General features: G+C 43.5%; 56 protein-coding genes (2 of these 56 cut by a window edge). 24 read left to right on the top strand and 32 right to left on the bottom strand.

All coding sequences use genetic code 11. The annotated features are described in order from the left end of the window. Together F6K51_RS04005 and F6K51_RS04000 are read left to right on the top strand one after the other, a co-directional pair. On the top strand, window positions 1–513 hold the final stretch of the coding sequence (locus tag F6K51_RS04005; RefSeq protein WP_293018202.1) for a hypothetical protein. It extends 1,122 nt beyond the left edge of the window; only the last 513 of its 1,635 coding nucleotides appear in the window; the start codon falls outside the window, past its left edge; it ends in the stop codon at window positions 511–513. A gap of 156 nt (window positions 514–669) precedes the next feature. Next, window positions 670–3,021 (top strand): tetratricopeptide repeat protein, encoded by a 2,352-nt coding sequence (locus F6K51_RS04000; RefSeq protein WP_293018200.1) that lies wholly within the window; start codon window positions 670–672, stop codon window positions 3,019–3,021. A 264-nt stretch (window positions 3,022–3,285) separates the two neighbouring features. Here the strand turns inward: F6K51_RS04000 and F6K51_RS03995 are convergent, their stop codons facing one another. After that, window positions 3,286–4,872: a cation:proton antiporter gene (locus tag F6K51_RS03995; protein WP_293018198.1), complete on the bottom strand. Its 1,587-nt coding sequence runs from the start codon at window positions 4,870–4,872 to the stop codon at window positions 3,286–3,288. Between the two features lie 96 nt (window positions 4,873–4,968). Between F6K51_RS03995 and F6K51_RS03990 the strand changes: the two genes are divergently transcribed. Then, window positions 4,969–6,210, top strand: a complete 1,242-nt coding sequence (locus F6K51_RS03990; protein WP_293018196.1) for a tetratricopeptide repeat protein — start codon at window positions 4,969–4,971, stop codon at window positions 6,208–6,210. Window positions 6,211–6,329: 119 nt separating this feature from the next. On the opposite strand, the gene F6K51_RS03985 is transcribed toward F6K51_RS03990, so the two are convergent. Then, on the bottom strand, window positions 6,330–7,307 hold the full coding sequence (locus tag F6K51_RS03985) for a metal ABC transporter substrate-binding protein (protein ID WP_293018194.1): 978 nt from the start codon (window positions 7,305–7,307) through the stop codon (window positions 6,330–6,332). A 319-nt stretch (window positions 7,308–7,626) separates the two neighbouring features. On the opposite strand from F6K51_RS03985, the gene F6K51_RS03980 reads away from it, so the two are divergent. Then, a complete protein-coding gene (locus F6K51_RS03980) occupies window positions 7,627–8,445 on the top strand; it encodes a metal ABC transporter ATP-binding protein (RefSeq protein WP_293018192.1) in 819 nt (272 codons plus the stop codon). Window positions 8,446–8,591: 146 nt separating this feature from the next. Further along, window positions 8,592–9,479 (top strand): metal ABC transporter permease, encoded by an 888-nt coding sequence (locus F6K51_RS03975; RefSeq protein WP_293018191.1) that lies wholly within the window; start codon window positions 8,592–8,594, stop codon window positions 9,477–9,479. A gap of 270 nt (window positions 9,480–9,749) precedes the next feature. On the opposite strand, the gene F6K51_RS03970 is transcribed toward F6K51_RS03975, so the two are convergent. The 14 genes from F6K51_RS03970 to F6K51_RS03905 all read right to left on the bottom strand — a co-directional run bounded on the left by F6K51_RS03970 (window position 9,750) and on the right by F6K51_RS03905 (window position 25,029). Then, a complete protein-coding gene (locus F6K51_RS03970; protein ID WP_293018190.1) occupies window positions 9,750–10,301 on the bottom strand; it encodes a hypothetical protein in 552 nt (183 codons plus the stop codon). A gap of 315 nt (window positions 10,302–10,616) precedes the next feature. Continuing rightward, complete coding sequence (locus F6K51_RS03965; RefSeq protein WP_293018189.1) at window positions 10,617–11,951, bottom strand: hypothetical protein; 1,335 nt, start codon at window positions 11,949–11,951, stop codon at window positions 10,617–10,619. Window positions 11,952–13,124: 1,173 nt separating this feature from the next. Next, window positions 13,125–14,276: an AZOBR_p60025 family cell surface glycopolymer formation protein gene (locus F6K51_RS03960; RefSeq protein WP_365939902.1), complete on the bottom strand. Its 1,152-nt coding sequence runs from the start codon at window positions 14,274–14,276 to the stop codon at window positions 13,125–13,127. 392 nt (window positions 14,277–14,668) lie between these two features. After that, window positions 14,669–15,619 (bottom strand): F0F1 ATP synthase subunit gamma, encoded by a 951-nt coding sequence (locus tag F6K51_RS03955; RefSeq protein ID WP_293018187.1) that lies wholly within the window; start codon window positions 15,617–15,619, stop codon window positions 14,669–14,671. Between the two features lie 336 nt (window positions 15,620–15,955). Further along, complete coding sequence (gene atpA, locus F6K51_RS03950) at window positions 15,956–17,473, bottom strand: F0F1 ATP synthase subunit alpha (RefSeq protein ID WP_293018186.1); 1,518 nt, start codon at window positions 17,471–17,473, stop codon at window positions 15,956–15,958. Between the two features lie 194 nt (window positions 17,474–17,667). After that, the gene (gene atpH, locus F6K51_RS03945) at window positions 17,668–18,222 is read right to left on the bottom strand and encodes an ATP synthase F1 subunit delta (protein ID WP_293018185.1); all 555 of its coding nucleotides are present in this window, start codon (window positions 18,220–18,222) and stop codon (window positions 17,668–17,670) included. Continuing rightward, a complete protein-coding gene (locus tag F6K51_RS03940) occupies window positions 18,219–18,752 on the bottom strand; it encodes a F0F1 ATP synthase subunit B (protein WP_075898224.1) in 534 nt (177 codons plus the stop codon). Before F6K51_RS03940 ends, atpH begins: the two co-directional genes overlap by 4 nt. Window positions 18,753–18,974: 222 nt before the next feature. Further along, window positions 18,975–19,406 (bottom strand): F0F1 ATP synthase subunit B', encoded by a 432-nt coding sequence (locus F6K51_RS03935; RefSeq protein ID WP_293018184.1) that lies wholly within the window; start codon window positions 19,404–19,406, stop codon window positions 18,975–18,977. Between the two features lie 101 nt (window positions 19,407–19,507). Next, window positions 19,508–19,753, bottom strand: coding sequence for an ATP synthase F0 subunit C (gene atpE / locus F6K51_RS03930; RefSeq protein WP_070392129.1), 246 nt, complete (start codon window positions 19,751–19,753; stop codon window positions 19,508–19,510). A 132-nt stretch (window positions 19,754–19,885) separates the two neighbouring features. Beyond that, window positions 19,886–20,635, bottom strand: coding sequence for a F0F1 ATP synthase subunit A (gene atpB, locus F6K51_RS03925; RefSeq protein ID WP_293018183.1), 750 nt, complete (start codon window positions 20,633–20,635; stop codon window positions 19,886–19,888). Window positions 20,636–20,711: 76 nt separating this feature from the next. After that, window positions 20,712–21,065, bottom strand: coding sequence for an ATP synthase subunit I (locus F6K51_RS03920; protein WP_293018260.1), 354 nt, complete (start codon window positions 21,063–21,065; stop codon window positions 20,712–20,714). Between the two features lie 146 nt (window positions 21,066–21,211). Next, window positions 21,212–21,646 carry a hypothetical protein gene (locus F6K51_RS03915; RefSeq protein WP_293018182.1) on the bottom strand — a complete coding sequence of 145 codons (435 nt, stop codon included), beginning with the start codon at window positions 21,644–21,646 and terminating at the stop codon, window positions 21,212–21,214. After that, on the bottom strand, window positions 21,643–22,662 hold the full coding sequence (locus F6K51_RS03910) for a hypothetical protein (protein ID WP_293018181.1): 1,020 nt from the start codon (window positions 22,660–22,662) through the stop codon (window positions 21,643–21,645). The genes F6K51_RS03915 and F6K51_RS03910 overlap by 4 nt, the downstream gene beginning before the upstream one ends. 72 nt (window positions 22,663–22,734) lie before the next feature. Then, entirely contained in the window at window positions 22,735–25,029 is a 2,295-nt protein-coding gene (locus tag F6K51_RS03905; RefSeq protein WP_293018180.1) for a flavin-dependent dehydrogenase, read from the bottom strand. A gap of 159 nt (window positions 25,030–25,188) precedes the next feature. On the opposite strand from F6K51_RS03905, the gene F6K51_RS03900 reads away from it, so the two are divergent. Beyond that, entirely contained in the window at window positions 25,189–25,443 is a 255-nt protein-coding gene (locus tag F6K51_RS03900) for a hypothetical protein (RefSeq protein ID WP_293018179.1), read from the top strand. Between the two features lie 168 nt (window positions 25,444–25,611). Here F6K51_RS03900 and F6K51_RS03895 read toward each other — a convergent pair whose 3' ends face one another. After that, window positions 25,612–27,312, bottom strand: a complete 1,701-nt coding sequence (locus F6K51_RS03895) for an MFS transporter (RefSeq protein WP_293018178.1) — start codon at window positions 27,310–27,312, stop codon at window positions 25,612–25,614. Between the two features lie 219 nt (window positions 27,313–27,531). Here F6K51_RS03895 and F6K51_RS03890 point away from each other — a divergent pair, with 219 nt between their 5' ends. From F6K51_RS03890 to F6K51_RS03870, 5 genes are all read left to right on the top strand, one after another. Next, on the top strand, window positions 27,532–28,053 hold the full coding sequence (locus tag F6K51_RS03890) for a phosphoribosyltransferase family protein (protein ID WP_293018177.1): 522 nt from the start codon (window positions 27,532–27,534) through the stop codon (window positions 28,051–28,053). A gap of 129 nt (window positions 28,054–28,182) precedes the next feature. After that, the gene (locus tag F6K51_RS03885; protein ID WP_293018176.1) at window positions 28,183–28,413 is read left to right on the top strand and encodes a hypothetical protein; all 231 of its coding nucleotides are present in this window, start codon (window positions 28,183–28,185) and stop codon (window positions 28,411–28,413) included. Between the two features lie 90 nt (window positions 28,414–28,503). Next, window positions 28,504–29,313: a hypothetical protein gene (locus F6K51_RS03880; RefSeq protein ID WP_293018174.1), complete on the top strand. Its 810-nt coding sequence runs from the start codon at window positions 28,504–28,506 to the stop codon at window positions 29,311–29,313. A 90-nt stretch (window positions 29,314–29,403) separates the two neighbouring features. Then, window positions 29,404–31,209, top strand: coding sequence for a hypothetical protein (locus tag F6K51_RS03875; protein ID WP_293018173.1), 1,806 nt, complete (start codon window positions 29,404–29,406; stop codon window positions 31,207–31,209). Window positions 31,210–31,483: 274 nt separating this feature from the next. Continuing rightward, window positions 31,484–32,989, top strand: coding sequence for a DUF1802 family protein (locus tag F6K51_RS03870; protein WP_293018172.1), 1,506 nt, complete (start codon window positions 31,484–31,486; stop codon window positions 32,987–32,989). Here the strand turns inward: F6K51_RS03870 and F6K51_RS03865 are convergent, their stop codons facing one another. Beyond that, a complete protein-coding gene (locus F6K51_RS03865) occupies window positions 32,990–33,142 on the bottom strand; it encodes a hypothetical protein (RefSeq protein ID WP_293018171.1) in 153 nt (50 codons plus the stop codon). It abuts the gene before it with no gap. Between the two features lie 187 nt (window positions 33,143–33,329). Here F6K51_RS03865 and F6K51_RS03860 point away from each other — a divergent pair, with 187 nt between their 5' ends. The 7 genes from F6K51_RS03860 (at window position 33,330) to F6K51_RS38295 (ending at window position 39,668) form a co-directional block, all read left to right on the top strand. Next, window positions 33,330–33,728, top strand: coding sequence for an element excision factor XisH family protein (locus F6K51_RS03860; protein WP_293018170.1), 399 nt, complete (start codon window positions 33,330–33,332; stop codon window positions 33,726–33,728). A gap of 8 nt (window positions 33,729–33,736) precedes the next feature. Then, on the top strand, window positions 33,737–34,072 hold the full coding sequence (locus F6K51_RS03855; RefSeq protein ID WP_293018169.1) for a XisI protein: 336 nt from the start codon (window positions 33,737–33,739) through the stop codon (window positions 34,070–34,072). Between the two features lie 698 nt (window positions 34,073–34,770). Continuing rightward, entirely contained in the window at window positions 34,771–36,258 is a 1,488-nt protein-coding gene (locus F6K51_RS03850) for a hypothetical protein (RefSeq protein ID WP_293018168.1), read from the top strand. A gap of 282 nt (window positions 36,259–36,540) precedes the next feature. Beyond that, the gene (gene psaC / locus F6K51_RS03845; protein ID WP_015145320.1) at window positions 36,541–36,786 is read left to right on the top strand and encodes a photosystem I iron-sulfur center protein PsaC; all 246 of its coding nucleotides are present in this window, start codon (window positions 36,541–36,543) and stop codon (window positions 36,784–36,786) included. A 139-nt stretch (window positions 36,787–36,925) separates the two neighbouring features. Beyond that, window positions 36,926–38,842 (top strand): glutamine--fructose-6-phosphate transaminase (isomerizing), encoded by a 1,917-nt coding sequence (gene glmS / locus F6K51_RS03840; protein ID WP_293018167.1) that lies wholly within the window; start codon window positions 36,926–36,928, stop codon window positions 38,840–38,842. 161 nt (window positions 38,843–39,003) lie between these two features. Further along, window positions 39,004–39,573 carry a Uma2 family endonuclease gene (locus F6K51_RS03835; protein ID WP_365939901.1) on the top strand — a complete coding sequence of 190 codons (570 nt, stop codon included), beginning with the start codon at window positions 39,004–39,006 and terminating at the stop codon, window positions 39,571–39,573. Beyond that, on the top strand, window positions 39,504–39,668 hold the full coding sequence (locus F6K51_RS38295; RefSeq protein WP_365939904.1) for a hypothetical protein: 165 nt from the start codon (window positions 39,504–39,506) through the stop codon (window positions 39,666–39,668). The genes F6K51_RS03835 and F6K51_RS38295 overlap by 70 nt, the downstream gene beginning before the upstream one ends. 86 nt (window positions 39,669–39,754) lie before the next feature. Here the strand turns inward: F6K51_RS38295 and F6K51_RS03830 are convergent, their stop codons facing one another. After that, window positions 39,755–40,390: a pentapeptide repeat-containing protein gene (locus F6K51_RS03830; protein WP_293018258.1), complete on the bottom strand. Its 636-nt coding sequence runs from the start codon at window positions 40,388–40,390 to the stop codon at window positions 39,755–39,757. A 13-nt stretch (window positions 40,391–40,403) separates the two neighbouring features. On the opposite strand from F6K51_RS03830, the gene F6K51_RS03825 reads away from it, so the two are divergent. Further along, window positions 40,404–40,688 (top strand): hypothetical protein, encoded by a 285-nt coding sequence (locus tag F6K51_RS03825; protein ID WP_293018166.1) that lies wholly within the window; start codon window positions 40,404–40,406, stop codon window positions 40,686–40,688. Here the strand turns inward: F6K51_RS03825 and F6K51_RS03820 are convergent. Together F6K51_RS03820 and F6K51_RS03815 are read right to left on the bottom strand one after the other, a co-directional pair. Further along, a complete protein-coding gene (locus tag F6K51_RS03820; protein WP_293018165.1) occupies window positions 40,616–41,968 on the bottom strand; it encodes a DICT sensory domain-containing protein in 1,353 nt (450 codons plus the stop codon). The two genes, F6K51_RS03825 and F6K51_RS03820, sit on opposite strands and share 73 nt — an antisense overlap. Window positions 41,969–42,038: 70 nt before the next feature. Beyond that, window positions 42,039–43,619, bottom strand: a complete 1,581-nt coding sequence (locus F6K51_RS03815; protein WP_293018164.1) for a photosystem II high light acclimation radical SAM protein — start codon at window positions 43,617–43,619, stop codon at window positions 42,039–42,041. A gap of 583 nt (window positions 43,620–44,202) precedes the next feature. On the opposite strand from F6K51_RS03815, the gene F6K51_RS03810 reads away from it, so the two are divergent. Further along, entirely contained in the window at window positions 44,203–44,589 is a 387-nt protein-coding gene (locus F6K51_RS03810) for a DUF1830 domain-containing protein (protein WP_293018163.1), read from the top strand. Between the two features lie 10 nt (window positions 44,590–44,599). On the opposite strand, the gene F6K51_RS03805 is transcribed toward F6K51_RS03810, so the two are convergent. Together F6K51_RS03805 and F6K51_RS03800 are read right to left on the bottom strand one after the other, a co-directional pair. Next, window positions 44,600–44,785 (bottom strand): hypothetical protein, encoded by a 186-nt coding sequence (locus tag F6K51_RS03805; RefSeq protein WP_293018162.1) that lies wholly within the window; start codon window positions 44,783–44,785, stop codon window positions 44,600–44,602. Beyond that, window positions 44,775–44,951 (bottom strand): hypothetical protein, encoded by a 177-nt coding sequence (locus F6K51_RS03800; protein WP_293018161.1) that lies wholly within the window; start codon window positions 44,949–44,951, stop codon window positions 44,775–44,777. The genes F6K51_RS03805 and F6K51_RS03800 overlap by 11 nt, the downstream gene beginning before the upstream one ends. 190 nt (window positions 44,952–45,141) lie before the next feature. Here F6K51_RS03800 and F6K51_RS03795 point away from each other — a divergent pair, with 190 nt between their 5' ends. Beyond that, a complete protein-coding gene (locus F6K51_RS03795) occupies window positions 45,142–45,582 on the top strand; it encodes a DUF4079 domain-containing protein (RefSeq protein ID WP_293018160.1) in 441 nt (146 codons plus the stop codon). Window positions 45,583–45,735: 153 nt separating this feature from the next. Here the strand turns inward: F6K51_RS03795 and gcvT are convergent, their stop codons facing one another. Next, entirely contained in the window at window positions 45,736–46,893 is a 1,158-nt protein-coding gene (gene gcvT / locus F6K51_RS03790; RefSeq protein ID WP_293018159.1) for a glycine cleavage system aminomethyltransferase GcvT, read from the bottom strand. Window positions 46,894–47,171: 278 nt separating this feature from the next. Here gcvT and F6K51_RS03785 point away from each other — a divergent pair, with 278 nt between their 5' ends. Then, on the top strand, window positions 47,172–47,423 hold the full coding sequence (locus F6K51_RS03785) for a hypothetical protein (protein WP_071103539.1): 252 nt from the start codon (window positions 47,172–47,174) through the stop codon (window positions 47,421–47,423). Between the two features lie 312 nt (window positions 47,424–47,735). Here F6K51_RS03785 and F6K51_RS03780 read toward each other — a convergent pair whose 3' ends face one another. From F6K51_RS03780 to F6K51_RS03750, 7 genes are all read right to left on the bottom strand, one after another. Next, a complete protein-coding gene (locus F6K51_RS03780; protein ID WP_293018157.1) occupies window positions 47,736–48,503 on the bottom strand; it encodes an SDR family NAD(P)-dependent oxidoreductase in 768 nt (255 codons plus the stop codon). Further along, a complete protein-coding gene (locus F6K51_RS03775; protein ID WP_293018156.1) occupies window positions 48,490–48,615 on the bottom strand; it encodes a hypothetical protein in 126 nt (41 codons plus the stop codon). The genes F6K51_RS03780 and F6K51_RS03775 overlap by 14 nt, the downstream gene beginning before the upstream one ends. A gap of 57 nt (window positions 48,616–48,672) precedes the next feature. Next, a complete protein-coding gene (locus F6K51_RS03770; RefSeq protein ID WP_293018155.1) occupies window positions 48,673–49,287 on the bottom strand; it encodes a hypothetical protein in 615 nt (204 codons plus the stop codon). A 126-nt stretch (window positions 49,288–49,413) separates the two neighbouring features. Next, entirely contained in the window at window positions 49,414–50,172 is a 759-nt protein-coding gene (locus F6K51_RS03765) for a nucleotidyltransferase domain-containing protein (RefSeq protein ID WP_293018154.1), read from the bottom strand. A 284-nt stretch (window positions 50,173–50,456) separates the two neighbouring features. Beyond that, window positions 50,457–51,395 (bottom strand): nucleotidyltransferase domain-containing protein, encoded by a 939-nt coding sequence (locus F6K51_RS03760; protein ID WP_293018153.1) that lies wholly within the window; start codon window positions 51,393–51,395, stop codon window positions 50,457–50,459. 67 nt (window positions 51,396–51,462) lie between these two features. After that, window positions 51,463–51,930 carry a helix-turn-helix domain-containing protein gene (locus F6K51_RS03755; protein WP_293018152.1) on the bottom strand — a complete coding sequence of 156 codons (468 nt, stop codon included), beginning with the start codon at window positions 51,928–51,930 and terminating at the stop codon, window positions 51,463–51,465. A gap of 202 nt (window positions 51,931–52,132) precedes the next feature. Then, window positions 52,133–52,669 carry a helix-turn-helix transcriptional regulator gene (locus F6K51_RS03750; protein WP_293018151.1) on the bottom strand — a complete coding sequence of 179 codons (537 nt, stop codon included), beginning with the start codon at window positions 52,667–52,669 and terminating at the stop codon, window positions 52,133–52,135. Between the two features lie 801 nt (window positions 52,670–53,470). On the opposite strand from F6K51_RS03750, the gene F6K51_RS03745 reads away from it, so the two are divergent. Next, the gene (locus tag F6K51_RS03745) at window positions 53,471–57,106 is read left to right on the top strand and encodes an NB-ARC domain-containing protein (protein ID WP_293018150.1); all 3,636 of its coding nucleotides are present in this window, start codon (window positions 53,471–53,473) and stop codon (window positions 57,104–57,106) included. 147 nt (window positions 57,107–57,253) lie between these two features. Beyond that, window positions 57,254–57,490 carry a hypothetical protein gene (locus F6K51_RS03740; protein ID WP_293018149.1) on the top strand — a complete coding sequence of 79 codons (237 nt, stop codon included), beginning with the start codon at window positions 57,254–57,256 and terminating at the stop codon, window positions 57,488–57,490. Between the two features lie 35 nt (window positions 57,491–57,525). Here F6K51_RS03740 and F6K51_RS03735 read toward each other — a convergent pair whose 3' ends face one another. Beyond that, window positions 57,526–57,671, bottom strand: partial view of a hypothetical protein gene (locus F6K51_RS03735; RefSeq protein WP_293018148.1) — the final stretch only. 1,282 nt of this gene lie beyond the right edge of the window; only the last 146 of its 1,428 coding nucleotides appear in the window; its start codon lies off the right edge, out of view; its stop codon occupies window positions 57,526–57,528.

Below are 57,671 nucleotides of genomic sequence, written 5' to 3'. Positions count from 1 at the left end.
TCAGAGCTAGCTTTCCGGGTAGGTACAGCCATCATTCGGGGGACTTACCTATCGGCTCGGGATGCTCAGAAAGATGGATTCCAGGAAATTTTTTCTTTGAACCGAGGGGATAACGAGTTTGGTCCGAAGTCCTCTGACCGCGAACAAGCTTACGGTATTAACGGAGAACTATATATTCCTGCCCTCAAGATGGGACTGTTTGGGCGCTATGGTTGGTACGAAAATCTTGATTTAGATAAAAGCGGGGATACCTACAGTGTGGGTCTGAACTTCTTAGATTTGTTTATGGATGATGACCGACTAGGGCTTGGCTATGGTCGGCAATTGTCTAATGATGACTTGCGCCGGGACCAAGGTAATAAAGTACCAGATGTTTGGGAATTGTTCTATGACGTGCGTGTTTCACCTAATGTGCGTGCAGGTGTGACTTTGCAAGGACGAGATGAGTTTTCAGATACAATTCTTGGTGTTCGAGTCAGGGCTGATTTTGATGTGAGTAATCTGTGGGATTGAGTGCTGAGTAATGAGTAATAGGTTTTTCAAGCTACTCGCTAATAGAATTGCTGACATAGATAAAACATAGACACTGATTCATCATTCATGCTTGATAGTTCATGCTTGATAGTTTATCCTTCATGCTTGATAGTTTATCCTTCATGCTTTTGACCAATGAATAACCATTCTCTTGGCAAAAAAAAATTATACTGGCAGCGTTGGTGGGTCTTTTTGATGGTTTTTGGGTTAGCAGGAGTATTAATCTTCAGCCCAGTTGAATCGGTGGTACCAGCGCTCCAAGCACAAGTTACTTCTGCTGTACGCCGAGGTTACGATCTGTTAAAGAAAGGATGGGTAGATAATGCGATCGCAACCTTTGAACAAGCTCTAAAAGGCTCTCCCCAATCGAAGGAAGGGAGGTTAGGTCTAGCGATAGCGTATCAGCGAGCAGGGCGAGATGCCGATGCTTGGGCTGCTTATCAACAAGTCCTAGCCATCGACCCAAACAATAAAGAGGCTCTGGAAGCGGTAGGAGAATTGGGAGGTTATCGTGCTGAATGGCAGGCGGATGGGATTGAAGCCCTAACCACTTTATTAAACCTAACTCCTAATGATACTGGTGTTCGTGCTCAGCGGGCTTTACTGCTGGGCTACCAAGGTCGTTTTCCGGAAGCCCTAGCTGATTATGAAATTGTGCTGGAGAGCAATCCTACACCAGAAATCATTGTTGGTGCTGCTCAAATCTATACCTACAGTGGTGACTATCAGCAAGGGCTAGAGCTATTTGATCGTTACCAAGCTAACGGTCAGCCGATTCCGGGAAATGCAGCGGGAGCCTATGCTCTGGCTCTACGGGAAACTGGGAATCCTGCTCAGGCGGTACAGGTATTGGAAGCTCAGCTCAATCAATTTTCCCAATTCTATGGCAATGATAGCTATCTACGGGCTGATTTAGCTCAAGCTTATCAAGCTTCTGGGCAACTGACAGAAGCTTTGTCTGTCCTAGAACCGTTGCGAGGGAGGGATGAGGCGGCTTTACCCTTAGCCCGGGCCCTTTCAGAAATTGGTCGTCGTGAGAGTCGCTCTGACCTAACCGAAGACGCGGTTACTCTCTACCGTCAGGTACTGGCCTCAAAACCAAAGCCATCTGTTGCTTTAGTCAGGGAAGTGGCTGATGTGATGAGTGAGGTACCAAGCCAGTGGGCCTCAGCTCTACAGCTTTATCAGCAGTTGACCGAGGAGCAGTCGAATAACCAAAGCTTGTTGGTGAAGTCGAATAACCAAAGCTTGTTGGTGAAGCAGATTATTCTAGAAGGTAAATTGGGACAGTTATCCGGAACTCAACGGCGACAGCGGTTGCTTGAGATAACCCAAACTCTACCGAGTGAACCAGCTCAGCAGCGAGATTTAGCCCAAGCTTTGTTGCGTCTAGACCCTCCTGAGCCAGAACTGCTGAGTGTTTACCAAGATTTGCTGGCTACAGGGGTAGATGTACCGTTTTTGCATTTCCGTGTTGCTCAAATTTTGATCAAGCAGAATCGACTAGCCCAGGCAACAAGTGCGATTGATAGTTACAGGGCAACGTCTACTGGTGGATCGGACCAGAGTACGGAATTATTGCTAGCAGAGATTGACCGTCGCCAGGGAAATCTTAATGCTAGTATCCAGCGGTATCAGAGAATTATTCAGAGTAATCCAAATAATAATTTGTTCAATGGTGCTTTGCGGGGGTTAGCGGGAATCTATATTGCCCAAGGTGATCCACAGAAAGCTCTGGTTATCTATGACCAGCTGGTATCTCGCGATCCCAATGATTTATTAGCCCAGCTGGGGCGTACTAGTGTGGCATATCAAACTAAAGGTATTGACCAAGAGGAAGCGGAAGGGGTACTCAATCAATGGCTACAGACTCAGCCTTCTATTGATCCACCGCCGGAATTGTTGAGTTTGGTGGGTGCTTTGCCTGCTGACCCAGCACGAGAAACCCTGTACATTACTCTACTAGAGGTCTCACCAGATAATGCTCCTGTACAATTGCGACGACTACAGGTTTTAGCACAGCGAGAGCCTAAGTTAGCTAAAGCTGAAATAGCTGAGTGGATTGCGGATAATCCTGATAATATTGATGCCTATTTTGTGCAGGGAGAATTGGCTATGGGATTGAAGGATTTGCGATTAGCTAGCAACGCTTACGAAGAAATTTTAGAACGGGAGTCTGATAACATTGGTGCCTTACTAGCTTTGGCAGGGATTAGCTTTACTCAACAGCACTATGCTAAGGCAACGGGGTTTTATAAACAGATACTAGAACTGGAGCCAAAGAATTTATCGGCTCGCCAAAATTTGGCTGAATTAAGTGTTGCCCAAGATTTTCCGTTTACAGCCCTCCAACGGTTTGAAGGACTCAACTCGGAAGAGCAAGAGTCTACAGGGAGAGCTAATCCTAAGCTCGATAATCGCATCCTGCGGCTGGAGGTAGATATTCTGAAACGGCGAGGTTTTCAGCCTTATTGGGAGCGGTACTAATGTAAGTATTCAGCAGTCAGCCGTCAGCGCTCAGCTTATTTTATTCAAAATCACCGATTGCGCTACGCGCATTAGCTGATAGCTGATAGCTTAAGTACTAATACCCTGTTAATTTAGTTTTTAGGGTTAGGGCAAGATGTTAGATTTTAGGTGTTAGCTTTTAGGTGTTAGGTTTTAGTCCTTATTAAAGCCTAGCACCTGATAGCATTTCGAGCACTACAATAATTGTTATTTGCTAGGATAAGTTACTTTGGTTCGTTCTAATTATTCAACCAAAATTACTGGAATTGGACTGGTTTCTAACACTGTCTGAGATACGGAACCGACCAGCACTTGCTGCCAGGGTTGATGTCCCCGTTTTCCGAGCACAATATCTGTTACTTGATGCTCTTGGGCTATGCGAACAATTTCTTCGGGAATCGAACCGGTTACGGTAATAAACTGATGCCGAATATCTAAGAGCAAGCGTTTGGTTTGGTTCTTTAATTGCTTGACTTCTAACTGATTTGATGTGGTGATCACATGTAAAACAATAACTTCCCCATTACTTCGTCTTGCTAAATCTGCTACTTTAGTTAATACGTGGGTGGCTAAACTGGAGGTATCGACAGCGGCTAGTAGGAGAGTATGAGAGGCAATGGTTACTTTGGTGGGGTCTACAGGGTCTTGGGATAAGAGTTTACGGGCAAAGGTGGGAATTGCCCAAGCCCCTAGGGGTGCGGTAATCAAAATTGAGAGGGCTGCGATCGCTAAAATTGTCTGACCTCCTTCTAGCCCTTGACTCAAGGGAATACCACCAATGGCTGCTTGTACTGTGGCTTTTGCGGAGTTTCCGGGCAACAAAAACAGTTTCTCTCGCCAAGTCCAATTACTGCCCAATGTGGAGAGATACCACCCGACCATCCGACCGATACATAACCCAATGGCTAGGATTAAAATGCCAGGTAACAGGGTTGTTTCTAATACCCGCAGTTGAATACTGGCTCCCATCAAGACAAATAGAATAATCTCTGCTACCACCCACAGATGGTTAAATTCTACTCGCAAGCGTCGTGCTAAGGGAGGGTCTAATTGTATTAGGAAAAATCCCATTGCCATGGTAGCTAAATAGCCAGAAAAGTATGGCATACTTTTAGCTAACACTACCAACAATAAGGCAAGTGCTGCGGTAATTAAGGTATCTTGGACGATAGTCTCGGTCCAATTTTGTTTGGTTAATAGGAAAATAATTAACTGAGCAGCGATATATCCAATTAAGATACCAAGGGCGACCTGGATCAGAACTTGCAGGGGCAGGAACTGGAGAGCATTACTGTTGATGGTTCCTTGTGCCAAGAAATTCACCATCAAACTGAAGAGTAGCAATACTAAAACATCGGATAAGGCACTCCCAGTTAGAATCACATCTGGTATCCCTTTAGCTACGCCCCAGCCTAAACTTTTGAGTCGCAGCATTCCTGGCACAATCACGGCGGGGGATTCTGCTCCGACTACACAGCCTAGGAGTAATCCAGTGGGAAAATCGAAATTAAACAGTATCATGGCAGCAACAGCTATTGCGATCGCTTCGGTGATGGCGGGCAAAAAGCCTAACCTTACCGCAACAGTTCCTTGCTCCATGAGTTTCTCAATATCCAATCCTAGTCCTGCCCGCATTAAAATGACCATAACTGCGAAGGTGCGTAGGTCATCAGCAATAACTAGGACTTGTAGTGCGATCGCATCCCCCACTTCTGGTCCGATTAGGATACCCACCACAATCATGCCAATCAAAGGAGGTGCTCCCAACCGACGGGCAAGTTGACCCCCAAAAAAGCCCATCAATAAGATCCAAATTGTACTGCCTAACATCCGAAATGTTCGCGCTCGTATATAAAATGTAATTACTTGTCGCTCAATTATGAAAACACAGTTGATTCGGATTGGCAATACTTGATATCAGTTGTTATGAAAATCCAGCCTAACCTTGCTATTACTTTGGCTACTTTACTGCTATCAGTTGAGGGGGCAATTGCTCAACCTAATTCATCATTTCCTAACGCTACACCACCGACTCCACTACTGTCGAACCAACAACGGGAGGAAGTGGAAAGGTTAATTAATGATCATCTAGAGAAAAGTTACACAATTCGCAATCAGATCCAATCGGAAGTTCATCGAACCTTTGACTGGACGATTAACCTGCTTAACCTTTTAATTACAGTACTAATCGCCATTCCTATTGTTACTAGTCTGGCAGTGCTATTGCTACGTCGTAGCATCATCAACCAATTAGTGTCTGAGACGCAAAAGCAATTCCAAGAAGAAGCTGAACAAAAAATAAAAGAGCAAATTGATGCTGAAGTCACTACGGAATTAAAACGACAAGTTGAAGCTTTTAAGCAGGAGCTGGAAACCCTTAAATCTGATTTTGTTTCTCAACTCCAGCATCTAGTTGTGGCTGCTCAACATGAGAAAGAGCAGATTTTTAACGAAATTTCTCGAATTACTCCGTCCATTATCCAAGAAGAATTTGTTGCTCCAGAAGTCCAACAAAAACTAGAAGAGCTAACTAAACAGCTGGAGTCGTTAAAGTCTGCTAATCCCCAGCTCTACTTAACGGTTGATGACTATATCAATCAAGGGCACGCTCTCTGGATTGAAAATCGCTATGAAGATGCGATCGCATCCTATGAAAAAGCGCTTCAGCTCCAGCCAGATTCCGATGTGGCTTGGTCAGGAAAAGGCCAAGCCCTGCAGAGATTAAAGCGATATGAAGAATCTCTCGCTGCCCATGCCGAGGCGATTAAAATTAATCCGAACAACTTTAGGAGTTGGTTTGGACAAGGTTATACTCTCAGATACATGGAACAGTATGAAAAAGCACTGATTTCCTATGATCAGGTTATTCAGCTCAACTCAGATTTTCATCATGCTTGGAACCATAGAGCCTATGCCTTGATCAAACTTGGTCGCTATCAAGAAGCCTGGGACAGTTTGGAAAGAGTACGGCAGGTAAAATCAAATTCATCTAATCTTTACTACAACGAAGCTTGTTATTATGCCTTAAACGGTGAGATTGACTCAGCAATTGCCAGTTTAGAACAAGCGATGAGTTTGAATGATAGACTTAAGTCTATCATTAATATTGATGCGGATTTTGACATGATTAAAGACGAGCAACGGTTCCAAGACCTAATTAATCCATAGATCTGACCATGGTATTTATATCTTCGTCTACCTTTGCTAGAATCTAGAGAGCAGGGAGCTAAATTATTAAAAACTAAAACAAGTTTATGGAAAGTAGTAAACTGCATTAGTAAACTACATTAGTCAACTGGATTAAACGTTTGATAGTTCCCTCCTAATGCTTCCACAACTGTGTGAGTATTAGTGATTAACATTTTGATGTAAGTATCAGCTTCACTACCTGGTACACCTAAGGAATCAGAGTATAATTCTTGTGGGGCTAACTTCACTCCAGCTTCCTGGGCCACAGTGTTGATCAAAGCTGGGTTGATCGTGGTTTCCGCAAAAATCGCCGGAACCCCAATTTTTTTGATAGCGTCTGCCAAACCCTTGACAGTCTGAGCACTGGGTTGTTCCTCAGTACTCATGCCAATTAAGCTTCCAGCTACTGGTATCCCATAGGCACTAGCATAATATTGAAAAGCATCATGAGTTGTGACTAGGTAGCGGTGCTTCTGAGGAATAGTTTGAATCTGCTGGAGAATCCAAGCATCAAGCTTTTTTAATTCAGCAGTTAGCTGTGCTGCATTCTTGGTAAATTCTTCCTTGTCCTCCGGTGAGAGTTCAATCAACTGATCCCGAATGGCATTCACCATTGCGATCGCATTTTTAGCATCTCCCCAAACATGAGGATCCGGTTCCTTCTTTCCTTCGTATTCAAAATCCAAGGGTGACACCACTTCCCCAACCGCAAAGCTCTTGATGTTAACCCCAGCAGACTTAATCAGCTTAATTAGTGCTGGTTCCAGATTGTAGCCATTGTATAAAATCAGATTAGCTTGTTCCAACGCAATAGTATCTGCTGGGACTGGCTCATAGACATGGGGATCTGCTCCGGGTTTTAGGATACCCGTCAGTTCAATTTCATCTCCTCCTACTTGTTTCGTCCAGTCGGTAATGATAGTGCTAGTGGTAACTACATTGGGCTTATCATCGCCATCAATACCACTCTGGTTTGTTCCGGTGGTATCACACCCACTGATCCAGACTCCTAAAATGATTACTACTGTCAGCCACCATTGGCGCTTTCTACTGTGAGACTGAATAATTACTCTCAACCGCTTCGCTCCAATTCAAAATTATCAATTCAAAATTCAAAAATACCCCACGAAGGAATTCAGGGGATTGAAACAGCGATCCAGCCCGGTCATGGGGGTTCCCCCCATGAGCAACTGGCGTTCCACGGGGCTTTCAAGGTGCGGACCCAGGTGACCCACACAGACCCATGCACCATGAGCAACTGGCCTGGAAACCGCCTCATGAAGGCGCTACATGGCTAACAAAGTGGGTTTGCAGCATAAATCCTATCATATTCTTTTCATTTTTCATGATAAACTATTTTCATATTTGTATCATTTTTTGTTTCCGGAACCCTCTATGCCAGATGCTGCCTCGGTTCATCACCTTGCTTCTCCTAAGAGGAAACACCAAGCTGGATATAGTAATCTGTCCCAGACAGGAACCATTACCCTAAGGCAACTGGGTGTACACTACCGCTTAGTAGAAGCACTCAGGGATATCAACTGTGAGATCAAACCAGGACGATTAACCGGAATTATTGGTCCGAATGGTGCAGGGAAAAGTACTTTGATGAAAGCCATGCTGGGGTTAGTTCCCACTGCCACGGGCTTTGCTATGTATCAGGGAAAACCGTTGATAGAAAAGTTAGAAAATGTGGCTTATATGCCACAGCGGACGCAAATTGACTGGACTTATCCCGCCACTGTCTGGGATGTTGTGCTAATGGGTAGAGTCCGGAAAACAGGATGGTTTCGTCGCTTTTCCACGGTATCCCGGCGGATCGCAGCGGATGCCATCGAACAAGTTGGCATGAGTGATTACCGCAATCGTCCGATTGGACAGCTATCGGGAGGACAGCAGCAGCGCGTCTTTCTGGCTAAAGCATTAGCTGAACAAGCAGATATATTCTGTTTTGATGAACCGATGGCTGGTATTGACAAAAAAACTGAAGCTGTAATTTTTACTATCCTCCATCAACTCGCCGATGCCGGAAAAATTGTGCTAGTCGTTCACCATGATTTGGGAGAAGCGATCAGGAATTTTGATGATTTGATTTTGTTGAATCGGGAGTTAATTGCTAGTGGCTCTAGGCAAGAGGTATTGAGTGCAGCTAATATGCAACAGGCTTATGGTGGTCAAGTCGTTTTTTGGTTAGATCCAGTTGCTGTAAAGTGAAAGAAGGCAAAAGCCATGCATGCTAAAGCTGATTTATGATAGCACAAAAAAATATTACTATTGCTCTTTTATACTGTTCCCTGTTCCCTGTTCCCTGTTCCCTTTTACCATCAATCTTATGTTGACATCTCACCTAAAAATGCTATATGTTAGAGGTTTTAATTGAGCCGTTGCACTATGGGTTTATGCAGCGATCGCTAATTACTGCGGTATTAGTGGGCATCGTTTGTGCCGCAGTTGGTAGCTACCTCATGGTACAGCGACTTGCCTTACTCGGAGATGCTATCAGTCATTCTGTACTACCGGGATTAGCGATCGCATTTATGATCGGTGCTGACATTTTTGTAGGAGCGTTTATTGCTGGGGTGGTTAGCACTGTCGTGATTACTTGGATCCGGACGCGATCGCAAATTAAAGAAGATGCCGCCATGGGGATTGTGTTTTCCGCTTTCTTTGCCCTAGGCATCACCTTAATTACCGTGATTCAGAAAGATAACAAAATTGACCTCAATCACTTCCTATTCGGTAATATTCTGAGTGTCACCAATGAAGAAGTGATCAATACAGCCATTATCACCGCGATTGTACTATCAATTATTCTCCTGCTGTACAAAGAATTAATGTATTATACCTTTGATCCCTTAGGGGCAAAAGCAGCAGGTTTACCAACCAACTTGCTAAACTTTGGTCTGATGATTTTGATTGCCTTGACCATTGTCGCTAGCCTCAAAGGAGTTGGAGTGATCTTGGTGCTAGCGATGTTAATCACACCAGGAGCAACAGCTTACTTATTAGTCCATCGGTTACACCAGATGATGATTTTGGGTTCAGCCCTTGGGGTAGTAGCTAGTATTACTGGTATGTACCTGAGTTATTTTTTTAATCTGCCTTCTGGACCAGCAATTGTTTTAGTAGCTTTTGGTTTATTTATGCTGGCATTTTTATTTAGTCCCAGTCAGGGAGTTTTAACTCATCCAAATACTCAGTTAGGACAATCACAAATTTGGCAGGAAATTAAGAGGTTGTGGCGTTGATATATGGTATGGGATTGTGGTTCGCGCACGGCCAAAAAGGAAGGCAGTTATGGTGAAGGAAGGGAGTAAGATTTAATCGGAGATGGTTTTTTCTTACTAATTATCTGGACATAATATCATTCATTGGTGAAAATCGCAACAAGGGAAAGAAGAGGAATATCACCTAATTATACTTCGGTGATCTTCCTCTCCTCATCTAACAATAATTCTGCAAAAAAATGATTTTATGCTCCGGCAAGCTTTGCTCTACCGCAGGCTTACAGAAAAACCCTAGTAGACAAACACCTCATTGAAATTGTCGTAGAGAGTACTAGCTTGAGTCGAACTCACCACAGCCAGGAGGTCTCCGCCGCTAAAGATTTCAGCACCATCCTGACCATCAACGATGCTCAGATGATAAGGATTGGCAACATCAAAGGTAGTTAGACCAAGCTGGAAGTTGTTGACGGTATCATATCCATTGCCGGTGTCGAGGACAATTCGATCCTCACCACCCCCTAGCCACAGGGTGTCGTAACCACTGCCACTGCGAATGTAATCATCGCCAGAGCCAGAATAGATGACGTCATTACCAGAACCACCATAGATTACATTATCACCCTCACTGCCGAAGATGGTATCGTTACCGCTACCACCGCTAATCAGATCCCGCTCTGAACCACCAAAGATTTCGTCATTGCCACTACCGCCGAAAAGGGAATTAACTCCCTCACTACCAAAGATCCTGTCATTGCCAGCCAAACCGTCAATGCGATCATTTTCGACAGTGCCAAACAGGTTATCATCACCTGCTGTTCCTGTGATATTATTGATAGAATTCATTGATGTTTCCTCCTTAATAAGGAATCCTCAGTTGCTATGTAACCCACACCTCGGCTGTATCTGAAGTTACATCTGAGGTGGTGTATGAGGCTGTATCTAAAAACTGCTGTGTTTTTCAGCCTCCAATAGTTAATCAAACTAAATTTGCCTTTTTTCTACAAAAGGTCCGATTTTTGTAATATTTTTTAACAAAAGCCCTGGGCAGACCAACCCTGATCAAAAATGCGCCTGAGTTCACTCAGACGCACTATGCTAATTAAAAAATGATTTTATACTCGGGTAAGCTTTGCTCCACCGCAGGCTTGCAGAAAAACCCTAGACAAACACCTCAGAGAGATTATCAATGAGAGTGCTAGCTTGAGTGAAACGCACCACAGCCAAGAGGTCTCCCCCGCTCGAGATTTCGGCACCATTAGCACCATCAATGATGTTCAGCTGACTACTATCGCCTGCATCAAAGGTAGTTAGACCAAGCTGGAAGTTATTGATAGTATCAAAGCCATTACCGGTTTCGAGGATAATTAGATCCTCACCACCCCCTAGCCACAGGGTATCGTTACCACTGCCACTATTAATCAAATCATTGCCAGAGCCAGAATAGATGATGTCATCACCAGAACCACCAAAGATTTCATTATTACCCTCACTGGCGAAGATGGTATCGTTACCGCTACCACCGCGAATCACATCCAGCTGTGAACCACCGTAGATTAGGTCATTACCATCACCCCCGAGAAGGGTATTAATTCCCTCACTACCAAAGATTGTGTCATTGCCAGCCAAACCCTCAATCTGATCGTTTTCGACAGTGCCGAACAGGGTATCATCGTTTGATGTTCCCGAAATCAGAGTGTCATCAATATCTAAGTTGATGTTGAGATCAATCAAGCCTGTGCTGGATGAAAAGCCATCAACAGCAATTTGGTAGGTTGTACCAGCGGTAACGGTAAATTGAACTGCGCTTTGAAAACTCATGCTATCATCATTACTGGCAATTTCAGTTAAGCTGTTAACTGCTGAACCAGTGTAGACTGCTAGGCTAGTGTCGTAGTTACTCCCAAAAGTATCAATGGTCACGATACCATCAGCGGCAGCTGTCCAAGACCACCAACCAGAATTTAACGGGCTGCTAATGCCTGCATGATCCGGCTCACCTGGCTCCCCAGTGAAACCCAGACTATTGCCTGTAGTACTAACTGATGTACGGTTTAACGATATCCGGTCGGCAAAGTTATCATTAGAAACGATTGATGCTCCCTCATCTAAGTTGATGTTGAGATCAATCAAGCCTGTGTTGGACGAAAAGCCATCAACAGCAATTTGGTAGGTTGTACCAGCGGTAACGGTAAATTGAACTGCGCTTTGAAAACTCATGCCATTATCATCATTACTGGCAATTTCAGTTAAGCTGTTAACTGCTGAACCGGTATAGACTGCTAGGCTAGTGTCGTAGTCACTCCCAAAAGTATCAATGGTCGCGATACCATCAGCGGCAGCTGTCCAAGACCACCAAGCAGAATTTAACGGGCTGCTAACTTCTGCATGATCCGGCTCACCTGGCTCCCCAGTGAAACTCACGTTAGTGCCTGTGGTACTAACTGGTGTACCGTTTAAGGATATCCGGTCGGCAAAGTTATCATTAGAAACCATTGATGTTCCCTCCTTAATTAATTAATTAATCGTAAGTTGCTATGTAATGCACACCTGGGTAGTATCTGAGGTTGTATCTGAAAACTACAGTGGTTTTCAGCCTCTAATGGTTAATCAAGTTAAATTTTCCCTTTTTCTGAAAAAAGGTAAACATTCAGCTCAGGCAAGGGCTGATATATAGTCAGCGTAGATGCCCCTAGGGCGTTAGCTGATGGCTGAATGTTTGAATTTATAGATTCAGAATAAGCGAAAAAATTGCTATTGATTATAAAATCAGCATAATTCTACGTATCGATTAGTTAAAGATGTTGTGAAATAAATTTACTTCACTTAGATAATTTATAAAAAGCTTTAATTGGATGATCATTTATGTCCTTTACAGCATTTACAGCGTTTTGCAATTCGGCCAGGTACAAATTATTGGGTTTTAGGGAGCAGGAAGCAGGTAAGAGTTCAGAGGGCAAAAGGAAAAAATCCTGTTTACCTGAGGTGAGACCCGTGGCGAATTTAATTATTAATGGTTCGAGCACATATGAGAGTTATTAAAAATGCTGTCTTTGCTTGTTTTTAGTGATAATTAATGCTTATAATTTTCAATTAACTACAAATCACTAATTACGAATTAAGAATTTAATGAGATCTAAAATGTGGGCTATAATCCTTCGATAAATCCTTGCAGCTCTTATTCCAAATCCTGTCCAGAAACTATCTGGGATTCTCTTGGGGCTTTTGTAATCTGTCCACAGTGATCACATTGACAGTGGTTATGAAAGCAAAATCTATCCCTTTTGCCTCTTTCCTCTTGCCTTTTGCCTTGTCAACACCCACGGTTTATGAGACTTATGCAAGAGGTCTAATATATAATTACAGCGCGATGAAAGAAGCTATCTAAGTAAGTTTTTTTCTTTGTTGGAGTTTTCTTTAAACAATTTCCGTCAGCTGTCAGCCGTCAGCTTAACATAAACCTGTTTAGGGATAATTTAATGTTGATAGATTAATGAAAATGTAAGCATATGCGCTACGCGAAAGCTACTTGATGTGCCGTAAGCTGTCACTCCTCAGCAGACTTAACTCAGATTAAACTAATGCTTACCTCTTTTCTTAAAAACCTATTCGCGTAGCGTGGGCGTAGCGCATTAGCTGATAGCTGATAGCTTACGAATTTCCGCTGTTTCACGAATGGGCAAGTAAATAGGTGATGCTTGCCAAGCTGGCACCAGCCATGACGATATTTTTTAAATAGTTTACATAGCGTTTTGAGTAACTGGTACTGAGTAATAGTAAGAAATAGATATCTAGGTATACACGAGAATAATCCAAATAATACCCTAAGATAGTCATGCTAGTCATTGAAAATAGCACAGCATAAATAATTGCACTGATTAGGATAACTTTGTTTTGCCGCAGGGACTGACTGGCTAGCAGTATAGTAACTACAAAAGCTGCTATTAATAAGGCAAATGAGTAAGCTTCAAACAGGTTTTTTACCCCTAGTCCTCCTGTGAGACTATTAATCAGCTTTTGACCTATGCCAAATAGGGGGTAGCCAAAATTTTCACTACCTTCTAGATTCTCTTGAGCCTCTAGATGATAGAAAACATAGATAGCCCACCCAGCTACTGGTATCCAAGCCCATAATAGATGTTGCAGCTGCCGACCTTTGCGTTCCCATATACTGGTTAATAAAATTGCCAACCACATTAATAGCATTGTCTCCCGCGTCAGACAAGCAGCTGCGATCGCTATTGCTGTGTAAATCGGTTTTTCATTGCGATAAAAATAGATAGCTGTTACCAGCAGCAAGCTACTGATTAAATCAGCTGTTGAAAGGGATAAAACCATCCAAACTCCTGGTATAGAAAGAACCAGGAGTGAGTGCCAAGTTCTACCACTATATCGTTTGAAATATAAACTACTCACAAATACTATGAGAATAATAGCTAGACAGTTAATCCCAACCATTGCGTAGGGAATTAGCTGGGGATTCCCAAAACCTAATAGATAACCTAGCAGTGGATACAGAATTCTTCTGTAGCGATATTGCGGAGGAGTAATGGCTTCTATTGTCCCTGAGTTTTCTAACCATGGATCGAGGGCAATACTCAGAAACTGTTGACCATCATATCCCTGCTCTCCCTGATAAATCAATACTTTCTGACTATTGAGATAAGGAGAAATAGGAAATAGTGACCCAATTCTGAAAAAGCCAGTAATGTTCCCTTCAAATTTTACAAAATAAAAGAAACTTACTATAACTAATACTAAAATAGCAGCCAATATTGTATGCCTAATCTCAATAGGCTGCCGATTCCATAATTGTTTCATGACCTAATATCATTTTCGGTTGAACACTTATAATTAGTAGATAATAGGGAACAGGTAACAGGCAACAGGGAACAGGGAACAGGCGATGATAAGGGAGATTACCTACAAGAAGGAAGCTCAGTTTTTTGATAACTGATTATATAGCTTTTATTGCATTTATGAGGTACGCTTCTCAACCTCAAAGTCCCCCTTTTTAAGGGGGATTTAGGGGGATCGCTTTGTACCTCATAGCTATAATAATTGCTATAGTAATATGATATAACCCGATATTCCCTTTCTTAACAAACACTATAATTGCTGATCAAATTAGCAAAAATTAAAAATGCGCCTGGTTAATTCCAGACGCAGGTAATCTTTGCAGCTGATGATAAAAAAAATTAAATGAAATGAAATTAACCGAGTGCTTCAGCACCACCCACAACTTCCAGAATTTCCTGGGTAATTGCGGCTTGCCGTGCCTTGTTGTAGGTTAGGGTTAGTTTACCAGTCAGTTCCGAAGCATTATCACTAGCATTACTCATTGCTGTCATCCGACAAGCCAGTTCACTAGCTGCTGACTCTTGTAATGCCCGTAGTAACTGGTTATTTAGATATAAAGGCAACAGGGCATCCAGGATTTGGACGGGGTCTTGTTCAAAGATCATGTCACGGGGGAAAGTCTCGGTAGTTTCCCTTGTGACTACCTCCCGTTCCACCTTGAACTCACCACCTTTAGTTGTTAATCTGAAGATTTCATCATCCTGTGATTCTAGTCCCTTAGCTGTTAGGGGTAGCAGAGTTTGAACCGCAGGTCGAGAACTAATCAATGAGACGAATTTGGTGTATATCAACTCCACCCGGTCTACGGTTTCAGACAGAAACAGGGAGAGGAGTTGGTCAGCAATCATAGATGCTTCTGATGCTGTGGGAATCTGTTCTAAACCGGTGTACTTGGCATCAATTGGCTGGTCGCGGCGCTCGAAGTACTGAATAGCTTTTCGTCCAACTAGCACATATTTGTAGCCAACCCCTTTCTCCTGTAGTTCCTTTGCACGGTTTTCGGCACGCTTGATCACGTTAGTATTGTAACCGCCACATAGTCCTCTATCCCCTGAAACGACGAGCAAGCCTACATTCTTGATTTCCCGTTCTTTTAGTAGGGGGAGATTGGCATCTTCAAACTGCATCCGGTTTTGCAAACCGTAGAGAACTTGTGTTAAGCGGTCAGCAAAGGGACGGGTGGCAGTTACCTGTTGTTGAGCACGACGTACCTTAGCCGCAGCCACAAGGCGCATCGCTTCGGTGATTTTCCGGGTATTTTTGACTGACTTAATGCGATCGCGAATATCTTTTAGATTAGGCATAATCTGTTCAAGGATGAAGGATGAAGGGTTAAATTTGTCTCGGGTTGAAGGTTGTTTGTCAGAATGCAGAATGCGCGAATGTAGAATTAAGAATTAAGAATTAAGAATTCTACATTCTGCATTCTAAATTCTTAATTCAAAAAGGTTGTTCGCCAAAGGCGTTCGGTGAAGGGTAGGTTGAAGGTTTAAGGTTTAAGGTTGACTGTTTTTTATAGAACCTGCAACCTACTAACCTGCAACCTACTAACCTGCAACCTGCAACCTACTAACCTGCAACCTACTAACCTGCAACCTGCAACGGAAACTAACCTGCAACCGAAACTAATCTTTAACCTGTTAAGCGGAGACTAGGAAGGTCTGTTTGTATTCTGCGATCGCTTCCTTTAGAATGCTTTCGGCTTCATCAGTGAGCTTCTTCTCCTTTTTGATGATCTCAACGTACTCTGGCTTGCTGGTTTTCAAGTACTCCCGCAGTCCCTGAGTAAAAGTTGTCACCTTATCAGTAGGCACATCATCTAGATAGCCATTGAGTCCAGCGTAAACGATTGCCACTTGCTCAAACACAGCTAGGGGGGAATTCTGAGGTTGCTTCAACACTTCCCGTAAACGCTGACCCCGAGCCAACTGAGCTTGGGTAGCGGCATCCAAGTCGGAGGCAAACTGAGCAAAAGCTTGCAAGTCGTCAAACTGGGCTAGTTCTAGCTTCAACTTACCAGCCACTTTCTTCATGGCCTTGGTTTGGGCCGCAGAACCTACCCGTGACACTGAGATACCAGGGTTAATCGCTGGTCTGACACCAGAGTTAAATAGGTCAGAGGAGAGGAAGATTTGACCATCAGTAATAGAAATTACATTAGTCGGGATGTAAGCTGATACGTCACCAGCCTGAGTTTCAATAATAGGCAGTGCGGTCATACTACCACCACCTAGTTCATCATTCAGTTTTGCTGCCCGTTCCAACAACCGGGAGTGGACGTAGAACACATCTCCTGGATAAGCTTCCCGTCCTGGTGGACGGCGCAGCAGTAGGGACATCTGGCGATAGGCTTGAGCTTGCTTAGACAAGTCATCATAAATCACTAGGGTTGCCTTACCGTTGTACATAAAGTACTCGGCAATCGAGGCACCAGTGTAGGGAGCCAAGAACTGTAGAGTAGCTGGGTCATTGGCGTTCGCTGCCACGACCACAGTGTAGTCTAATGCTCCTTTTTCCTGGAGGGTATTCACCACTTGGGCTACCGTAGATGCCTTCTGACCAATAGCAACATAGACACAAATTACATCTTCCTGTTTCTGGTTGATGATTGTGTCTACAGCAATAGCAGTTTTCCCGGTTTGTCGGTCACCGATAATCAACTCCCGCTGACCGCGTCCAACGGGAATCATAGCGTCAATAGCGGTGATTCCCGTTTGCATGGGTTCACAAACTGAACGCCGCGCAATAATCCCTGGAGCCATGGATTCCACCAGACGGGATTCAGTGCTTTGAATGTCCCCCTTACCATCAATGGGACGACCCAAGCCATCAACTACCCGACCAATCAGTGCCTCTCCGACGGGTACCTGAGCAATTTTACCAGTAGCAGTAACCGAGCTACCTTCCTGGATATTTAAACCATCCCCCATCAGCACTGCACCCACATTGTCCTGTTCTAAGTTCTGGGCAATGCCAACGGTGCCATCTTCAAACTCCAGCAGTTCCCCAGCCATGCACTTTTCCAAGCCATAAATCCGGGCAATACCATCACCAACTTGCAAAACCGTTCCAACGTTGGAAACGGCAAAACCTTGGTTATATCCTTGAATTTGCTGCCGAATAATGCTGCTAATTTCGTCTGGTCTAATGCTAATCATGATGTGTTTTTATCGTTAACTAACTAATTGTTTACTGTTAACTATTAACTGTTGACTGTTGACTGTTGACTGTTCAAGGTTATGTCCCAAGGGGTTAATCTTTAACCAACTAACCTACCCTAAAAGGTAAGCCTCAGAGAACCAACTAACTTACCCTACACCGACTACGGGGCGAACAACCAACGTGACGTACTTCAACTGGTCAGAGCCATACCGATGCGACGGAGTTGTCCTTTTAGACTGGCATCAAATATCTCAGACCCGACTTTAATGATCACACCACCAATTACATCCGGGTCAATTTTTGTATCCAGTTCTACCTGATTGGCTCCCGTGAGGGACTTAACTTTCTCACGAACTGATTCTTGCTGAGCTTCAGAAAGTTCTATTGCTGAACTCACCTCAGCCAAAACAGTTTGATCTAACTCTCTGAGAAGTTCTTGGTACTTCAGGCAAATGCCTTCCAAAAACGCAATGCGCCCACGGTCTACTAGAATCCTCAAAAAATTCATGGTGTAGGGGTGAAGTTGGTCCCCAGCAATTTGTTGCAAGACCCCGATTTTATCCTCAGCTCTGACCACAGGAGAGCCTAAAAACTCCTGCAATTGTGGCGATTCTTTCAAAAGACTCAGCAGAGTATCTACATCCTCACTCAGTTTGCCTTTGAGTTCGTTATCGGACTTAGCCAAATCGAGCAACGCTTCTGCATAAGGTTCGAGTACTTGGCCACTCAAAAAACCACCTTTCATGAGCCACCTCCCAACAGAGCGATGTTGCGGTCAATTAATTGTTGTTGAGCGGAATTATCTAATGTCTCTCTTAGTTGGGAATCAACCTTAGCCATTGCCATAGTAGCAACTCGCTGGCGTAGTTCGGCCATGGCTCGTTCCCTTTCCGAGTTCAAATCCTGAACTGCTGATTCTTTCATCCGTTCAATCTCTTGAGCCGAAGCGGCCAAAATTGCCTCTTTAGCTGCTTTAGCATTAACTTCTGCTGCAGCACGAATGTTTTCTGCCTCGACTTGGGCTTGAGCTAACTTCTGCTGTTGATCTGCTAAGGCTTCGGCTCCTTGTCTTTGACGAGCTTCTACTTCTTTAATCGCCTGTTCAATTTTTGAGCGTCGCTCACTCAAAATGTTTCCCACTAATTTGCTTCCGAAGTAGTAGAGTACTCCCAACAAAATACTCAGGTTGATTAGGTTGGTTTCAAGAATATTAAAGTTTAATCCAAAACCACCTTCTCCATGAGCTTCTGTTGCCAATAATACTAAATTCCCCATCATATCCGTTTACAATTGTTTTGAACGCATAATCTTGCTAAGCTATGACCTGTCCACCTACTCTCAAGATAATTATCTCAAGACAATTATTTCAAGACAATTATCTCAAGACAATTATCTCAAGATAATTAATAGTTTGAAATAGTTTGACAGTACTCCCACATCGCCAATCTCTTAGGAGTTTTAGTAAATATATGGGTCAGGCGGTCAAGACGCCACCATTTATCTTACTAACGCTGGCCCTAACAATTTTTCTAAAATTTGGCCAGATAGATCATCCACTTGTTGTTCGAGGGAAGCCATTGCTTGCTGTTTTTGTTGATCAATCTCTTCTTGAGCTTTTGCTCGTTCAGCCTGAGCTTCTTGTTGGGCTTCAGCGATCGCTTGAGCTGCCATTTTTCTGGCATCTTCTTGAGCAGAAGCGATCACAGCTTGAGACTGCTTCCGGGCTTGACCCAACTGTTCTTCATACTCTTTAGCCATTTCTTCGGCTTTAGACAAGCGTTTTTTGGCATCAGATTCCTGATTCCGGATGTATTCGTCACGCTCATCCAGCGTTTTTGTCAGTGGCTTATAGAATATGGTATTTAATACAACTGTCAAAACCAGAAACTGCAATGCCATCAGAGGCAGAGTAGCATCAAAATCAAACATTTTTTACAAATCCCAAATCGGAATAAAACCGAACAATTCACCTTATCAGACCTACCATGTAGAGACGTTGCCTGCAACGTCTCTACATAAAGTATCAGGTTCTAAGAAAATGGGTTAGCAAACAGCAGTACCAGAGAAATTACCAGACCATAGATAGTCAGGGATTCCATGAATGCCAAGGTTAACAGGAGAGTACCGCGAATTTTTCCTTCAGCTTCCGGCTGACGAGCAATACCTTCTACAGCTTGACCAGCAGCATTTCCTTGACCGATACCAGGGCCGATAGCAGCTAAACCGACAGCGAGAGCAGCAGCGACAACTGAAGCAGCAGCAATGATTGGATCCATGATGATTTTTCTTATCCGTGAGTAAAGAACAAAATAGAGAGCTACTAGTCAGAAGGATTCTCCGAAGGAGTGATCAATTCCAACTATTCCTAATTTAAGGCTACCGTGCCATTCCCATCATAAGGTTATCCCTTAATGTTCTTCGCCTTCGACTTCTATTGCCTCGTGAATGTAGGCAGCTGCCAAGGTAGCGAAGACCAGGGCTTGAATTGCACTGGTAAATAGACCTAGCGCCATAATTGGCAACGGGATAAACAGAGGCACTAGCAGCACCAACACGGCTACTACCAGTTCATCTGCCAGAATATTGCCAAATAAACGGAAGCTTAGGGAGAGGGGTTTGGTGAAGTCTTCTAAAATCTTGATCGGCAAGAGGATTGGTATTGGCTGAATATAGCCAGCGAAGTAACCTAAACCCTTCTTGCTCAAACCAGCGTAAAAATACGCCAACGATGTTAGTAAGGCTAAAGCAACGGTGGTATTGATGTCATTGGTAGGAGCCGCCAGCTCACCGGATGGGAGCTCGATAATACTCCAAGGAATGAGGGCTCCTGACCAGTTTGACACGAAGATAAACAAAAACAGTGTACCGATAAAAGGTACCCAAGGGCGATATTCTTTTTCCCCCAGCTGGTTTTTCGCTAAATCCCTCAAAAATTCTAGGGCGTACTCCATCAAATTTTGGATACCGCCAGGAACCATTTGGACATTTCGAGTTGCCGCAAGGGAAGCTACTACCAGAATAGCAATCACTACCCAGGAGGTGAGAAAAACCTGACCGTGTAATGTTAAATTGCCAATCCGCCAATAAAAGTGTTCACCAACTTCTAAGGAAGCAAGGGGTAAAGAATTCAGAACGTTTAAAGAATTTATCATTTCCATTCTGGAGATTTACCCAGATTTCTGTCAAGGGTGAAACGTCTGTTTATCCTACCAAGAAATCCGACTTAAATAAATCTTACTTAGAGGTAGGATTTAGTAGGCTTTGCAGGATATAGACGATAATTGCGGCTTTGTACGTCAGAAACCCTAAAAATATAGGAAGTATTTGTAATTTTTGCCATTGACTGGCTACTACAATTATCCCAATAAAAACCGCAAACCGAGCCATGCTCGGACGCCTATTTTGTTGGCTTAGCCGCTCTACGTCTTTAGCCAACATTCTCAAGTAAACCATACCAGTACACGCCCCGATCAAATAATTTAAGGCAATGTTGAGGGAGTAAACCAGCCACACACAGATGAAAATAATCCCTGTCGCGACTAGGGTGACCAACAACAGAGTTTGTTTGAGTTGGTAATACTCCTGCATTGACGAACTCGTTGAAGGGGACAAGTAACTTGTTTGCGTGTTTTCCTCCATGGTCAATGGTTTCTCAAGAGGGTCATCTGACAAGTTCACCGGTAGCAGCAAATGCTAGTCCAGTCATCTGGCTTGTTTTCACAAACCAGAGGTAATCATATCATGGGAAAGGTCACAATACTTAACAAATCTGGTAGAAAAATAACTAATTCCTCGGAAGTGCGGTATAAGTAAGGGTTTCGGCTGACAGGGTGATGATAAATGGGGCAAGGGATGGGTGCATGTAACCCATAGGTAGCGACTACACAAACTAAGCTTGCAGACTTAGGCTCACCACATCCATGATTTTCTGTGAGTCCTTGAGGTCCGCACTTGGTGTGTATAGCTCCACCCTTGAGGGGGCAGGGGGCTAGTGCTAGACGGTGATTGACTGACTTTACTCCTAAAACCCTTGATTTTAGATAGGCAGCGGTGGAGCGGTAGCTAAACCCAACATTGGCAATGGTTTTGTTGGGTTTCGCTATTGAGATCCTGATGCGATCGCGTAGCGGCTCGTACCGAGCATCGCGTTTAACGGAAGGATATCTCATTTGGCGTACTTCTTAAGAAGTATCTCGCAACTAGCGAGAGGCAACAAAGGTACCACCCAACAAAAATATTGGTTAAATATCACTGAATTGAACTCTATAAATACGGACATGGTCAGCAAAGCACTAGTATAGATTCCAATTTGTCGCTTCATGGCACTCAGAAATACTAGACTCATTACCAACAGCATTGGTAACTTAGCTTTTATCCCAACGAAATCAGGATGTGACAATGTAATTAACCCATCTAACGAAGGAGCATTAACATGTCCGTCTGGATTTCTAGTGGCTGAAAATAGAATCGATTTAAAGAACCCTTCTGCATTCCATAAAATAAATGGTAGTGACGTTATCCCAGGGATAACAAGTATTAATAACAAAGCGATAAAGGTATCCTTGACAGGATTCTCCTCTGATGATTGCCAAGCCCAAATCAGATAAAGTGGTAGTAAAAAGATAGCAATTTGTTTAATCGCTAAAGACAAGCTAAACATCAAGAAAGCTGTGGACTTGTGTTTCGGCAGTAACATCAGGGAAAGAATCAGAAAAAATATGGCTAGGAAATCTAAGTTAGCGTCGATACTCACATAAAGCGTCCATCGGTTCAGTAACCATAATAAAGCAGCAAACCAGCCAAAAATAAATAGGTTATGGTTATACAAATGATATAAAATTAAACCAGCAATCCCGATATTAACCATTAAAAATATCGGTCGCCATAGGGAAATCCAGTCTGAATAGTCTTGGAATCCTAATAATTGAGTTAATGCTGAAAGCCAATAAAAAAGGGGGAAATACGTAGCATACTTCTGATTTTCTCTCATATTTCCCGATAAGACTCTAGCGTAGGGATTTTCCCCCGATAAAATTCGCTTCCCTTCTACCCAGCTATAGTAAATATCGTGTCCCTCAGTGTTATAGTTCCAAACTTGCAAAAGTTTGACATTAATGACAACACCGACAACAGCGATTAAAATTAGACAGATAATTACTAAACTCTTTCTTTTACTCATCATCATTTTAATTCTTGGTTAATAAAAAATTGTTAATTAGTAATTAACAATTAACGAATAACCTTCAATGATAAGTATTCAATCGAACTTGAGCTCACGCTTTACTTTTTCAGGACGCCCCATCCCAGCTGTGATGGCATAACTTTGAGCCAACAACTGTAACCAAAGCCGTGGAGAACGCTTTTCAAGCCAGGGCTGTAACCGTCGAACTAGACTGGGAAACCAACCTTTGAGCAACCCGCTGACCAAGGCATTGCTAGTAAAACTTAAGTAACTGCCTACCCAAAGCAAGAAATCCTTAGCACCAGCCATTTCCAAAATCCAGGGGATGAGGGCAGGGTTTCGCCGAGCTGCTTTGAGTGCCAGTCGATTAAAGGTTAACCAACTGAAACGGTCTTTAATAAACGTATCTGGTACCTCCGGTGGTTCATCTGCCAACAACCCAAAAAAGGTATTGAGCATGGCGTTAATCCGTTGGGGTGGTAGATGACGACCTGTTGGTACCATCATCCCCTGGGAAAAGAGCCAGGTCACAGCAATATTACTTTGATAGGCGCGAATTTGATTTAAATCCTTAACACTCAAAAGATTGTGCCGCAAGGCAGTGTCCAAGAGATCGGTTAAGCGATAGAGGTTACGCACTAAGGAACCGAAGCCAGTGAACACCAAGGGGGACTGAAGGGAAGCAGCATCACCAATGGCAACCAGTCGGTCAAAGGCCACAATGCGATCGCGACTTCCCACCGTAAAATGTCCGGGAATATACCCAAAGGTTGGCTTCTTCCACACCAACTTTTCTATATCACATCGGCGGTACTCCGGTAAGATAGTAAAGAAATCTTCATACATTTCTAATAAAGAGCCGGGATTCTCAGGATGTATCTGATGGTAATGGAACAAATAAATTGTCAATTCCTCACCTGCACCAGGGAACAACTCCCAAATCAGCTGACGTCCCCGGGAAATATCCCCATGACTATTGAGAACATCACCATAATCGGGATCCCACACCTGAGGCTCAAAGCCCTCAATCACAGCCCCCACCGTAGGACAGACACTATTAAACGCCCTACCCCCATTGAGTTGCCAAGCAATTGGTGAAGCCGTTCCCATGGCATCCACCAACAGACGACCACTCACTTGTCGGTGAGATTTAGTCGGTAAGTGTTGCACTTCCACCACAACTTCCTCTGGGGTGATAGTTGCTTGGATAAACTCTGTCTCATCCCAGATTTCTCCCCCAGCACTCTTTAGCTTTTTCCCACACAGTTGCAAAAATTTGGCAGAATCAATGGCGATATTGAGCACCCTTGGCGTGTGCAATATCGCTGCTTTCAAGTGGGGTGGGTTGTTGCTATCAAAGAACTTATTAAATCCATCAACGTATTCCCTAGCAATAATCCCTTCAAACTCAGTTGGGGTAAATAAACCCAAATCAATCAGGCTTTGAAACTCATCCCGTGAAATATTCCATTCCCGGTTCATCCGCCCAAAGGTTAACCGCTCAATCAGCAATACCCGATAACCCCGCTGCGCCATTGTTGCAGCATGGATCACTCCCAAGGCACCACCGATGTAGATTACGTCGTACTTAGAGGTTGAAGGTTGAAGGTTAGTTGGTTGAAGGTTAGTTGGTTGTTCGCGTAGCGTGGCCTTTTGGCCAAGGTTGTTTTGAGAACTTTCAACCTGCAACTGGCCAACCTTCAACTCTTGAGAACTTTCAACCTGCAACTGGCCAACCTTCAACTGTTGGGAACTTTCAACCTGCAACTGGCCAACCTTCAACTGTTGGGAACCTTCAACCTGCAACTGGCCAACCTTCAACTGTTGGGAACTTTCAACCTTCAACCCCTTAAACACTACCTGCTTGGGCTGCTGGGGGTTACGAACCCCCTCACGCCAGCGCTTTTCCCACCAATAAACTCGATTAAGGTCATATTCTCCTCTAGGCATTTTCCGGAAAAAGTGCACAGTCTGAGGATAATAGGGTGCTAATGCTTCAAAGATGGATTGCTCAGATAACTCTACATCCGGTGGTTCTGGATAGTGGTAGGGGAATTGGTCCCGAAGACTTTGGGTCAGCTGTCTTAGAATTAGGTTTTCGCCGCTCAGGGGCTTTTCGGACCAACGAAAGGCTTTGAGGTAGGTGGTTCGCTGCACAGACCACACAAAAATCGAGATTTCTGGAATCAAAGATAGGGCAACTGTAGTCTTGTGATTAGAATTCTCATCAGGAGTAGTCTCCCATTGCAGACGGATACCATCTGGCGTGATTATCTTATCCCCGAGCTTAGGCTGCCATTCCTGTTGCAACCATTGGCACACAGTCTTTGTGTCTGGTGTAGGGATTTCTACGTACAGAATCTCTTTCATAGGGGTTATGTGATCACAAATTTCATTAAGAGGAGAGACGGAGGTAATCAGTGATGAAAATACGCTAAGCTTCCAAGTATCGACTTGTTTAATATTCGTAAAAATACTTTACATTGATTTCAGTTTAGTTATAGTCAAGGGTGCCCTTGTTTGTTAGGTATGAATTATCCCATTCCAGCTAGTCCACAAGAAATAGTCGCCCTACGTCAACAACCAGTTGATGAAGAACTGGTGGTAATGGCGATTGCTGGTGTCATTCACATTGCCCGTCAAGAGGGACAGTCCCTTGACGATTTAACTGCCGAAGTCTTAGCAGAAGACGATTGGCTTGATCACTCACAAAGAGTATTACTCAATGACCTCGTTGTCCAAGCCTGGGAGAGTCTGCCTGAATTGGAATGGCAGGCGTCTTAAACTCAAGCCAAGATGGTGATCGTAATTGCTACGACTCAAGCTATAACGCATCTACCTTTTTGATCATTGATTGCCATTGATTGGCAAATTAACCCCAGGCTGACCCATTCCTATTTTTAGAAAACTACTCCTGAGTCAAACTAGATCTTCAACAGAACCGATCAATTCCTATTCCCCTTGCCTAGTAGCTTGATCACGCTCTCGTAGCTGCAAGAGAATTTGGGCATGAAATTCCTTGGTGATGGGATAGAAGTAAGCGAGTGCTATACCACCAATCAAGAATAGGGTTGGCAATGGTCCAATAGCGATACGGATGGCTAGCAGTGCGGAATCGGGTTGGGTGGGGACTGGTTGCCCAGCAGTAGATGAGATGAATCCTGACCACTCTAGGACAATACCGACTAAAAACAGTCCTAGGGCTAAACCAAGTTTTTGCAGCAAAACCATGAAGCCATAAAATATCCCTTCCCGACGCTGACCTGTGGTCAATTCATCAAGTTCAATCACATCGGGCACCATGGACCAGGGGATGAGATAAGCCACAGAAACGCCAAAACCAGCCATAACAGCTAAACAGTACATTAAGGCCACTTGACCAGGTTGTAGCAAAAATAGACCAACTTGAGCGATAACCCAGATACTAGTGCCCATAAAGTAAGCGGTTTTTTTGCCCAATCGCTCACTGACCATCTTCCAGAAAAACAGCATTAATAACGCAGTACCTTGAACCGCAAGGGCGACTAAGGGAAAGGTAGACTCGGGCAATCCCATCCAATTGACTACGAAGTAAAGCAGGATAGAACCGATTAACTGGACACCTAACCAGGAACACAGGTAAATACCAATCACATATAGAAAAGGCTGGTTACTGAATACAATCCGCAGTTGCTCAAAAAAAGATAAGGAGGCTGAAGTGTCAGCTTCAGAGCGCTCTGTGAAAGCAGAGCTATCTTTCAGGTGGGGTTCTGGGGTAGAAAATATCAGAGTTATACCAAAGACGGTAATTAGTAAACCAAGAAGACTGAGAAAGATACCAGTGATATCAGGGTTGCTAGTGGCACCCAATAATTGGGCAGTCACTGGGATAATCCGGGCAATGCCATAGAAAAATGATAGGGGTCCAATTAGGGTGAGCAGAGTTCCTACAGTCTTTTTCTGCTGAGTTCCCAATATAGGCTGTGCACCTCGTTCTTGGATGCGCAGCACACACCACAATATCGGCACCACCGCCAGCAAGGTGGTGACTAACCCTAGCACTAGATATTGCTGACCACTATCACCGGCATAGGCACTAAAAATTAATCCGCCTAGAACTAAGGTTAGGATGCTGCCACCGATGGAAAAGGTAAAGCGAAAGCTGTTGAGGCTAGTGCGTTCGTTGTAGTCTTGGGTGAGTTCTGGAGTTAGGGCGGTGTAGGGTAGGTTAACTGCAGTGTAGGCAATGTTGAACAGAATAGCAATCAGAAGGTAGTAGCTAAACAGCAACCAGTTATTGATAGTATTGTTATTACTGAAGTGGGGGACAATCCACTGTAAGAAAAACAGAACACCAAACGGAATTGCCCCAAAGAGCATCCAGGGAATGCGACGCCCCCAACTAGAACGAGTGCGATCGCTCATAATCCCAACCATGGGATCATTGATGGCATCGGAAACTTTGCCAATCATCAGAATGCTCCCTGCCAAACCCGCTGGTAAACCAGCCACATTGGTTAAAAATGGCAGGAGGTAAAAGACTAAGAGATTGGCGGTCATGGCTGGACCCATATCTCCAGCACCATAAGCTAGTTTGGTGGTAAAGTTAAGCTTTTCGAGTCCACCGGAGACTTGGGCAGGATTACTGGCATCAGAACTAGAAACATCACTCATAACCGATAAGATAATTTAGCTAGGCAATGTGGTGATCGGGATTTTTTGAGTAAAACGAATCACTCATAAGCCATTTCTAACATTAGACTTCTTGTATAAGTAGGGAAATTCCGAACTTGGGAAATTCGGAACAACCGCTGGTAATGGTCGAATAGTTTTCGACTTTTGCTAATGGTCGATTCCCTGAACAATACCTAACCAATATCAATTGCGCGAACTATGTCAGAACTTTACGTCTCCTGGTCAGAGTACTATGAAAAAATCGAACGGCTAGCTGTCAAACTCTATCAAGCCGATTGGGATTTCAACCAGATTGTCTGTATTGCTAAGGGAGGATTACGGGTTGGTGATATCCTCTGCCGCATTTACAATCAGCCCTTAGGGATTCTGTCTGCTGCTTCCTATACCGGACCAGACAATCGGATCCGAGGACCGATTACGTTTTCGAGCCACCTGGCAATGACAACGGCAAAATTAGGTAATCGGATCCTGTTGGTGGATGATTTAGTGGATTCTGGTATTAGTCTACGAGAGGGGATTAAATGGCTTTATAGTCATTATGGTACAGAAATTGAGGAGATTCGTACTGCTGTGATCTGGTATAAAGCCTGTTCTGGGATTGCTCCTGATTACTATGTGGATTATTTGCCAGATAATCCTTGGATTCATCAGCCTTTTGAACCTTATGAGTCCATGAGTCCAGCTGATTTGGCTCAAACCTATTTAGTTAGAGAAGTGTGATCCGATCAGCACAGAGGGAGCAGAGGAACCAGAGGGGGCACAGAAATAATAGTTGAAAGTAACCTAGGACTGAACAGAAGTGATATAATATCGAGACTCGACTACCTTGCTCTACTCAAGCTAGCAGAATTGGAGATTTTCCCAGTAAATGCGATCGCTTTCTGGGGGGAAAGACTGGATAGTTTGGAAATTCTGATCCTAGAGGCAAGTGAGTACGATTTCGCTTTTCGCAGCACCCCAAGGGGCAATCCCATGGGGAATTGTGATTGCGGAAGTGTGATTGACTTAGCTATGACTCATAGCCCTCAAAATGCAATTTTAGGGCTATACAAAGGCAGAGGCTTAATTTGGCTTGCCTAAGGCTAGGCTAGCCATAAAAATTTATGGCTTCTGACTCAATCGTGCCGAATTGGCATCAGACTATTGGGTAGGCTATCACTGGATAGAGAGGTGACAAGCCATAATCTGATCTACGTAAATACTGGAAAAAAATACCTAGAACAAATGGAAATGTCAACAGTAGAACAAACAGAACAAACGGAAATGTCCACAAACCCTGAACCCGAAAATAAGAAAGAAAATAAGAAAGGGTTACGAGGAACCCCAGCCCAAGCTACAACTCGCCTGCTGCTACACTTGTGGGATCTAGGGGGATCAAAGCAGGAAGTGAAAAGAAAAGACTTAAGTGACACAGTGAAACTGAATAATGAGAGGTCTGGTGATTATACTGACATCTTTAAAACATTGGAAACAGATGGGACGATCAAGAAAACAAAAAAAGCCCGAATCGAGTATGTGTTTTTGACAGAGCAAGGCTTGGAAGTGCTAGACGCTGGCATCAAAAGCGCTGATTTTGAGTTTGATGGTAGTCTGGTCAGAGCCAAGGATGTCAAGGCTGTTCTAAATTGGATTAGAGAGAGAAGCTCAGTGGCTAAGGTCGTTGAGGCAGGCGCTGATGCTGGGAAAACTGGGGAAAATGCGATCGCTTCTTATGAAACCTTTGAATCGGTAGTCTTGGAGGTTTACGACAAGCTAAATCAGGACTATAACCTTGATGATCTCGTACCGATTTATCGGATTAGACGGGAAATTGGAGATAGTGTCAGTCGTTCCCAGTTCAATGAGTGGTTGTTGGAGATGCAAGCTAACGAGATTTTACAACTCCAAGGTGGTAGCTTACCGGATAGCGATCCATCCCAAATCGAAGATTCCATCACCACAGAAGTGAGTGGATTACGCTGCTATGCTAAGCGGCTATAATCCTAGGCTGGACTGGTTATTGTAATAAACTTGACTGTTTGTAGCGTTTCCTCACACCAAAATGACTAACAAAATGACTAGCATTTTATCATGAATAACAGTTCATCTCCCCTTGAACAACTCCAGAATGCCATTAAAAATGAAAACCCTTTTAACAAAGAGCTAGTTGTCAAGAAGCAAAATGTATGGAAAAAAGAATTCCCTCACGTTGATTCTATCAATGCTCTTGCTTACGGTGCTGTTTTTAAGGGAATTGAAGAAGTTCGTAGGGGGCAGCGTGACGTTATTGGCATTACCATCAAGGCTGAACCAGGGTTAGGCAAAACTCATTTGCTCAGTAGGGTTCGCCATAAACTTCAAGCTGATGGCAGTGCTTGGTTTGTCTATATGACCGATTACAATGACCTTAATCGGATCAAGCCGGAATTTTTGAAGACCCTGGCATTAAGTCTCAAGGAGGTTGGTAGCCAGGGGGTGACTCAGTGGCAAGAGTTAGCGACTGATTTAGCCAATGAAGGGGAGGAAAAACCTTACACATATCAGCAGTTAGTCAATGAAGTCAACAATGACTTGGCTAACAATTGTAACCTAATTAATAAACTGACTGATAAAGTTCTTGAAATCAAGACGGACATCGACAATCCGGATCTGCCCAGAGCGATTTTATGGACATTATCAAAGCAGCATGCTCCTTATGCTATTAACTGGCTGTCTGGGAAAAGTTTAGCCCAGAAAAAAGCTGACGAAATGGAGTTACCCAACGATTCGGAAGATGACAAAGACCATTTCGATATAACTTGTCAGATTTTAGACCTAATTAGTGATTACAATCCATTGGTGGTATGTTTTGATCAATTAGATGGTACAGAATGTGATGATGCAGGGTTTAGCAGAGCACAGGTTATTGCCAGCTTAGCAACAGATTTATACACTAGACTTAAAAGGGGTGTGCTGCTGACGGCTATGTATCCTGAAACTTGGACACATAAAATTAGAGCATTAGATTTAAATGATGGAGTTGCTGACAGAGTTGGAGAGCGAGAAGTTGAATTAAAGCCTCTAAATTCTGATCATATAGTTGATATAGTTTCCCTACGGTTAAAAGAGTTTTATGGTAAAAATGAACTAACTCCTCCTCAGCCGGTTTATCCCTTTAGCGAAGAAACACTGAAAGAATTAGGGAAACAACGACCAACAGCAAGAGATATTCTGAAATGGTGTCAAACTAACTGGGGATTACCTAATGATCAGCAAGTTTCATCCCATAGACCTGCTATAAATCCCGTTGACTCTGCTTATAATAACGAGTTCAAAAATATTGACAATGACGAGTATATGGAGGATGACCCTCAGCTCACTAACGCTATCAAGTTTGGCCTTAACCAACTCATAGGACAGATAGTGGCAGGAGTCACAATCGAAAAAATTGAAGCTCCGGTTAAGCCCAAAAATAAATACCTAGGGGTCAAGATAGTTGGAAAAGAAGAGGGGAATACGGTCAAAATCGGACTAGCGGTGATCCAAGCCTCTGTTGGAAACAGGGTAACGACTGGATTATCTCATCTTGAGGATTATAAAAAATATGATCTCACCCGTGGTTGTTTAGTCCGGTCTAAACCGATCAGTCGAAAAGCCAAGAAGGCTCAAGAGTGTTTGAATAACTTGAAGGCTCAAGGAGGAAAATCCGTAGAGTTGAAAACAGGGGATATTAAGCCTTTGATTGCGATTCGCGCTGTTTATGACAGTCGTGAAGACTATGAGTTGAGTGAAGAGCAGATTAAAGATTTTATCGCTAACAAAAAGCTAGCTATAGATAACCGATTACTTCGAGAAATTTTGAGTGCTCCATCGGGACAAATTCCTGAAGAGGCAGTGGATGAAGAGTCGGAAAGTTAAAGGATGATTAACTCAATGGATCTATATAGCAAAGGGAATAGGTAAAAGCGGATATGGAAATAGGGAGTAGGGAGTAGGGAGTAGGGAGTAGGGAGTAGGGAGCAGGGAGTAGGGAAAAGAAAACAAAATTATCACAGTTCCTACACAGATTATTATAGATGGTTTAGTTTTAACTGCTAGAGTTAACAAGACTTACATAGTTGACGATGCCAGGCAGGAATGAGATTGATTGATAGGAAGTGATCTAGATATCTACTAATGAGTCAGTAAGATAATGAGTCAGCAAGATTTAATTTCAATAGCCCTACTTTTACCGGCACCAGATATCGAAGCCTTAATCCAAGGGCGAATGATTGCTGCTATCCCTCAGATATTTATCCATCCAGGACTAAAATTTCTCCTATATCCGTCTAATATCTTAAGTAATAAGATATCAAGTAATAATCCATCAAGTCATTTCCTATCTCTTGAGCAGTATTATCGCCCTAGTTTTATAGAAATAGCTAAAAAAATTATAACGGAAGTGAATTCTGAGGAAACAGTTTTGATTAAGGCTTGGGCTAAGTGTGAACTTTTCCAACACCTGAATAAAACTGAATCCTTGGAAAACTTATCACCGTTAACGGTATGGACAGCAGCTGGATTACAAGCAAGACTTGAGAAACAGCAGCGTATTTTTCTGGCTTACTTACGGGTTTATCAGTTGCCTAAAGTGCTGGAAGTAGCTAGAAATGATAATACTAGTCAGCCCCTTGGGAAGTTTGTTAGTTTAGGTGATAATATTAGGGTTACTCAGGATTGGCCAGTATTAAGCGATCGCATTTTCAGCCAACGCCGACACCAGCTAGAAAATCGACTACCGCCACTGTATCCGGAATTGGAAGAATTACAGACTCAAATCGCTAACCTGGCGATTACTAACCCAGCTGCTGAAGCCCTTGACGAAGAGATAAAAAAATTTATAGGCTGGAGTAGCAACAAGCAGTTAACCTCATCTAATCCAGATTTACCTTGGATAAATACCATAGTAGCATTGGGAAATCGCAGCAAAGAACTGGATCAAGGTAAAACTAATTATCAAGCTGGCACAGATTTTGAAAATATTGTTCGTGATAGCCTTAATTTTCTCGGATTTACCATCGACCCTGCTCACAAAGGTGGTGCTGGTGGTTTAGATTTATACTGCTCAAAACCTTATCCCTTGATGGTTGAGTGCAAGGCTGGGAAAAAAATTACTAACGATACGGCAGTACAACTGTTGAATTTAGGAACGTTACGTTTAAAAAATCAAGAACTACTTAAGAAAACTACTAAGTTAATCATTGGCCCTGGTGAGCCGACTAAACAACTTATGGATGCAGCTATTGTACATGGTATGGCAATTATTAATCCTGACACTCTTCAGAAGCTGGTGAAACTCCAAAGCCAGTATCCCAATTCTGTTGATTTAATTATACTGAAGGATTACTTGATACCTGGTCAAGCTGATCAGGAAGTTGAAAAATATATTAATCATGTTTCTGAAAAACTGAAATTGCGATCGCATATTGTCCAGCTGGTGAAAAAGCTAATTGACGATAGAGATAATCACACGGTGGGAGTAGAGATGATCTATGGAGCCTATAACTTCTCCAATCCACCCCAGTCCTTGACCCAGCCAGAACTACACGAAATATTGATTGAGCTTTCTTCTCCCTTAACTGGCTACTTGGGGCGAATCAAGGAAACGGATAGTAAAAGTGATTGCTTTTATTTCCTGCGGGACTTGCCCATGGATTAATTAGTGCTTGATTAGGATAGTTTTTTTTAATTTGGTGAGGTGCATTTTTTGAGGGAGCAGGGAGCAGGGAGCAGGAAGCAGATAATAGGCAAGAGGCAAGAGGCAAGAGGAACCCACCCCTAACCCCTCCCAGGAGGGGAAGGCAAGAGGCAAGAGGCAAGAGGCAGGAGGTAAACAACAATGCGTACCTCATTAAAATTAAAAATAATATCGTAAAAATCTGCCGGTTTGTGTAACGTTTTCTTTCAATATTCAAAATTTCTGCTCGTGATAAATGCCTAAAGCGTGATCAAGCTACCATAGAGATAGCCTTAAGCATGGCAAAAATGAACTACTTTTAATGGCAAAGGATATCTACCACGAAACGGTGAAAACGGCTCTGATCAAAGACGGATGGATGATTACTAACGATCCCCTAGCATTAGCTGTTGGAGATCGAACCGTTTACGTAGATATGGGCTCGGAGAAACTTTTTGCAGCAGAAAAAGATAGGCGACGTATTGCAGTGGAGGTAAAAAGTTTTATTCGTCCTTCTCCTGTACAAGACCTAGAAAATGCCCTCGGTCAATATGTGCTTTATAGAGGGTTGTTAAAAGAATCAATCAACCATAGATATCGAACATTATATCTAGCGATTCGCAATGCAGTTTACTTAGATTTTTTTCAAGAGAAAATTGCTCGAATTGCTATTGATAACAATCAGTTTAATTTGCTAATTTTTGATGCAGAAGGAGAATAAATAGTCCAATGGATAGATTAGATGAGTATTCCAGATTAATTCGAGAAATTCTAGAGCGTTACGCTCGGATTAGTTACAGTCACGGCGATATTCAAAGTTATGCCATTGCCGATTGTCTGAACAATCATTTTATGCTCATGGTTGTTGGCTGGGATGGCAAACGTCGAGTCCACGGCTGCATTACGCATGTTCAGATTATTGATGGAAAAATCTGGATTCAACGGGATGGTATCGAAGATGGCATCACAGAAGAACTGGTCGCCGCAGGGGTTCCCAAATCAGATATTGTGCTAGGGTTTCACCCACCAGACGTTCGTCCCCATACTGGTTATGCAATCGCGTAGCGTGACCATTCGCGTAGCGTGGCCTTTAGGCCAAGGTCAATCGCGTAGCGTGGCCAGAGGCCAATCGCTTTTTTCACTGGTTATCAGCCACGGGTTATTTCGGACTCTCATATCAATCCCCCTTCGTCTCATTTCAAGCCAAACTTTGCCCTCTCTGTAATCCCTTGCCCTGTCTTTAAAACAGATGAAGGGATTGAAATTTTACTAGTTGACAATTGAATAAATAAAATGCTATTATCAACGATAAATGACTTAATTTAATATCTATACTATTGCCAAATAGCTAATTAAAAACACTGCTAGTTTTTCATAGTAAAACGGTATATAGTAATCAGATTTATCAAAAACTGAAATTGCGATTGGTCTACAGCCACGCTACGGGAACGCATTAGCTCATTGCTCAATGATAGTACATTTGTATTAAAGTGTTGCTTCCTAGCTCCTGTTTTCTAATCAGCATCCATTTGTGGTCTGAAAATTTTTAGCCAGTCAATTTTTATGCATTATTCTTGGGTTAGTAAGTAGTAAAGTAATGTCAACCATCTGCGCCCAAACTTAAGTCAATATCAAGCCATCGGCACTTTCAAGAGTCTGCATCTTGACCCAAAGTTGCCCCTCAAGACTAAAATCATCTTGAGCGATTGACTTTTTGGCTCCTTGCCCCAATGGTGAAATTGTGAACCCCTTGATGAAGAGCAATGAGTGAATCTGAAAACCCCAATAACCTTCCCCTTCCTGAGTCTACTACCGAAATGGATAACCAGGATACTAAGAAGCCAGATCAGCAGCAGACCGACCATAACCCAAAAATGCTCAGCTTCGCACCAGTACCTGATGATTTCACCATAGTATCTGATGATATAGATAATCTTATTGAACAGTCAATACTAGAACAGACTATAGAATCTCTCCTTACCACCATGGCATCATCAGTTACAGAAGCCGATAATGATGGCACTGATGATACTGATAACACTGATATTGACACTGAGATAGCTGATGTTTCTGAGGAACAGTTAGCCAAGGATGGTGAATGGTTTGCCTTAGCCCAAAAACTGCGCTTGGACAATCATCGCTTACAGCAGCAAGTGACCCAGCTGCAGCAAGCACTCCAGGAAAAACAGCAGGAGTTAAACGGACAAGCTAAGCAATTGCGAGAGTACGACAAACTCCTGTCCACAAAAGATCTGGAACTCAATACAGTTCAAGACCAATTAACCCGTTTGTTCCACACTCTAGAATCATCCCATCAATCCGGTCAACGCCAGCAAATTTTGGTTGAAACCTTATCAGAACAGTTACAAAGCTCTCAGGATCAAGTTGCCAGACTCGAACAGGACTATTCCCAAACCCAGCAGCGCTACAACGAACAATCTCATCAGCTGGTGCAATTGAAAGATACCTGTCGAGAACTTAGAACCCGTCTATACCGACAACAACAGCAAACCTTGCAATTTAAGGTAGCCTTAGAAAAGTGTCTGGAAATGCCTGCCTCTGAGAATTCTGTACTACAACAGCAAGAGAGTCGGAGCATCATTGCTCAGCAATCTCTGCTACAAAAAGCCCAGGCGATTAGACCCTGGTCTGCTGACCCAGAGTTATTTGCAGAAGAATTTATTTTTAGCAGTACTGGTAATTCTTCTGTCCAGTCTCAATCTACCACAGAAGCGTTATCGGTTGACAGCAGCCAACCTAACCAAACTGATCCTATATCCCCAGCAGATGCCTCGGGTCCAGGGCAAACTCAGGTAATCTCCCCTGAAAATGTGACAGCCAAAGAGATAGAAGTAGCACAACAGTTAATTGAGCAAATGTCTGCCCTGGCAGAGGAATTTGGGTTGTCGGAGTTGCCATCAGAGTCGGCTAATGCCAAAGTCGATGGCAGATCAGAACTAGAAACGACTAACTCAGATGAATCTGACCAAACCGTTGAATTGACTAGTGACCTTGAGCAAACCAGTAGGTCAGACCATACTCAGACCTTGGAGCCTGAAGCAAATCCATCGAGTCAGGAATTGCCAGAAGATATCATAGAGGCTGAGTCACAGTCAAATCAGACCAATGACGTATTTCCGTCTCAGGGTAAGTCGCCATCACCAGTACTCTATCCCCTACGTCCCTCCAAAGGGCGCAAATCCTTAGCGTCTATTGAATTACCAAGGTTTCCCCGTTATCGCTCTTCTTGAGGTTGACCCATAGATTAGGCTCGATCACACAATAGTTTCTGATACTGATATATTAAAGAATTTAAAGTTCTGTAACCTCTGGCGCAAGACTATCAAAACCCTGCGGTAAACTAGCCCTTGATCCTTAAAATTCCCTGTCGTTTGCCTGAAACGCCAACAAGCACGAACCTAGGCAAAGATAATCCTGGTGGAATCATCGGGAATATCCCCAATTTTCCCAAGGAGACAGGTCAGCGGTTTTTCCGCAATGTCCGATAAAAAAATGTAGGAGTTCTTAAATCAATGTCTCATAGCGTTAAAATTTACGATACCTGTATTGGTTGCACCCAATGTGTTCGGGCTTGCCCTCTAGATGTATTGGAGATGGTTCCCTGGGATGGCTGTAAAGCTGGTCAGATTGCCTCTTCTCCTCGTACAGAAGACTGTATTGGTTGCAAGCGGTGCGAAACTGCTTGTCCTACTGACTTCTTGAGCATCCGGGTTTACCTGGGAGCTGAAACAACTCGTAGCATGGGCTTGGCTTACTAACCATTAACCTAGCAATCTATCTGATGTTGACGGTTGACTGTTGATGGTCAACCGTTGACGGTTAACCGTCAACACAGGACACTCCACTGTTAGCACGGCTATAGTTTGAGTATTATGGTTACTTACTAAACTCAACACTATGTGTGGAATAGTCGGCTATATCGGTCCGCAAATCGCTACAGAAATTTTAATGGCAGGATTAGAGAAACTCGAATATCGAGGCTATGATTCTGCTGGGATTGCTACAGTCTCGGAAGGGGACGTTCATTGTGTACGTGCTAAGGGAAAATTGCACAATTTGCGGGAAAAACTGGTACAAATCGAAAACCAGGCGCGGATTGGCATTGGACACACGCGCTGGGCAACCCATGGTAAACCGGAAGAGTATAATGCTCACCCCCACATGGATATGGCAATGCGGGTGGCAGTGGTACAAAATGGCATTGTTGAAAACTACCGGGAATTGCGGGAAGAATTGATCCAGCAGGGACATGAATTCCGCTCCGATACCGATACAGAAGTTATTCCCCATCTAATTGCTGAGTGTTTACACCAAAATTCGGCTTCTTCCTCTTCCTTCTTCTCTCCTTTCCTAGAAGCAGTGCGGCAAACCGTGAATCGATTAGAGGGAGCTTTTGCCCTAGCTATCCTTTGTGCTGACTATCCTGATGAATTGATTGGAGTGCGGCAACAGGCTCCTCTGATTATTGGGTTTGGTCAAGGGGAATTTTTCTTTGGCTCGGATACCCCAGCATTGTTACCCCATACCAGGGCAGTATTGAACTTAGACAATGGGGAAATCGCACGGTTAACTCCCCTAGGGGCAGAAGTTTACGACTTTGAGGGTCGTCGGTTGAATAAGTTCCCCCGTACCCTCAGTTGGAATCCCTTTCAAGTGGAAAAGCAAGGATTCCGACACTTTATGCTTAAGGAAATTTATGAGCAACCAGGGGTAGTGCGCAACTGTTTCGAGCGGTATCTCAATAGTAATTGGCATGCTAATCCTACACAGACAGAGGCAGACCTGGCTAATTCCCCAGTTCAGTTAGGCATACCAGAGTCACTGTACGAGGATGTAGAACAGATTCAGATTCTGGCGTGCGGAACCAGTTGGCACGCTAGTTTGGTGGGTAAATATTTGTTGGAGCAGTTGGCAGGAATTCCTACCATGGTGCAGTATGCATCTGAGTTTCGTTATGCACCAGGTCCGTTAACTAAGAATACCCTAACTATTGGGGTAACTCAGTCTGGGGAAACTGCTGATACCTTAGCAGCACTGGAGATGGAAAAACACCGTCGCAGTGGATTAGACCCTCTGTATCAGCCCCGACTGCTGGGAATTACGAATCGACCAGAAAGTTCTTTGGCTCAGTTGGTGCCTGATGTGATTGATACCCAGGCAGGGATTGAAATTGGGGTGGCGGCTACTAAAACCTTTGTGACCCAGTTAGTGGCCTTTTATTGTCTAGCGCTAGATTTAGCAGATCGACGTAATACTCTCGCCCCTGAAAAAATTCAAGCAATTATGGCAGGCTTGCGGCAATTGCCTAATCAGATTGAGCAGGTGCTGGAAAGTCAAGAAAAGTATATTGAAGAATTAGCCCATGACTTTGCGGAAACCCAAGACTTTATCTTTGTAGGACGGGGGATTAATTTTCCGATTGCTTTAGAAGGGGCGCTGAAACTTAAGGAAATTAGCTATATTCATGCTGAAGGCTACCCAGCTGGGGAAATGAAGCATGGTCCGATTGCTCTGCTGGATGCTAAGGTGCCTGTGGTTGCGATCGCAATGCCTGGTACTGTCTATGAGAAGGTAATTTCTAATGCTCAGGAAGCTAAGGCTCGGGATGCTCGGTTGATTGGGGTGACACCGAGCAATGGCAAAGAGGCGATGGATATCTTTGATGATTTGTTGCCTGTACCAGAGGTGGAGGAGTTGCTTTCACCAATTCTGGCGGTGATTCCGTTGCAGTTGTTAGCCTATCACATTGCGGCAAGGCGAGGGTTGGATGTGGATCAGCCCAGGAATTTGGCGAAGTCGGTGACTGTGGAATAGATTTCTTTGTTGACTGCTGAACGGTGTTGCTTAAACCCAGGGACTAGTTAGGATTTGTAAATGCGATCGCATTTTGTGTAGGCATTTTGCGATCGCACTCCCTCCCTCAAATTAATCCAATTAGGACTTACCCATCACGTCGGTACAGTTGAGGAAAAACCATGACCGTTACCATACCCATCAAAGCTATCCAACTCACACCCGGTAGTGCCATTACTATAGATAACCTTAAATGGCAAGACTTTGAAACAATTCTTGACGAACTTGGGGAAAAGCGACGAGTGCGGCTGACCTACTATCAAGGAAATTTAGAAATCATGTCCCCCCTTGCTATTCACGAAAGACCCCACCGGATTATTGCCGATATTGTTAAAGGCATATTAAACCTACAGGGGCGCGACTGGGAAGATTTTGGTTCAACTACCTTTAAACGTCCTGAAATTGCTGGTGTTGAACCGGATACCTGTCTTTATATTCAGAATGCTCCTCAAATGCGAGGCTGTACTCACATTGACTTGGACATTTATCCACCCCCAGACTTAGCTATTGAATCTGATGTTACTTCGGCAGAGCCGACGCTACGCGAACAAAAACAACCTTTGAGGTTTATGCAGCCATTGGTGTTCCTGAAGTATGGATTTCTAGCAAACAACAACTTAAAATTTACATCATCAAAGATGGAAATTATCAAGAACAGTCGCTCAGTCCAACCTTTCCCAATTTATCCTTAACTACACAGATTCCTCAACTCGTAGAACAGGCAATTAATCAAGGAACAAGCAGAATGTTACGGGAATTAAAAAGTCAATTTTTTCAATCGAAATAAGTCTTACTTATTGCTAAGCAATTCCATCACACACCTCCCCAGCTGCCATCCTTTATATCCGTATATCGATTACCCACTATTGCCAATTATTCCTCAGGCACACAAGTCCCTACTAAACAAGCTCGATCCAAATTAACACCACTTAAAGAAGCCCCATCCATCTCAGCACAAAGCAAGTTCGCCCCACTGAGATTACTACCAGATAGATTAGCTCCACGGAGATCGGCCTCTTCCAGATTGGCTTCACTTAAGGTTGCCCCTTGTAAATCCGCCTGAGACAAATCGGCTCCCTTCAAATTGGCACCATTAAGATTAGCTCCTCGCAAATCTGCCCCTCGCAAATCCACCCCTTGCAAATTCACCCCCATCAAATTGGCACCACTTAAAAAAGCACCGGTAAAGCAAGCCTGACTCAACTTAGCCCCCATCAAATTAGCGCCGCGCAGATTACCACCCCGCAAGTCCGCACCACTCAAATCCGCCTGCATCAAATTAGCACCAAGCAAATTTGCCCGTAAGTCAGCAGATTCCAGTTTGGCACCGATTAAGTTAGCACCATCAAGACGAGCACCATTCAAATTACAGCCAGAAAAATTTACCCCCACAAGTGTTGCACCAGCAAGATTAATTTTTTCCAATTGGCTACCGGAAAGATCCTCATCTTCCAAATCTGCTCCTGGCAGTTGCTTTACTTTCCCCGCCCGAATTGCTTCAATTTCCATCAACCAGATAACCTTGGCCAAAAGGCCACGCGATCGCTTTCAACTGTTCATCTTTCACCCTACCCTACACCGGATCCCTGGGCAAGAACAACCTTCAACCTTCAACCTTCAACCTTCAACCTTCAACCTTCAACCTTCAACCTTCAACCTTCAACCTTCAACCTTCAACCCTCTAACCTTGGCCAAAGGCCACGCAATCGCGTTCAACCTTCAACTTTTATTCCTTCATCCTTCAACCGTTACTTTGTCCTCAGATAACGAATCAAGCAACCACATCCCTGAAGCTATTTTAGGCTGATTAGCCTGCAAACTCATACCCTGCTGCATTCCCATCACTATCAGTCCCAGGGTTTCCACCAGTTTAGGGTCAAAGGCTTCCCCTGACAATGCCTGACAGTTTCTTAGAGCTTGAGACAGAGCATCCTCCTCAGATTTATAGGTATTGAGTTGCTGCTGAAAATAAGCGATCAGCCTCAAAATCCTTGATTCCAAGGGAATGTTATCGTAAGCTAAGCCATCCGGTTGTCCTGAACCATCCCAGGATTCGGTTTGGTGGGTAATAATGTTAGCGACAGCCTGCAATCGAGGCATAATCCGTAACACCGATCCCCTCGGAAGAGATTCCTGCTTCTCGATCACCTCTTTCTGAGCAGCTGACTTAGGGGGTAGTTCTATCTTGACCCCCTGCAAGGGAGATAGACGGTGCAAGAGTGCTGCCAGACTTAAACGTTTCAGTTGCCATGCTGGTAAATCCAGCAACTGGCCTATAGTCTCAGACAAGCTTTTTACCTCAGCGCTAGCGTTGGGATTCACAGCATCCGCTTGGTCAATTAGCTGAGCCATACGCAAGAAAGCCTGCATTTCATTAGAAACCAGGTTATCGTCTAACACCTGAACATGGCTCGGGGAGGTATGGGACGGTAACTCTTGTTGACCTTTCTGAAGATAGTTCACGACCCGATTCACCACTGCCCCAATATAGTCTCGTGGCTTGGTGCTGTCGATCATCTTTTGAAGTTGTGCCGTTAAGCTAGCTTGCAAGTCTGGGTTATAGTTACCAATGTGAGCGATCGCAAACTCCACTGTCTCCCTGACCAAGTCTGGCTCAAATGTCCAGAATCCATAGAATTTGCGCTCTCGATCCTGCTCTGGCAGTCCTTGAGTGCCATAATCCGACTCAGATAATTCTTGACATAACACCATTGCTGTGTATGTCTCGGAAATAATAATCAAGTGCCACTCTTGAGCTACAGGATCGGAGGACTCTAAACTAACTAGGGCAACATTCGACCGCTGACTGGTGGGATGTTCAGCAAAGCCAGCATCCGGTGCGGCCATGATCACCACCTGAGATGATTTCAGCGCTATATCGCCATAGCGTTCAGCTTCCTCAAGATACCATTTGCCCCGCTGGAATGCCGTAATCATTAGTGGAGCACTGTCAGACTCTAGGATAAAGTCTTCTAGGGCATGGCACAGCGATACTAAGGTATTTTTGTAATAAACTCCAAAGCTTAGAGGTTTTTTGGTGCCGCGATGGGCTTGTTCTAGTTTTTGTAATATCGAACCTGAGCGCATGGTTACTAAAAAATTGTTAATTAAATTTTGTTATTTAAACTTGTTAATTTAATTTTGCCATTATCCCTTTCTAGTTATTTAAAACTAGTTTTTTTTCTTGGTGTTTATTTGGTAATATTGGGGCAGTGAGGGCTGCTTCTAATGGAGCCACTCCTAGTCTTTCTTCAAGGATTTTCATCACTTCACGCCCAAAATCATTAGAATTTTGCCGCCAAGCTTCCAGACAAACTTCACCAAAGAAAGACCCTAGGGGTTCGGGATTCCATAGGAGTTTCTTGGCTGTCCAGGGCATCAGACTCATGGGATCATAGTCCCGGTTGAGGATAGTTTTGTCAAAGGCGTACTGTTCTAAATGGGTATGGGGTTGTAGACCAATGAAGAAGATGGCTGGTTCTACTTTATCCCTACCAAATATTTGCTCTAGTTCCCGGTGATAGGCAATAGTCTGACGAATGGTGTCAAAGGTTTCATCGATCACATTGAAAGAATAGTTGACGGAAACTAGGTCATTGAAGCCAGCTGCTTTTAAATCACGACAGTTTTGCAGTACGGTGCGTAGGTTATAGCCCATGCGCATTTTCCGCACCAGTTCCTGAGAACCACTGGTAATCCCGATTTCAAAGTAATTCATCCCGGTTTTTACCATCAGGTCGCATAATTCTGGGGTAAGATTGTCTGCCCGAATGTATGCTGCCCAGTTAATGTCACTCATACCAGAATCAAGGATTTTTTGCAACAGTTCAACGGCATCACCAATGAATTTTTTGGCAGGAATGAACTGAGCATCAGTGAACCAGAACTTGCGGATGCCTCGGTCATAGAGTTGCCGCATTTCTGCGACCACTTCATCTGCCGGGTTAATCCGTACCTGTTTGCCTTCTACAACGGTATATATACAGTAGCAGCAGTTATGGGGACACCCACGCTTGGTTTGAACTCCAATGTAAAAGTCGTTCTGTTGGAAGTAATAATCAAACCTGGGCCAGATGCTTTGAATATAGTCGTAGTTGCAAGCAATTTTTTCAATGGCAGTGGGAGACTCATGGATCATGCGATCGCGTGGCTTAGCTTGCCCTACCACATAACAGCGCTGATCATCGAAGTCCTGACCCCGGAGAAGTTTCGTGAGTAAGGTTTCCCCTTCTCCAACGGAAACGATGGTTCCAGTTGGCAGTTTATTTTCCAACTGCTCATAGAATACACTAACTGCTCCACCCCCCACAATCAGGCGAGCGTCTGGGTTATATCGTTTAGCTCGTTTGAGTCCTTGTTTGATTAACCCCAAGTTCCCCCACAGTTCGCCATAGTAAGAGGCAGCTAAACGCAGACCCCCCAGCGCTCCCCGTAATTTCACCAAGGGATTGCCAGCATAGTAAAACTCAAAGGCATTTTGGAGCGGGTTACCACCCCTACCACCCACTGGAGCATAGATTTGAATGTCGCGCCAGGAAAATACCAACAGGGTTGGTTTAAACTGGTCTATCTCAGTATCCAAGGCGCTGCCAAAGTCTAGGGGAGGTACAGTTCCCAAGTCAAAAATGCGCTGTTCTACATCCGGGAACTGTTTATGAACATGGTCAGCTAAATAAACCACCCCGATCGGAAAGATTGGATTACACGGAAGGCGAACATATAGTATTTTCTGTTCCATTGGTAACTGTTTATAGTAATGATTTTTTGTTATTATAAGTTTTTTTTATCAGCAAGGTTAGTTTGGGTTATTCTTGACCAATTCCGTTCGCGTAGCGTGGCCCAAAGGCCAATTAAGCTCAAGATTTCAAGGCAGATCTATACCTAGAGTTATAGCTAGAGTTATAGACAGATTTATCTACCGCCGTTTTCTCTACTTTGAGACTACGGCGGGCAGAACTTACCAAGGGTGGGCAACAATTATGAAATTGGTGTTTACATATCTTAACTTTACCAAAATTAGGGACTTACCTCAAGCGTATGGTAGTTTTGTCTATAGGGATCAAAAATCAGCATAAAGTAATCTAATAGAGTAAAGTCATATAATAGGGTTTATAGAGTGAGCATTACACCTGAATGATGCTGAATATCGCTAAAACCAGCAAATAATCCTAAATAATCCCAATAATCAGCATATTAACGGTGTTTTGTTGGTGATCGGCTGAGGTAAACTCCAATAATTAGTAGCCATGTTTACAGCTCGCCGGAATCATCAATGCTACCTTGGTGTTTGTAATAAATTAACCTTTAGAGAATTAATAGATATGACACAAGTTTTTGATCCTATTCCTTCAGATAGCCAAGATTCCCTTCTGTGCGGCTATGTGAACGCTACTAGCCAGATCCAGATTGCTAGAATAACTAATATACCTAACTGGTACTTTGAAAGAGTTGTTTTCCCAGGGCAGCGCTTAGTTTTTGAAGCACCGCCACAGGCTCTTCTAGAAATACATACGGGGATGATGGCAAGTTCTATTCTCTCAGATACCATCCCTTGTTACCGCTTATTGGTTAGCCAAAGTGGTAATGCTTATGGCTATGCTGTTTCCGCCCAATCAGCCAAACCTGCTGATATCAAACCACATCCAGAAACAGTTGATAGTCCAAGAGTGTTAGCTGAAAAATTGCCTAGGCTGGTTAGCGCGGTCTAGTTACTATAATCTATACTTTGGGGTTGCTTACAACAGGAGCAACCCCTTTTTCATTGGTTGAAGGTTGTTTGGTTGAAGGTTGTTTGGTTGAAGGTTGTTTGGTTGAACGCGAACGCGTGGCCTTTTGGCCAAGGTGGTTTGGTTGTCTGGTTGTCTGGTTCTCTGGTTGAACGCGATCGCGTGGCCTATTGGCCAAGGTGGTTTGGTTGAAGGTTGTCTGGTTGAAGGTTGTTTGGTTGAACGCGATCGCGTGGCCTATTGGCCAAGGTGGTTTGGTTGAAGGTTGTCTGGTTGTCTGGCCGTTCGCGTAGCGTGGCCGTTCGCGTAGCGTGGCCGTTCGCGTAGCGTGGCCAAAAGGCCAAGGTTGTTCTTACCCAGGCGTCCCTTTTCGGGTAGGTTTAGAGTTCAAGCTAAATAGGCTATAGTGCTAGACTTGTAACTTGTAACTTGGTCTGTAACCATAGCAAGGGTAATTCAAAAGTGAACAAGAACAGATCTTGAGATTCTGTTCCATCACCCCATCACCCCATCACCCCATCACCCCATCACCCTGTGAATCTCCCTTCTTTTCTCTGGCTCTGGAAAATTGCTGCTTGGTCAATGGGTTTATCCCTCTTTGCCTATGTACTCCTGGCAATCACCGGCAGCATTGCGTTTTATCAACGTCACTCCGGACGCCCACGACCGACTTGGTTACGCCCTTTGCACTACATCATTGGCTGGATCATGGTCGCTCTAGTCTTAGTTCTGCTGGGGATTGGTTTAGTAGGTACCATCGGCCATTACGGTCATCTAGGTCATTCAGCCCACTTAATAGCTGGATGGTCTGTGGTAGCACTGGTGTTGCTCTCAGCCTTTAGTGCTACCCAAATTAGTCCTCAACAACCCTTAGCAAGGGCTGTTCACGTTGCTACCAACATTGCCTTGCTAGTGGGATTTACCTGGGTTTCCCTGACTGGTTGGGAAGTTGTCCAGAAATATATTAGGCATTAGGCAATCGAAAGTTGAAAGTTGAGAGTTGAAAGTTGAAAGTTGAAAGTTGAGAGTTGAAAGTTGAAAGTTGAAAGTTGAAAGTTGAGAGTTGAGAGTTGAAAGTTGAAAGTTGAAAGTTGAAAGTTTAAGGTTATCTGTCAGCCATGGATAGCTTTACTTGGCCGATGGACGATTTTCAGAGCGATAAAAAGGCTTCTTGACCACAACGGCGGGATAGGATTTACCCCGGATTTCTACTTCCAGCTGCTGTCCAACTTTGCCCAACTTTCTGGGAACATAGGCTAGTGCGATCGCATTTCCTAAGGTTGGTGCTAATGTACCACTAGTGACAACTCCTACCACCTCACCATCAGCTAGGACTGGGTAACCATGGCGAGCAATCTGCCTTCCTTGCATCTGGATCCCAACTAGCTTGCGCTGGATCCCTGTTGCTTTTTGTTGCTCTAGCACCGAGCGTCCGATGAAGTGTCCTTTGCTATCAAGATGCACTAGCCAACCTAACCCAGCTTCTAAAGGTGTCGTGGTATCATCAATATCTTGTCCGTACAGTGCCATTGCTGCTTCTAGGCGCAGGGTATCTCTGGCACCTAAACCACAGGGAGTGACACCAGACTCTAAAAGTGTCAGCCACAGCTCTATGCCCACATCTGGGTCTAGCATCAGCTCAAATCCATCTTCCCCCGTGTAGCCGGTTCTAGCCATAAATGCCGGTTTCCCCAACACCGTTGCCTCTAGATGTCCAAAGGCTTTGACTGGTGCTAACGCTTCTTTGACAAATGGCTGAAGATGTGATATCGCCAATGGTCCCTGTACTGCGATCAACACTTTTGATGTTGAGAGGTCTTGTAAGGTAACTAAGTCAGCATCCAGGTGAGCTAACAACCAGTCTTTGTCTTTGGTGCAGGTTGCTCCATTAACAATCATCATCCCCCGCTGCTCCCCAGACTCCTCTTCACCTTGGTAGTAGAAGATAATGTCATCAATGATTCCACCATTGGGATTTAACAACACCGTGTATTGAGCTTGACCCGGTTGCAGGCGGGTTAAATCCGAAGGTACTAGAGACTGCAATTGCTCCCGTAGTTGCTTACCATGAAAAGCAAACTTACCCATGTGGGAGATGTCGAAAATTCCGACAGCAGTTCGTACTGCAGCATGTTCTTTTTTCAATCCACTAAATTGGACTGGCATTTCCCAACCCGCAAAAGCTGTCAAGCGGGCATTTTGTGCTACCACCTGGTCAAATAGGGGAGTGCGAGCCAATTTAGGGGTTTCGGATTGGGACTCTGGAGATGCTGGGGAATTTGCCACGGGTTTTAATAATGGTGTTCAGTTATCAGGTAAGTGTAACATCTATCTGGTATAATCCCATGGGTTCCCGTAGCACAATGTGGAATGGGCATCTTGCCCGTGTAGCACAATGTGGAATGGGCATCTTGCCCGTGTAGCACAATGTGGAATGGGCATCTTGCCCGTTACAATTTCGCGTTTTATTAACAACAGTTGGTAAACAGTTAGTAAATACGCCCCCTTTTAAATTGATCACCATTAAGCTACTATATTATCTTGGTAAAGACTATAGCACTCTCATGAACAAGAAACTAATTTGGTATATCAAATCTCAAGCTGGAGTTCTGCTTTTTCCCTTAGGCTTATGCTTATTTGGAGAAGCCGTTTCTAAAAGAATTGAAGGAGAGCCTTGGTTTTGGTTAGGAACCTTAAGCTTAGTTGTGATTAATGCCGGGATTGGTTTGATGATTGAAAGCGGATTGATATCCGGTTTTCCCAGAGATAACGTTGCCAAAGACGACTCAAAAGAGTCAGTCCTAAAGACTGAATAAAGGCTTTATGTAAGCATATGCGCTACGCCCACGCTACGCAAACAGCGGTCAGCGGTCAGTGGTCAGCTTAAAATCAACCTCTTTCGTGACTATTAAACTAATCCTTACCTGTTTTCTTTAAAAGACTTTCCTCCAATTAAACTAATCCTTAGCTGTTTTCTTCAAAAGCTGATAGCTGATAGCTGATAGCTGATAGCTGATAACTGATAGCTGATAACTGATAGCTAATAGCTAATAGCTGATAGCTGATAGCTGATAGCTGATAGCTGATAGTTGATAGCTGATAGCTGATAGCTAAATGCTTACACTAGTTTACCAAGGTAACTGGCTTCCATCCCAGGAGAAAAACTGTCCACTATCCCCTTTATCCAGCTTTTCAATCACCGCCAGTAGTTGATTAACAGTACGCTCTACTGGGAATAACTTATTAGCAGGTACATTTTTTTGAAAGGGTTTAGAAAGGCGCGTATTGGTTGTACCAGGATGTAACGTGACAACGATAGTTTGAGGACTTTTTCTACTGTATTCAATCGCCACCGTTCGCATAAACATATTTAAGGCTGCTTTCGATGCTCGATAGCCATACCATCCTCCCAGTTGGTTATCACCAATACTGCCAATTTTGGCAGAAATGCTAGCAAAAATACTGCGATCGCTATGACGGAATAATGGTAATAAATGTTTAGCCAGCAACACTGCTCCAATACTGTTAACCTGGAAGTAACGCATCAAGTGTTCTGAATTAATCTGTTTCAGGCTTTTTTCTGGTTGTAAGCTGCCGTCATGAAGCAATCCAACACAATTAATCACTAAGTGGAGTTTGTCTATCCCTACACTAATTTGTTTGACAGCTTCAGATACTTGCAACTCGTCGGTGATATCCATCGATAGACAAACTAATCGATTAGGATAGTTGCTTTCAAGGGCAATTAATTCCGAACTAGAATCACGGTTACGATAAGTGCCATAAATCTTGGTAAAGGATTCATCTTGCAGCAATTGTTTGACAAAAGCCAGACCAATACCTCCATTGGAACCGATAATTAAGGCATTGGCATTGTTAATTCTATCTATAGACATTTATTAGCGCTCCCCGTAGGGAGTAGGGAGTAGGGAGTAGGGAGTAGGGAGTAGGGAGTAGGGAGTAGGGAGTAGGGAGTAGGGGGCAGTGTAAATTAGCCTGAGTTTTCATGATATATTTGGAAATGCTATAGTATTAGATATCAGCTATCCCCTTAATTATAAAACTTTAGCGTTTAAAAGTCCCCACTGAAATATCAACACTAACTGGGTCTTCATTATCCACTAAGCCATCGCCATTTTCATCCCAAACAGAGGTCGCAAAAAACCCGCAACGAATATCGATTTCCTGCTCAGAAACTCTCAAAAATAGAGACCCCTGTTTGGTCGCGCATTTAAATTCTGCTTTCTGGACTAGCTCTGGAGCATTTCTGCGTAATTGAGGCAATACTTTCTGGCACTGTTGGTCAGAATTAGAGCAAACCAATGGCTTCACAAACGTAGAATCATTCGCTACTAACGGCAAAACCCCTAACCATGTACCAGTGCGATTGCCATTTCCTACGGGTTTATCCCAACAAATAAAGCTGACTCGCTGGGGTTCTTCTTGATTCTGAAAAACCTTTAAACTTAAACTTTTGCTATCACTACACTCCCTTTCCCATTCAGCTATTTGTTCTGGAAAACTATCGCCAAGGTCAGCTAAAACTTCCTGACATTGGCGTTCACCACAATCCCCTGCTACCTGCTGAGGCTGGGTCTTATCTGCTGGGGTTTCACTAGCACAACCAAGCACAAGCAGAGCAAATATCATACTAGAAATTGCTAATTGTTTTACTTTCATTTAAAAATTTATTTATAATTATTATTATAGCATTTTCTAGAAATTTTATTCCTTGCTCCCTGCTCCCTGCTCCCTGCTCCCTGCTCCCTGCTCCCTGCTCCCTGTTCCCTTTGCTATATAGCAATTTCAATGTAAATTTGCCATCCTCAATCTACAGAGCAAATCATTCAAAGCATCCTTAGCTGATGGTGCTTCTGGTAACCAACTAGACTCAGATGCTTCCTCTAATTTACTCTGTAGACGATTATATTCTCCCTCATGAAAATAAAAATTTGTATCTTCCAATACAGACTTTTCTACTCCTGCTAGCTTTCGAGCAATTAAATCTGGAATATAAGGTAACTGGAACACCTCATTGAGGTTAACCAAGTTAGTTTCTATTTCCCCAGTTTTCATTAAATGGATACCAGTCAACAGCACCCGATAGACATAAAGCAAGGGTTTGACGCGACATGGACTCATCTTTTGAAACAGTTTCCATTGGGTTCGGGAAAATCCTAGATAGTGATGGGCATGGTAGCGAGTAATGCATTGTTTTGCGATCGCTTTTAATTCCTCATGCTCCGGTGTAGTGTGAATAACTAGGGGTGAGTACAGCTGCTCTAAGACATAACCATTCTTTTTCAGCAGCATCTCAAAGAACTTTTTGATATCGTGAGTGACTAGATCCAGTTCTATGGAATCCCGAATTTCCGAGACTTCAATCGTTTCCGGTCCCGGGTCCAGTCCTATAACCTTCTGCACTGGCAGAATGTGACTACCACGCAAATCATAATCAGAATCTGGTGAAGGGAAACCATACAAATGGGCTCCACTGAGGGTAGCAAATAACAGTGGATGGGGTTGAGTAGAAATTACAGATAGTAGTTTTTGGTTTAAATTCATATACAGCAGTTTTCAATTGGGTGAGGTACATGTTTTTAGGAAGCAGGGAGTAGGGAGCAGGGAGAAGGGAGCAGGCAAGAGGCAAGAGGCAAGAGGCAAGAGGCAATAGTGAAACAATCCTGTGTAACTCAGGTGCGACCTGTGGTGAATTTAATTCTTAATGGGTCAAGCGCACCTAATAGTTAGGAAAAACGCTGTATAACTATAGCAATCCGTGTAATAATTGTGATAATTTTGGTTTCCTGTTGCCTACTCCCTACTCCCTGTTCCCTGTTCCCTATTCCCTATTCCCTGTTCCCTTTCCTATAAACCATACTTTGACGTGCTTTAATCAAAAACTGATTAGCTGCTTCATAATCCGGACGTTCTGGCAAATTAGTGTTGGCAAAAGCAGCATCAAACTCTTGATGTAAACTCAATCGCCAAGCAGTAACCTCCTGCCATGGCATTTCATCCCGACGGATGGCTAGGAGTTGTTGCCGATACTCCTCAACTTTCACTGGTACAAACCCCTCTTTCAAGACTGTGATCCCTGAGAGCAATAAACGGATTAAGTGCATAGCATGTTTTAATCGAACTGCTCCTTTAGTCCGAAAATCTTGCTCCATTTTCTTAAATTGGGACATCACATACCCATTATAGGTTTGGTAAACCAACTTAGACAGAAAAATATCTCGAATAGCTAGCAATTCCTTGGCTAGGGGAGTGGCTGTTTCCACTAGTGGTGTGTAGAGACATTCCAACACATTTGGATTAGCTTTCAGTGCCAAAATGATAAACTTTTGCAGCTCCCAGTAGCACTCCTGAGTCTCGTGGTTTTCTAACTGTTCCGGAATTCCATACAAAGACCAGTGAACCACAGCTGGTGGCAGGTAAATACCTCGTCTGTCTATATCAGAGTTTTCATCATCCAGACCAAATGCTCTCGACCCTACTACACAGCGGTAGATCACATGATCATATAAATTTAACTCTGTGAGTAAGTCTTCCGAGAGCTGTAACCCTTCTTTTTGGAAGTGTTTACGAATACTAAATTCATGGCGACCTAGGGTAACTTCCCTCTCATTAGGCAAACGCACCCGATAGGCATGAGAATCATCTGTTGGTGCCTTGACTATTACACCGACTGCTCCTTGTACACATAATGTTTCACCCGCAGAGTTTTTAGCAGCCACACGAGTTACCACTTGGGTACCGACTGGCAAGATTAGGTGAGGATTCATTTATTATAAGTTTTTTGTATCAACCCTAATATTAAAATATTATAGCATTCTTAAGTAAGATATAAAACTAGGCTTGATTGTAAATACGATTCAGTATTTTATCCAATAATTCTTTATTTTTATAATGATTATTGGTTTTTGCTTCTTCCACACTAATCCTGGCTTCAGCTATTAATTTATAATAGCTAGTTCGGGATTTAAAAACTACATTATATTCCTCAATTAAATAACCCTCTAATTGATCAAAATTACATTTATATCGTTTTTTTATCCAAGTGATAACTTCTTGTTTTTGTTGTTTATTTAAATAGCCTTTACCCCCTTTATAAGATAATTTTAATCCTTCTACACCCGCTGCATAAAAAATTTTTCTCCACTTACTAATGAAGCTCTTTGATACATTTAATAATTCGGATATTGCTTGATATTCCAAGCCTTGTATGGCAAATTTTACAGCTAGCGCTCTTTTTAATTCTCTTGAATCTGGATTACTCTTAATCCACTTATCCAACTCTCGGTTTTCTTTATTTGACATAGAGTTTTGCTCCCCTATTTTTGAAAAAAAAAATTAGTATATTTTATGATTCTTAACTCAACGTAGTAATAAGTTTAGTTAAATTAGTAATTATAATGATGAACAAATTTAAATTTGATTACCACCAATACCTACTCCCTAAAAGCCAGGGCTAAAGTCCCTAAATCAATTGAGGAGTGCTATATATTAATGGTAATACCTATCAGTATTTTTGTTTGGCGTAAATGTTTTTTAAGTGCTTTTTAACCGTATTGATGCTGATAAATAGCTGCTGGGAAATTTCTCGGTAAGTAAAGTTCGCTTTTTTAAGTGACCATATTTGCTCTTCCCGGGGAGTTAACCCATATTTGAGCGCATCAGTGCTAGCGGAATTTTGATAAGATTGATTTTGATCTTCTAGGGTTACTAAGAGGTAAGGATCTGGGGATAACTCTAACGTTAACCATCTAACCCTAACCCGAAAGTTAACTGACTTATCCACTTTAATTTCAGCTTCGAGAATTAGTTTGCGATCGCAAAACCACTCACGACTATCAATTAATGATTCGCAAACTCGCCAAATTTGGTCAGGGATAGAATTTATCTGTGACCTACCTTGAGTGATTTGAGAACACATTCGACGTCCACACTCATTGGCATGAAACCAATCTTGGTTAATAGTTAGAATCAGCACCCCATCCACAAACCCCTCAAGGATTGCTTGGATCAGTAATGGGGGTTCTGATCTTGTTTGTGCCATGACTAGCATTACCTGAATTACACATTATCCAGAATTCCGAATTTGCCCAGCCTTTGCTAGACACAGTTTTGGATCAGCTTTGGCTCAGCTGGTGATCACAACAGATGAGCCAAAATTGGCACTTGACAATTGGTATAATAAAGTATAATAATTTTGATTTCTCAGCTGGCTCTAGTTTGGATTATTAACACATCAAGTAGCAAAGAATTGTGAACAGGATTGTGAAGAGGTTTCCTGAGGTGCGACCTGTGTGGAATTTAATTCTTAATGGGGAAAGCGAACCTAAGTGTTGGTGGGATCTTGTCACTTACTTTAGGAGTATGTCTACTGACAGAGGCTCCGATCGCTCTTAGCGGAAGCAAAGCTTCATCGCGTAGCGTGGGCGTAGCCCATTAAGATTCTCTGGGTCGCGAGGATGTTTGAGAAGTAACACATGTTTGGCATCAGCGATCATTATCGGAAATCTGAGGGACTTTGAGCCACTTACCCCCTTGCTTTGGCGGGTTAGGGGGGTATGTACGAGTAGGCTCCAACACCTTTAAAATAGCCTCTTAGACCTGGAATATGCCTAAGGGCGTTTACCAGAGTTTAGCTGCGATTTCCTTGAGCTTAGCTATTGGTTTGATTCTAATATAGTATGCATTTTTATTTGAAATGTAAACAGCGGACCCGTCGAAACAGGGAACTTCGGATCAGGGAACAGGGAATAGTAGGAAAGAGCTCCAAAGAGTTTTTGATGTTATGAGACATCAGCAAGATTGTTCATGACCTATTTGTAAATCCTATAGCTGAGGTGAGATTTTGCCATCTTTACAAGCATCTCGACAGGGAAGACTAACAATTAAACAGTATCGAAACCGAAAGGGATGGACGATAGAGGATCACAGATGGCTGGTCGAGGCGAGTAAGATCTTAAATCCAGATATCGACTGGGCATCCTCGGAGTATGGGTTGCAAGAAATCTATGCTCCTGGTGTCTCCCTAGCTACTTGGAAACGCTTCTTGCAAGGAAAACCGATTAATGCCCAAGTTTTCCAGGTATTTTGCCAAGTTTTAGGACTTAACTGGGAATATGTAATTGAGAACAGCCTCCCTAAGTCCTCAATCCAGAAGACAACCGCTAAAATCCCCCCAAATCGAGTAGATTGGTCAGCAGCGCCGGATGTGCCAGTTTTTTTTGGACGTACCGAAGAATTAGCTACCTTAGTGGAATGGATTCTCAATGATCGTTGCCGAGTTGTGGCAATTCTAGGAATGGGTGGAATTGGTAAAACTGGACTCTCCCTGAAGCTAGGTAAGGGGGGAATTGGCAAAACTGATCAGTCCCTCAAGCTAGCCCATGGCATTCAGGATGACTTTGAGTACGTAATTTGGCGTACGCTACTGAATGCTCCTCCCATTATCAAAATTCTTGAAGAGCTGATCAAATTTCTCTCCAACCAGGTAGAAACAGATTTACCAGACACCCTAGATGCTCAACTATCACTACTACTTCACTATTTGCGTGAGCATCGCTGTTTGCTAATCCTGGATAATGTGGAGTCAATTCTACAAGGTGGTGAGAAGCCTGGGCAATATCGAGAGGGATATGAGCAGTATGAGCAACTGTTCCGACAAATTGGAGAAGTCTCCCATCAAAGCTGCTTGTTGATCACCAGCCGAGAGAAGCCCCACGCCATTGCCAGACTTGAAGGCAAAACACGACCGGTTCGTTGCCTGGAATTAAGCGGTTTTGATGTTGTAAATGGCAAGAAAATATTTAATTCCATTGCCTCCTTCTCTGGTTCAGATCAGCAATGGCAAAAACTGATTCAATTTTACAACGGTAATCCTTTATCTCTAGAAATTGTTGCCAAGCATATTGATGAAGTTTTTTTGGGTAATATTGGCGACTTTTTAGCAGAAGGTAAACTAGTCTTCGATGACTTTCGTGAAGTGTTAACCTGGCACTTTGAGCACTTGTCAGACCAAGAACAGGAAATTCTGTACTGGTTGGCAATTAATCGGGAAGCAGTTTCCCTTGCCCAACTCCGAGAGGATATCCTCTCACCAGTCGCTAAACAACAGTTACCAGTAACACTGCAATCCCTGCAAAGACGTTTACCTTTGGAAAAAAGTTCAGCAGGCTTTACCCTGCAACCTGTCCTGATCGAGTACATGACTGAAAAAGTCATTGAGCAGGTTAGTCAGGAAATACTCACAGATAAAATAGCTCTGTTTAATTCTCATTGTTTGCTGAAGGCTTTGGCAAAACAGTACCTTCGGGAAGCTCAATCCCTTCTGCTCCTCAAACCAGTAATCGATCGGCTAATCGCTAGTTTGACTAGTCAAGGTCGTCTGGAAGAAACCCTAAATTGTAGTCTTTCAAAGATAAGAGAAGACTTGGTGCCAAAGGTAGGCTATGTAGCCGGTAATATCCTTAATCTGCTCTGCCAACTTAAAACTGATTTAAGGGGTTATGATTTTTCTAATCTCACTATTTTGCAAGCTTACCTTCAGGGGGTAGAGTTGCTAGATGTAAACTTCGCTAATGCTACCATCGCTAAATCAGTTTTTACTCAACCCTTTGGTAGTATTTTGTCAGTAGCATTTAGCCCCGATGGCCAGCTTTTGGCTGCAGGTGATAGCATGGGCAAGATTCATCTGTGGCAAATTGCCGATAGTCAATACCGTTTAACCTTAAAGGGACACACCAGTTGGGTATGGTCATTGGCCTTTACTAGGCTAGATGATGGTAACAGTGAAGATACTCAGATTTTGGCTAGTAGCTCTGAAGATCAAACCGTCAGGCTCTGGGATATTGCTACCAGTCAATGCCTCCACACCTTGCGAGGACATAGGAGTAGAATATGGTCAGTTGCTTTCAGTGGAGATGGCACAATTGTTGCTACTGGCAGTGGCGATAAAACCGTTAGAATCTGGGATGTTAGTACCGGTGAATGCTTGAACATCTTGTCAGAGCACTCCCAGAGCGTAAGAGCCGTAGCTTGTAGTCCCGATGGTGCCATTCTCGCCAGTGGCTGTGAAGATAAAACTGTCAAACTCTGGGACTCTGATACAGGTGAATGCCTCAGCACCTTACAAGGACACTCTCAGCAGGTCAGGTCACTGGCTTTCAGCCCCGATGGAACTACTCTCGCCAGTAGTAGTGATGACAAAACCGTAAGGCTATGGAATCTTAGTACCGGTGAATGCGTTAAGATTCTGCGGGGACATACAAAAAGCATATGGTCAATCGGGTTTAGTAGAGATGGAACCACTCTCGCCAGTAGTAGTGATGACAAAACCGTAAGGCTATGGAATCTTAGCACCGGTGAATGTGTTAATAAGTTGTACGGACATACCAATGGCGTATGGTCTATTGCTTTCAGTCCAGATGGCGTAACCTTAGCAAGTGGTTGTGATGACCAAACTGTAAGGCTATGGAATATTAACACTGGTCAATGCCTCAACACGTTTCGAGGATATACCAATGGCGTATGGTCTATTGCTTTCAGTCCAGATGGCACAACCCTCGCCAGTGGCAGTGAAGACCAAACCGTCAGACTTTGGGATGTTGGTACCGGTGAATGCCTCGATACCTTACGAGGACATACCAATTTGATATTTTCTGTTGCCTTTAGTCGAGATGGTACAATCTTAGTTAGTGGCTCTAAAGACCAAACCCTCAGACTCTGGGATATTAGCACTGGTGAATGCCTCAACACCTTCCACGGACCCAAGTGGGTACTTTCAGTCGCCTTTAGTCCCAATGGAGAAATCTTAGCCAGTGGTCATAATGACGATAAAGTAAGACTCTGGGATATTAGCACCGGTGAGTGTTTCCAGACCTTATTAGGACACAGGAGTTTGGTCTGGTCAGTAGCTTTCAGTCCAGATGGCACAATTATTGCTAGTGGCTGTGAAGACCAAACCGTTAAACTCTGGGATGTTGGCACCGGTGACTGTTTGAGTACTTTGCAGGGACACCGGAATATCATCAAGTCCGTTGTCTTTAGTGGAGATGGCAGAATTCTCGCTAGTGGCTGTGAAGACCACACGGTCAGGCTCTGGGATGTTGGCACTGGTGAGTGTCTCAACACTTTGCGTGGACACACCCATCGCTTACGCTCAGTGGCGTTCAACCCTAATGGTAAACTGATCGTCAGTGGTAGTTATGATAAAACCTGTAAGCTCTGGGATGTTCAGACAGGTGAATGTTTAAAAACTCTCCATGGACATACTAATTTGGTATGGTCTGTTGCTTTCAGTCGAGATGGTTTAATGCTGGCCAGTAGCAGCAACGATGGCACAATTAAGTTTTGGGATATTGAGACGGGTCAATGTATCAAAACCCTGAGAGTGCCTAGACCCTATGAGGGGATGAATATAGCTGGTGTTACTGGTTTAACAAAAGCAACTATTACGTCCCTGAAAGCGTTGGGAGCAGTTGATTAGACTTCGTGGCAGTTGTCGGGAGTCGGGAATCGGGAGTCGGGAGTCGGGAGTCGGGAGTCGGGGGCGTTGCTTAATAATGGAATGATTTTAAGAGTTTTTAGGTGCGCTTTCCGCATCTAATTATTAAATTCGCCACGGGTCGCACCTGTGGAATGGGCATCTTGGTGGAACGGGCATCTGGCCGTGGAATGGGCATCTTGCCCGTTCCTTAGATTTGGGCATCTGGCCGTGGAATGGGCATCTTGCCCGTTCCTTAGATTTGGGCATCTTGCCGTGGAATGGGCATCTTGCGTGGAACTGGCATCTTGCCAGTTTCAATATATTTTCGGGCGGGCAGGATGCCCACTCTACGGATCTGGGAACGGTAAGCACTGCCCACCATAGGATTAATTTCAATCGTGCAACAGCTCAGTTCACCCCTACCTACTAGCAGATAATATTTTTTTGAGACACAAAGCAATTACTCCAAAGATCAGGATGAGCCCAACAGGTACTATCACACTATTGATTAAAGGGTTTTTACAACTGTTCTCCAAGGGTTTTATAATCTTGGATACAGCCTTAC

The sequence above is a fragment of the Moorena sp. SIO3I8 genome, from assembly GCF_010692325.1.
Classification (GTDB): Bacteria; Cyanobacteriota; Cyanobacteriia; order Cyanobacteriales; family Coleofasciculaceae; genus Moorena.
Note: the sequence above shows the minus strand (reverse complement) of the source record. Positions and strands in the feature narration are given on the sequence as shown.

What these genes read in the sequence shown, in the direction of transcription:
- F6K51_RS03955 (WP_293018187.1), bottom strand. Translation starts at nt 15,619, where the DNA reads ATGCCTAATCTAAAAGATATTCGCGATCGCATTAAGTCAGTCAAAAAT.
- atpA (WP_293018186.1), bottom strand. Translation starts at nt 17,473, where the DNA reads ATGATTAGCATTAGACCAGACGAAATTAGCAGCATTATTCGGCAGCAA.
- atpH (WP_293018185.1), bottom strand. Translation starts at nt 18,222, where the DNA reads ATGAAAGGTGGTTTTTTGAGTGGCCAAGTACTCGAACCTTATGCAGAA.
- F6K51_RS03980 (WP_293018192.1), top strand. Translation starts at nt 7,627, where the DNA reads ATGCCAGATGCTGCCTCGGTTCATCACCTTGCTTCTCCTAAGAGGAAA.
- F6K51_RS03940 (WP_075898224.1), bottom strand. Translation starts at nt 18,752, where the DNA reads ATGGGGAATTTAGTATTATTGGCAACAGAAGCTCATGGAGAAGGTGGT.
- F6K51_RS03965 (WP_293018189.1), bottom strand. Translation starts at nt 11,951, where the DNA reads ATGGTTTCTAATGATAACTTTGCCGACCGGATATCCTTAAACGGTACA.
- F6K51_RS03960 (WP_365939902.1), bottom strand. Translation starts at nt 14,276, where the DNA reads ATGAAACAATTATGGAATCGGCAGCCTATTGAGATTAGGCATACAATA.
- F6K51_RS03850 (WP_293018168.1), top strand. Translation starts at nt 34,771, where the DNA reads ATGAGTGAATCTGAAAACCCCAATAACCTTCCCCTTCCTGAGTCTACT.
- F6K51_RS03765 (WP_293018154.1), bottom strand. Translation starts at nt 50,172, where the DNA reads ATGAATTTAAACCAAAAACTACTATCTGTAATTTCTACTCAACCCCAT.
- F6K51_RS03780 (WP_293018157.1), bottom strand. Translation starts at nt 48,503, where the DNA reads ATGTCTATAGATAGAATTAACAATGCCAATGCCTTAATTATCGGTTCC.
- F6K51_RS03855 (WP_293018169.1), top strand. Translation starts at nt 33,737, where the DNA reads ATGGATAGATTAGATGAGTATTCCAGATTAATTCGAGAAATTCTAGAG.
- F6K51_RS03760 (WP_293018153.1), bottom strand. Translation starts at nt 51,395, where the DNA reads ATGAATCCTCACCTAATCTTGCCAGTCGGTACCCAAGTGGTAACTCGT.
- F6K51_RS03755 (WP_293018152.1), bottom strand. Translation starts at nt 51,930, where the DNA reads ATGTCAAATAAAGAAAACCGAGAGTTGGATAAGTGGATTAAGAGTAAT.
- F6K51_RS03785 (WP_071103539.1), top strand. Translation starts at nt 47,172, where the DNA reads ATGAACAAGAAACTAATTTGGTATATCAAATCTCAAGCTGGAGTTCTG.
- atpB (WP_293018183.1), bottom strand. Translation starts at nt 20,635, where the DNA reads ATGGAAATGATAAATTCTTTAAACGTTCTGAATTCTTTACCCCTTGCT.
- F6K51_RS03970 (WP_293018190.1), bottom strand. Translation starts at nt 10,301, where the DNA reads ATGAATTCTATCAATAATATCACAGGAACAGCAGGTGATGATAACCTG.
- F6K51_RS03830 (WP_293018258.1), bottom strand. Translation starts at nt 40,390, where the DNA reads ATGGAAATTGAAGCAATTCGGGCGGGGAAAGTAAAGCAACTGCCAGGA.
- F6K51_RS03750 (WP_293018151.1), bottom strand. Translation starts at nt 52,669, where the DNA reads ATGGCACAAACAAGATCAGAACCCCCATTACTGATCCAAGCAATCCTT.
- F6K51_RS03890 (WP_293018177.1), top strand. Translation starts at nt 27,532, where the DNA reads ATGTCAGAACTTTACGTCTCCTGGTCAGAGTACTATGAAAAAATCGAA.
- F6K51_RS03935 (WP_293018184.1), bottom strand. Translation starts at nt 19,406, where the DNA reads ATGTTTGATTTTGATGCTACTCTGCCTCTGATGGCATTGCAGTTTCTG.
- F6K51_RS03900 (WP_293018179.1), top strand. Translation starts at nt 25,189, where the DNA reads ATGAATTATCCCATTCCAGCTAGTCCACAAGAAATAGTCGCCCTACGT.
- F6K51_RS04000 (WP_293018200.1), top strand. Translation starts at nt 670, where the DNA reads ATGAATAACCATTCTCTTGGCAAAAAAAAATTATACTGGCAGCGTTGG.
- F6K51_RS03820 (WP_293018165.1), bottom strand. Translation starts at nt 41,968, where the DNA reads ATGCGCTCAGGTTCGATATTACAAAAACTAGAACAAGCCCATCGCGGC.
- atpE (WP_070392129.1), bottom strand. Translation starts at nt 19,753, where the DNA reads ATGGATCCAATCATTGCTGCTGCTTCAGTTGTCGCTGCTGCTCTCGCT.
- F6K51_RS03770 (WP_293018155.1), bottom strand. Translation starts at nt 49,287, where the DNA reads ATGAAAGTAAAACAATTAGCAATTTCTAGTATGATATTTGCTCTGCTT.
- F6K51_RS03995 (WP_293018198.1), bottom strand. Translation starts at nt 4,872, where the DNA reads ATGTTAGGCAGTACAATTTGGATCTTATTGATGGGCTTTTTTGGGGGT.
- F6K51_RS03975 (WP_293018191.1), top strand. Translation starts at nt 8,592, where the DNA reads ATGTTAGAGGTTTTAATTGAGCCGTTGCACTATGGGTTTATGCAGCGA.
- F6K51_RS03810 (WP_293018163.1), top strand. Translation starts at nt 44,203, where the DNA reads ATGACACAAGTTTTTGATCCTATTCCTTCAGATAGCCAAGATTCCCTT.
- F6K51_RS03775 (WP_293018156.1), bottom strand. Translation starts at nt 48,615, where the DNA reads ATGAAAACTCAGGCTAATTTACACTGCCCCCTACTCCCTACTCCCTAC.
- F6K51_RS03895 (WP_293018178.1), bottom strand. Translation starts at nt 27,312, where the DNA reads ATGAGTGATGTTTCTAGTTCTGATGCCAGTAATCCTGCCCAAGTCTCC.
- F6K51_RS03815 (WP_293018164.1), bottom strand. Translation starts at nt 43,619, where the DNA reads ATGGAACAGAAAATACTATATGTTCGCCTTCCGTGTAATCCAATCTTT.
- F6K51_RS03835 (WP_365939901.1), top strand. Translation starts at nt 39,004, where the DNA reads ATGACCGTTACCATACCCATCAAAGCTATCCAACTCACACCCGGTAGT.
- F6K51_RS03910 (WP_293018181.1), bottom strand. Translation starts at nt 22,662, where the DNA reads ATGATGATGAGTAAAAGAAAGAGTTTAGTAATTATCTGTCTAATTTTA.
- F6K51_RS03920 (WP_293018260.1), bottom strand. Translation starts at nt 21,065, where the DNA reads ATGCAGGAGTATTACCAACTCAAACAAACTCTGTTGTTGGTCACCCTA.
- glmS (WP_293018167.1), top strand. Translation starts at nt 36,926, where the DNA reads ATGTGTGGAATAGTCGGCTATATCGGTCCGCAAATCGCTACAGAAATT.
- F6K51_RS03875 (WP_293018173.1), top strand. Translation starts at nt 29,404, where the DNA reads ATGAATAACAGTTCATCTCCCCTTGAACAACTCCAGAATGCCATTAAA.
- F6K51_RS03915 (WP_293018182.1), bottom strand. Translation starts at nt 21,646, where the DNA reads ATGAGATATCCTTCCGTTAAACGCGATGCTCGGTACGAGCCGCTACGC.
- F6K51_RS03990 (WP_293018196.1), top strand. Translation starts at nt 4,969, where the DNA reads ATGAAAATCCAGCCTAACCTTGCTATTACTTTGGCTACTTTACTGCTA.
- F6K51_RS03905 (WP_293018180.1), bottom strand. Translation starts at nt 25,029, where the DNA reads ATGAAAGAGATTCTGTACGTAGAAATCCCTACACCAGACACAAAGACT.
- psaC (WP_015145320.1), top strand. Translation starts at nt 36,541, where the DNA reads ATGTCTCATAGCGTTAAAATTTACGATACCTGTATTGGTTGCACCCAA.
- F6K51_RS03860 (WP_293018170.1), top strand. Translation starts at nt 33,330, where the DNA reads ATGGCAAAGGATATCTACCACGAAACGGTGAAAACGGCTCTGATCAAA.
- F6K51_RS03870 (WP_293018172.1), top strand. Translation starts at nt 31,484, where the DNA reads ATGAGTCAGCAAGATTTAATTTCAATAGCCCTACTTTTACCGGCACCA.